The organism is Chryseobacterium sp. FH1, from assembly GCF_000735135.1.
Taxonomy (GTDB): domain Bacteria; phylum Bacteroidota; class Bacteroidia; order Flavobacteriales; family Weeksellaceae; genus Epilithonimonas.
The window spans coordinates 403,701-461,371 of record NZ_JPLZ01000006.1; the positions used below are offsets into that span (position 1 = coordinate 403,701).

General features: G+C 36.6%; 59 protein-coding genes (2 of these 59 cut by a window edge). 26 read left to right on the forward strand and 33 right to left on the reverse strand.

Features of this window, described 5'->3' with window-relative positions; all coding sequences use genetic code 11:
* From IO90_RS08830 to IO90_RS08860, 7 genes are all read right to left on the reverse strand, one after another.
* Positions 1–865: the 5' portion of a ketopantoate reductase family protein gene (locus IO90_RS08830; RefSeq protein ID WP_034968795.1), read on the reverse strand. It extends 89 nt beyond the left edge of the window; only the first 865 of its 954 coding nucleotides appear in the window; the start codon lies at positions 863–865; the stop codon falls past the left edge of the window.
* A gap of 124 nt (positions 866–989) precedes the next feature.
* On the reverse strand, positions 990–1,475 hold the full coding sequence (locus tag IO90_RS08835) for a hypothetical protein (protein WP_034965796.1): 486 nt from the start codon (positions 1,473–1,475) through the stop codon (positions 990–992).
* A gap of 129 nt (positions 1,476–1,604) precedes the next feature.
* On the reverse strand, positions 1,605–2,300 hold the full coding sequence (locus IO90_RS08840; RefSeq protein ID WP_034965797.1) for a leucine-rich repeat domain-containing protein: 696 nt from the start codon (positions 2,298–2,300) through the stop codon (positions 1,605–1,607).
* 76 nt (positions 2,301–2,376) lie between these two features.
* Positions 2,377–3,309: an EamA family transporter gene (locus tag IO90_RS08845; protein ID WP_228374665.1), complete on the reverse strand. Its 933-nt coding sequence runs from the start codon at positions 3,307–3,309 to the stop codon at positions 2,377–2,379.
* A 43-nt stretch (positions 3,310–3,352) separates the two neighbouring features.
* The gene (locus tag IO90_RS08850; RefSeq protein ID WP_034968801.1) at positions 3,353–4,447 is read right to left on the reverse strand and encodes a hypothetical protein; all 1,095 of its coding nucleotides are present in this window, start codon (positions 4,445–4,447) and stop codon (positions 3,353–3,355) included.
* A 92-nt stretch (positions 4,448–4,539) separates the two neighbouring features.
* The gene (locus tag IO90_RS08855; RefSeq protein WP_034965798.1) at positions 4,540–5,358 is read right to left on the reverse strand and encodes a GLPGLI family protein; all 819 of its coding nucleotides are present in this window, start codon (positions 5,356–5,358) and stop codon (positions 4,540–4,542) included.
* A 97-nt stretch (positions 5,359–5,455) separates the two neighbouring features.
* The gene (locus tag IO90_RS08860; protein WP_034965799.1) at positions 5,456–5,872 is read right to left on the reverse strand and encodes a hypothetical protein; all 417 of its coding nucleotides are present in this window, start codon (positions 5,870–5,872) and stop codon (positions 5,456–5,458) included.
* Between the two features lie 253 nt (positions 5,873–6,125).
* Between IO90_RS08860 and IO90_RS08865 the strand changes: the two genes are divergently transcribed.
* The gene (locus IO90_RS08865) at positions 6,126–7,313 is read left to right on the forward strand and encodes a glycosyltransferase (RefSeq protein WP_051878458.1); all 1,188 of its coding nucleotides are present in this window, start codon (positions 6,126–6,128) and stop codon (positions 7,311–7,313) included.
* On the opposite strand, the gene IO90_RS08870 is transcribed toward IO90_RS08865, so the two are convergent.
* The 6 genes from IO90_RS08870 to IO90_RS08895 all read right to left on the reverse strand — a co-directional run bounded on the left by IO90_RS08870 (position 7,283) and on the right by IO90_RS08895 (position 13,751).
* Positions 7,283–7,867 (reverse strand): class I SAM-dependent DNA methyltransferase, encoded by a 585-nt coding sequence (locus tag IO90_RS08870; protein ID WP_034965800.1) that lies wholly within the window; start codon positions 7,865–7,867, stop codon positions 7,283–7,285. The two genes, IO90_RS08865 and IO90_RS08870, sit on opposite strands and share 31 nt — an antisense overlap.
* Positions 7,867–8,592, reverse strand: a complete 726-nt coding sequence (locus tag IO90_RS08875) for a PIG-L deacetylase family protein (protein ID WP_034965801.1) — start codon at positions 8,590–8,592, stop codon at positions 7,867–7,869. The genes IO90_RS08870 and IO90_RS08875 overlap by 1 nt, the downstream gene beginning before the upstream one ends.
* A complete protein-coding gene (locus IO90_RS08880) occupies positions 8,573–9,778 on the reverse strand; it encodes an acyl-CoA dehydrogenase family protein (RefSeq protein ID WP_051878459.1) in 1,206 nt (401 codons plus the stop codon). Before IO90_RS08880 ends, IO90_RS08875 begins: the two co-directional genes overlap by 20 nt.
* 270 nt (positions 9,779–10,048) lie before the next feature.
* Positions 10,049–10,852: a class I SAM-dependent methyltransferase gene (locus IO90_RS08885; RefSeq protein WP_034965802.1), complete on the reverse strand. Its 804-nt coding sequence runs from the start codon at positions 10,850–10,852 to the stop codon at positions 10,049–10,051.
* Between the two features lie 27 nt (positions 10,853–10,879).
* The gene (locus IO90_RS08890) at positions 10,880–11,437 is read right to left on the reverse strand and encodes a helix-turn-helix domain-containing protein (RefSeq protein ID WP_034965803.1); all 558 of its coding nucleotides are present in this window, start codon (positions 11,435–11,437) and stop codon (positions 10,880–10,882) included.
* Positions 11,438–11,531: 94 nt separating this feature from the next.
* On the reverse strand, positions 11,532–13,751 hold the full coding sequence (locus IO90_RS08895; RefSeq protein ID WP_034965804.1) for an NADP-dependent isocitrate dehydrogenase: 2,220 nt from the start codon (positions 13,749–13,751) through the stop codon (positions 11,532–11,534).
* Between the two features lie 200 nt (positions 13,752–13,951).
* Between IO90_RS08895 and tpx the strand changes: the two genes are divergently transcribed.
* On the forward strand, positions 13,952–14,449 hold the full coding sequence (gene tpx / locus IO90_RS08900; protein ID WP_034965805.1) for a thiol peroxidase: 498 nt from the start codon (positions 13,952–13,954) through the stop codon (positions 14,447–14,449).
* A gap of 66 nt (positions 14,450–14,515) precedes the next feature.
* Positions 14,516–15,088, forward strand: a complete 573-nt coding sequence (locus IO90_RS08905) for a Crp/Fnr family transcriptional regulator (RefSeq protein ID WP_034965806.1) — start codon at positions 14,516–14,518, stop codon at positions 15,086–15,088.
* Between the two features lie 82 nt (positions 15,089–15,170).
* Here IO90_RS08905 and tatC read toward each other — a convergent pair whose 3' ends face one another.
* Positions 15,171–15,998 (reverse strand): twin-arginine translocase subunit TatC, encoded by an 828-nt coding sequence (gene tatC, locus IO90_RS08910; RefSeq protein WP_034965807.1) that lies wholly within the window; start codon positions 15,996–15,998, stop codon positions 15,171–15,173.
* Positions 15,999–16,134: 136 nt separating this feature from the next.
* Positions 16,135–17,094: an SIS domain-containing protein gene (locus IO90_RS08915; protein WP_034965808.1), complete on the reverse strand. Its 960-nt coding sequence runs from the start codon at positions 17,092–17,094 to the stop codon at positions 16,135–16,137.
* A 181-nt stretch (positions 17,095–17,275) separates the two neighbouring features.
* Here IO90_RS08915 and recQ point away from each other — a divergent pair, with 181 nt between their 5' ends.
* From recQ to IO90_RS08935, 4 genes are read left to right on the forward strand one after another with little or no spacing between them, the layout of a single operon-like run.
* Positions 17,276–19,486, forward strand: coding sequence for a DNA helicase RecQ (recQ, locus tag IO90_RS08920; protein WP_034965809.1), 2,211 nt, complete (start codon positions 17,276–17,278; stop codon positions 19,484–19,486).
* Between the two features lie 18 nt (positions 19,487–19,504).
* The gene (locus IO90_RS08925) at positions 19,505–19,753 is read left to right on the forward strand and encodes a hypothetical protein (RefSeq protein ID WP_034965810.1); all 249 of its coding nucleotides are present in this window, start codon (positions 19,505–19,507) and stop codon (positions 19,751–19,753) included.
* Positions 19,750–20,070 carry a hypothetical protein gene (locus IO90_RS08930; RefSeq protein WP_076768789.1) on the forward strand — a complete coding sequence of 107 codons (321 nt, stop codon included), beginning with the start codon at positions 19,750–19,752 and terminating at the stop codon, positions 20,068–20,070. Before IO90_RS08925 ends, IO90_RS08930 begins: the two co-directional genes overlap by 4 nt.
* The gene (locus IO90_RS08935; RefSeq protein ID WP_034965812.1) at positions 20,067–21,137 is read left to right on the forward strand and encodes a glycosyltransferase; all 1,071 of its coding nucleotides are present in this window, start codon (positions 20,067–20,069) and stop codon (positions 21,135–21,137) included. The genes IO90_RS08930 and IO90_RS08935 overlap by 4 nt, the downstream gene beginning before the upstream one ends.
* Positions 21,138–21,164: 27 nt before the next feature.
* On the opposite strand, the gene IO90_RS08940 is transcribed toward IO90_RS08935, so the two are convergent.
* Entirely contained in the window at positions 21,165–21,581 is a 417-nt protein-coding gene (locus tag IO90_RS08940) for an NUDIX domain-containing protein (RefSeq protein ID WP_034965813.1), read from the reverse strand.
* 33 nt (positions 21,582–21,614) lie between these two features.
* A complete protein-coding gene (gene mnmD, locus IO90_RS08945) occupies positions 21,615–22,289 on the reverse strand; it encodes a tRNA (5-methylaminomethyl-2-thiouridine)(34)-methyltransferase MnmD (RefSeq protein ID WP_034965814.1) in 675 nt (224 codons plus the stop codon).
* 82 nt (positions 22,290–22,371) lie between these two features.
* On the opposite strand from mnmD, the gene IO90_RS08950 reads away from it, so the two are divergent.
* From IO90_RS08950 to IO90_RS08960, 3 genes are all read left to right on the forward strand, one after another.
* Positions 22,372–23,442, forward strand: a complete 1,071-nt coding sequence (locus tag IO90_RS08950) for a branched-chain amino acid aminotransferase (protein WP_034965815.1) — start codon at positions 22,372–22,374, stop codon at positions 23,440–23,442.
* 93 nt (positions 23,443–23,535) lie between these two features.
* Positions 23,536–24,102: an FKBP-type peptidyl-prolyl cis-trans isomerase gene (locus tag IO90_RS08955; RefSeq protein WP_228374666.1), complete on the forward strand. Its 567-nt coding sequence runs from the start codon at positions 23,536–23,538 to the stop codon at positions 24,100–24,102.
* A 19-nt stretch (positions 24,103–24,121) separates the two neighbouring features.
* Complete coding sequence (locus tag IO90_RS08960) at positions 24,122–25,219, forward strand: peptidylprolyl isomerase (protein ID WP_034965816.1); 1,098 nt, start codon at positions 24,122–24,124, stop codon at positions 25,217–25,219.
* 76 nt (positions 25,220–25,295) lie between these two features.
* Here the strand turns inward: IO90_RS08960 and IO90_RS08965 are convergent, their stop codons facing one another.
* The gene (locus tag IO90_RS08965) at positions 25,296–25,535 is read right to left on the reverse strand and encodes a hypothetical protein (RefSeq protein WP_034965817.1); all 240 of its coding nucleotides are present in this window, start codon (positions 25,533–25,535) and stop codon (positions 25,296–25,298) included.
* A 156-nt stretch (positions 25,536–25,691) separates the two neighbouring features.
* Here IO90_RS08965 and IO90_RS08970 point away from each other — a divergent pair, with 156 nt between their 5' ends.
* Positions 25,692–26,336 carry a DnaJ domain-containing protein gene (locus IO90_RS08970; protein WP_034965818.1) on the forward strand — a complete coding sequence of 215 codons (645 nt, stop codon included), beginning with the start codon at positions 25,692–25,694 and terminating at the stop codon, positions 26,334–26,336.
* Here the strand turns inward: IO90_RS08970 and IO90_RS19000 are convergent.
* From IO90_RS19000 to IO90_RS09020, 11 genes are all read right to left on the reverse strand, one after another.
* On the reverse strand, positions 26,329–26,481 hold the full coding sequence (locus IO90_RS19000; RefSeq protein ID WP_165570265.1) for a hypothetical protein: 153 nt from the start codon (positions 26,479–26,481) through the stop codon (positions 26,329–26,331). The genes IO90_RS08970 and IO90_RS19000 overlap by 8 nt on opposite strands.
* A 104-nt stretch (positions 26,482–26,585) precedes the next feature.
* Complete coding sequence (locus tag IO90_RS08975) at positions 26,586–27,248, reverse strand: GDSL-type esterase/lipase family protein (RefSeq protein ID WP_034965819.1); 663 nt, start codon at positions 27,246–27,248, stop codon at positions 26,586–26,588.
* An 87-nt stretch (positions 27,249–27,335) separates the two neighbouring features.
* Positions 27,336–28,418 carry an endonuclease gene (locus tag IO90_RS08980; protein WP_034965820.1) on the reverse strand — a complete coding sequence of 361 codons (1,083 nt, stop codon included), beginning with the start codon at positions 28,416–28,418 and terminating at the stop codon, positions 27,336–27,338.
* Between the two features lie 191 nt (positions 28,419–28,609).
* The gene (locus IO90_RS08985) at positions 28,610–29,686 is read right to left on the reverse strand and encodes an endonuclease (protein WP_034965821.1); all 1,077 of its coding nucleotides are present in this window, start codon (positions 29,684–29,686) and stop codon (positions 28,610–28,612) included.
* Between the two features lie 51 nt (positions 29,687–29,737).
* A complete protein-coding gene (locus IO90_RS08990; protein WP_034965822.1) occupies positions 29,738–30,940 on the reverse strand; it encodes an ABC transporter permease in 1,203 nt (400 codons plus the stop codon).
* A 12-nt stretch (positions 30,941–30,952) separates the two neighbouring features.
* The gene (gene rbfA / locus IO90_RS08995; RefSeq protein ID WP_034965823.1) at positions 30,953–31,312 is read right to left on the reverse strand and encodes a 30S ribosome-binding factor RbfA; all 360 of its coding nucleotides are present in this window, start codon (positions 31,310–31,312) and stop codon (positions 30,953–30,955) included.
* Positions 31,313–31,415: 103 nt separating this feature from the next.
* Positions 31,416–32,066, reverse strand: coding sequence for a peptidoglycan recognition family protein (locus IO90_RS09000; RefSeq protein WP_034965824.1), 651 nt, complete (start codon positions 32,064–32,066; stop codon positions 31,416–31,418).
* Between the two features lie 36 nt (positions 32,067–32,102).
* The gene (locus IO90_RS09005; protein WP_034965825.1) at positions 32,103–32,672 is read right to left on the reverse strand and encodes a DUF1287 domain-containing protein; all 570 of its coding nucleotides are present in this window, start codon (positions 32,670–32,672) and stop codon (positions 32,103–32,105) included.
* An 83-nt stretch (positions 32,673–32,755) separates the two neighbouring features.
* Positions 32,756–33,937 carry an acyl-CoA dehydrogenase family protein gene (locus tag IO90_RS09010; RefSeq protein WP_034965826.1) on the reverse strand — a complete coding sequence of 394 codons (1,182 nt, stop codon included), beginning with the start codon at positions 33,935–33,937 and terminating at the stop codon, positions 32,756–32,758.
* Positions 33,938–34,343: 406 nt separating this feature from the next.
* Positions 34,344–34,598: a hypothetical protein gene (locus IO90_RS09015; protein WP_131450842.1), complete on the reverse strand. Its 255-nt coding sequence runs from the start codon at positions 34,596–34,598 to the stop codon at positions 34,344–34,346.
* Positions 34,599–34,848: 250 nt separating this feature from the next.
* Entirely contained in the window at positions 34,849–36,558 is a 1,710-nt protein-coding gene (locus tag IO90_RS09020) for an FAD/NAD(P)-binding protein (RefSeq protein ID WP_034965829.1), read from the reverse strand.
* An 808-nt stretch (positions 36,559–37,366) separates the two neighbouring features.
* Between IO90_RS09020 and IO90_RS09025 the strand changes: the two genes are divergently transcribed.
* The 5 genes from IO90_RS09025 to IO90_RS09045 are packed head-to-tail and all read left to right on the forward strand — an operon-like array spanning position 37,367 to position 43,236.
* The gene (locus IO90_RS09025; RefSeq protein ID WP_034965831.1) at positions 37,367–38,350 is read left to right on the forward strand and encodes an L-histidine N(alpha)-methyltransferase; all 984 of its coding nucleotides are present in this window, start codon (positions 37,367–37,369) and stop codon (positions 38,348–38,350) included.
* A 17-nt stretch (positions 38,351–38,367) separates the two neighbouring features.
* A complete protein-coding gene (egtB, locus tag IO90_RS09030; protein ID WP_051878461.1) occupies positions 38,368–39,558 on the forward strand; it encodes an ergothioneine biosynthesis protein EgtB in 1,191 nt (396 codons plus the stop codon).
* A gap of 6 nt (positions 39,559–39,564) precedes the next feature.
* Entirely contained in the window at positions 39,565–40,485 is a 921-nt protein-coding gene (locus IO90_RS09035) for an ABC transporter ATP-binding protein (RefSeq protein WP_034965832.1), read from the forward strand.
* Positions 40,482–42,050, forward strand: a complete 1,569-nt coding sequence (locus tag IO90_RS09040; RefSeq protein ID WP_034965833.1) for an ABC transporter permease/substrate-binding protein — start codon at positions 40,482–40,484, stop codon at positions 42,048–42,050. The genes IO90_RS09035 and IO90_RS09040 overlap by 4 nt, the downstream gene beginning before the upstream one ends.
* Before the next feature lie 7 nt (positions 42,051–42,057).
* Positions 42,058–43,236, forward strand: coding sequence for a MalY/PatB family protein (locus IO90_RS09045; RefSeq protein WP_034965834.1), 1,179 nt, complete (start codon positions 42,058–42,060; stop codon positions 43,234–43,236).
* A 683-nt stretch (positions 43,237–43,919) separates the two neighbouring features.
* Here the strand turns inward: IO90_RS09045 and IO90_RS09050 are convergent.
* Together IO90_RS09050 and IO90_RS09055 are read right to left on the reverse strand one after the other, a co-directional pair.
* Complete coding sequence (locus tag IO90_RS09050) at positions 43,920–44,276, reverse strand: VanZ family protein (RefSeq protein WP_034965835.1); 357 nt, start codon at positions 44,274–44,276, stop codon at positions 43,920–43,922.
* Between the two features lie 258 nt (positions 44,277–44,534).
* On the reverse strand, positions 44,535–45,017 hold the full coding sequence (locus IO90_RS09055; protein WP_034965836.1) for a hypothetical protein: 483 nt from the start codon (positions 45,015–45,017) through the stop codon (positions 44,535–44,537).
* A 162-nt stretch (positions 45,018–45,179) separates the two neighbouring features.
* Here IO90_RS09055 and IO90_RS09060 point away from each other — a divergent pair, with 162 nt between their 5' ends.
* Both IO90_RS09060 and IO90_RS09065 read left to right on the forward strand, forming a co-directional pair.
* Positions 45,180–47,144 carry a sensor histidine kinase gene (locus IO90_RS09060; RefSeq protein ID WP_228374667.1) on the forward strand — a complete coding sequence of 655 codons (1,965 nt, stop codon included), beginning with the start codon at positions 45,180–45,182 and terminating at the stop codon, positions 47,142–47,144.
* Between the two features lie 10 nt (positions 47,145–47,154).
* On the forward strand, positions 47,155–47,769 hold the full coding sequence (locus tag IO90_RS09065; protein ID WP_228374668.1) for a response regulator transcription factor: 615 nt from the start codon (positions 47,155–47,157) through the stop codon (positions 47,767–47,769).
* Positions 47,770–47,819: 50 nt separating this feature from the next.
* Here IO90_RS09065 and IO90_RS09070 read toward each other — a convergent pair whose 3' ends face one another.
* Together IO90_RS09070 and IO90_RS09075 are read right to left on the reverse strand one after the other, a co-directional pair.
* Positions 47,820–48,650 (reverse strand): helix-turn-helix domain-containing protein, encoded by an 831-nt coding sequence (locus IO90_RS09070; RefSeq protein ID WP_316931172.1) that lies wholly within the window; start codon positions 48,648–48,650, stop codon positions 47,820–47,822.
* A 149-nt stretch (positions 48,651–48,799) separates the two neighbouring features.
* Positions 48,800–49,552, reverse strand: coding sequence for an SDR family NAD(P)-dependent oxidoreductase (locus tag IO90_RS09075; RefSeq protein ID WP_262483375.1), 753 nt, complete (start codon positions 49,550–49,552; stop codon positions 48,800–48,802).
* Between the two features lie 364 nt (positions 49,553–49,916).
* On the opposite strand from IO90_RS09075, the gene IO90_RS09080 reads away from it, so the two are divergent.
* The 8 genes from IO90_RS09080 to IO90_RS19175 all read left to right on the forward strand — a co-directional run.
* Entirely contained in the window at positions 49,917–50,738 is an 822-nt protein-coding gene (locus IO90_RS09080) for a Cof-type HAD-IIB family hydrolase (protein ID WP_034965841.1), read from the forward strand.
* Positions 50,739–51,351: 613 nt separating this feature from the next.
* Complete coding sequence (locus tag IO90_RS09085) at positions 51,352–51,933, forward strand: Crp/Fnr family transcriptional regulator (RefSeq protein ID WP_034965842.1); 582 nt, start codon at positions 51,352–51,354, stop codon at positions 51,931–51,933.
* 139 nt (positions 51,934–52,072) lie between these two features.
* A complete protein-coding gene (locus IO90_RS09090; protein WP_034965843.1) occupies positions 52,073–52,435 on the forward strand; it encodes a DoxX family protein in 363 nt (120 codons plus the stop codon).
* A 90-nt stretch (positions 52,436–52,525) separates the two neighbouring features.
* Complete coding sequence (locus IO90_RS09095) at positions 52,526–53,398, forward strand: pirin family protein (RefSeq protein WP_034965844.1); 873 nt, start codon at positions 52,526–52,528, stop codon at positions 53,396–53,398.
* 328 nt (positions 53,399–53,726) lie between these two features.
* A complete protein-coding gene (locus IO90_RS09100) occupies positions 53,727–54,764 on the forward strand; it encodes a DUF4932 domain-containing protein (protein WP_034965845.1) in 1,038 nt (345 codons plus the stop codon).
* A 260-nt stretch (positions 54,765–55,024) separates the two neighbouring features.
* Positions 55,025–55,576 carry an NADPH-dependent FMN reductase gene (locus IO90_RS09105; protein ID WP_034965846.1) on the forward strand — a complete coding sequence of 184 codons (552 nt, stop codon included), beginning with the start codon at positions 55,025–55,027 and terminating at the stop codon, positions 55,574–55,576.
* Positions 55,577–55,647: 71 nt separating this feature from the next.
* Positions 55,648–56,661, forward strand: a complete 1,014-nt coding sequence (locus IO90_RS09110; RefSeq protein WP_034965847.1) for an LLM class flavin-dependent oxidoreductase — start codon at positions 55,648–55,650, stop codon at positions 56,659–56,661.
* Positions 56,662–56,761: 100 nt separating this feature from the next.
* A protein-coding gene (locus tag IO90_RS19175; protein ID WP_316931173.1) for an HD domain-containing protein crosses the window boundary here: on the forward strand, positions 56,762–57,671 show its 5' portion. Its footprint extends 1,994 nt past the window's final position; 910 of the gene's 2,904 nt are visible here — the first part of the coding sequence; its start codon is at positions 56,762–56,764; its stop codon lies beyond the right edge, outside the window.

Below are 57,671 nucleotides of genomic sequence, written 5' to 3' on the forward strand. Positions count from 1 at the left end.
GGATGATGGCGCCGGCAAACAATTCGAGTTCGTTGTTTTGTTGTTTTACATTGATATCCAGTTGCAAAGACGTTGGCGTTGCAGGTGGAAATGTGGACGCTTTTTCAAAAGATTTTTCGATGATGTCGCTTGGGAGACCGATTGATTTTTTATCTGCGATGGCTTTTACTTCTTTCATTATGGCTGTGGCTTCCTGTTTCTGTAAAGTAACATTGCAAACTGTTCCGATAGAAGAATTGTACTTTGCACTCACCAATCCAAAACTGGCTACGAAAATAAATTTGGTCCAAATGTCTGCAAAAGAATTCTTTTTAAAATCAAAGTCGATTCTGCTGTCTGTCATTAATTTGATTATCCATTCTACATTCTCCGAAACATTTGAAGGGTCTTTGCCGAATATCAATTTCCCGGGTTTTCCTTTGTGTTCCACAATTCCTTTCTCTTTGATGTGAGATGCTACATAAACACACGCTGGCAAAATTGTATTTCCGGGAATTATTTTCTTGATTCTATCATAAATATCTACGCCGTTCATCAAAGGAAGCAAGATTGTCTTTGTGCTGATGACCTGTTTTAATTGTTCGCAAACGTTTTCCAAATCATATTCTTTCACACAAATGAGAACAAGGTCAGCATTGTCTATTTCGGAAATGCTTTGAACGATTTCATCAGGTTTTGTAATGTTTTCCGGATGTTCTGGAGAGAGTAGTGTAAGTCCATTTTCCGATACCACGTCATAGGTTTTACTTCTTGCGACAAACGTAATACGAAAAGGATTCTCTTTCTCATTAAACTGATTGATTTTGAATCCGAAATATCCACCAACACCGCCAAGACCTATTACGGCTATATTTTTCTTTTCCATAGGATTATCTTTTGTTAATTTGTTCGGCGCAAATTTGATGAAAAAAGAATGAAATAACATATGAATAAATAAAAACCCTCCAGAGATTTTCTGAAGGGTTGGTATAAGTTTAAGTCTAAGACCATTATTTTCTCGGTTTCAAAGAAAGATTGTCCAAATAAACGGCTTGATGTACGCCATTCAGCATTACTTTCAGACCAAGGTGGCTGTCTTTTTTCAATGAGATGTTGAAGACTTTTTTGTCTTTTCCAATTTTCACAGGTTTTGCGATGGTGGCAAAAGTTTTAGGATTTGATGCGTTTTGGATAGACAAGATTTCCAAAGTTGTTTCTCCGCCATTGTCCGTCACATCAAGGCTCAGCGTGTAGTTTCCAGCTTTGATTTTTGGTGTTACCAGATACATATTTTCCTTAGGATTGGTCATCGAGTAGAAGATGATTTTGTTTTCGCTGGCGTAGAGCATTGCTTCGCCTTTTTGGATAGACCAGCATTTGTTAATATCTTTCCAGTTGTCAAAATTTTCTGTCACTGTGGAAACGGTTTTGCATTGTGCATTAGATGTCACAAATCCGCATAAAGCCACTATTCCTCCGAATATTAGTTTTCTCATTTTTGATTAAATATTATCAGGTAAAAATAAGTAAAAAAGGATGATTGACAAAGTTATTTTTAATTAATCTAAATAGTGAAGTTTAATTAGAAAATAAGGTATGACAAAGTTTCGAAATTAGTCAAGTGATTACTCTTGAGTTATTTTTTGTGATGGTAAACGGTTTTTTTGAACACTATTTTTTATAAGTCTCACATTCGGTTCAACGTACATTATTTTTAGTAAACTATTATTTGAAATATCAAGTTCACTAATTGCTGTTTGATACAAATATAATTGAGTCAATTTTGAATTATTTGATATATCTACTTTCTTCAATTGTTTACAACCGTCCAGGCTTAAAGTTTCAAGATTTATGTATTTGCTTGCATCAAAATCTACAAAATTATTATCGCCTATAGATAGAGATTTTATTTTGTCATTAAGTTTAATTTCATTCAAATTTAATCTTACTGCATATAATACTTCTAAATTATCAATTTTCGAGAAATCAATTTTATTTTTTGTAGGATTAAGTGTGATTGCTAGTGTATGAAGTTTATGAAGACTGTCTAAAGCTGTAAAATTTTGTATGAAATTTTCGTTAATAGATAATTCTTCTAGATTTTTAAAATTTTCTATTCCGGAGATACTGGAAATTCTTCTGTTAGTAAGTCTAAGCTTGGTTACTTTCAAATATTCTTCTATTTCGAAAGTTCCATTATTATTTTCATCGACACCTTCGTCAAATAAAGCATTGGTAAAGTTTTGGTCTGCGAAAATTTCTTTTCGATTTTTACAACTGAGAAAAGTTAGGGCAAAAATCATTAATGCAATTACTTTCATTTGGATAAAGTATAATTTATTCAAATTTATTATAATTAATTAATTAAGAATAATGAATTGATAAATGGAATTAAATCTAATTTCTTTCAGTTTTCATTCCAAAAATCTCCTTCCCATTAAAAACAATCACCGCCAAAAATATCAAAGCGTAAGAAAAAATCTGCAAGCTTCCCAATGGCTCGTGATAAACCACGCCGGCCAAGACGAAAGCAATGATAGGATTGATGTTCAATATCATCCCAACTTTGGAAGAACTGATTCCTGAAAGTGCATAAAGATTGAGAAGCAACGGAACAATCGTGTACATCACTGCGATGATTTCGACGTAGAAATAGAATTTGAAATCGGTAATCAAACCACTGGAATAAACTGGGAAAAATGGCAACAAAATCAATGCTGACAAAAGAATATGAAAGTTGAGAACCAAGAACTTATCAAAATTTTTGTTGATGCTTTGGCTCACAAGATATGAGGCGTACGTGAAACCAATGAGACTGCTGTAGAACATATCAATCAAATTGGCGTAAGACAGCAAGACGCATCCAACAAAACTGAGAAAAACCGACAACCATTGTAGCTTCGTAAGTTTGTCTTTCAAAATAAAATAGGCGAGAATCGTCGTGATAATCGGGCAAACCAAATAGGCGACAGAAGTTGCGCGCACGCTAACGTGATTCATCACAAAAATAAATGAAAACCAATTGGCAGTCAACAAAATACTGCTGAGGACATTGAGACCAATCAGATTTCGCTTGTTCTTCCGAGGAAGTTGTTGAAAATAATCCAGATTATTGGCGAGTTTTTTCCGTTTGAAAAGCAATGAAATAACAGTCATAATCAATGCGCAACTGAACACTCTGTAAAACAGAATATCCAAAGAAGCGTACTCGTGGAGCGGTTTCAAAACCAAACTGAAAGTTCCCCAAAGCGAAAATGCAATGATGGCGGAGAGATAATGTCTTAGATTGTTCAAGATTGTTTCGTTTGGAATCAGTAAAATATTGTGCAAAAATACACAACTTTACCCGTGAATATTTTAAGTAAAAAGAATTTTAATTAATCTTGTTTATATCTTTCCCAACTTGAATTCCTTCAATAGCTTCAAAAACCTCGTCTTGGTTTTGTTTGTTTGTCCACCCGTTTTTATATAATTCATTTCTGACCTCTTCTTCTGTTTTATCTTTTACAAAATAATAAAAAGCAAAGTCAACAACCTCTGTTGGAATTCTACCAATTTTATAGGTCGTTACAACTTGAAATATTCTTAAGTAACAAATGAGGAAAGTCCAGCCAATTTGGAAAATCCAGCTGATTATCAATCCAATCCAAGCAGTATTTACTTTTTCAAGTATTAATCCAGTTTGTAATTTTTGAACAATAAAACTCAGAAATCCAATTCTATCATAGTTATTTTTTCGTAGAATAAGTTCATATTGAAAGTATTGGTTGAGTAAATAAGTTAGCACAATTGTCCCAAAAATTGCGTAAATTATCCTGTCATAATGAGAAAAGTTTGAAAGCTTTATTAAATATTTATAAGAAAAAGTAATTGATAATGCTATCAACAATTCAAAAAGTCCGATAATATATTTACCATTTACTGAGGCTTCTGCTAAAAGAAATCCTAATATTATTGCAAGAATTATAGAACCAATAATTACAATTGGGAAGTTTGGTCTTCTATATTTTTTCTCTATTGGTAAATTTTGAGGAATTTCGTAATCATCCCAATTTTGCAGCTTTTCTACCTCTTTTTCAATTTCTTTTAAATCGCTTTTATCGTAACTTTTTTCTATCTCTTTGAAAGCATAGATGAACAATTTTACTCTTTTAGAATTTTGTCCATTATCCCATATTTCGTTTCCTAACGATTTACTTTTTACAGTGACTTTTCCATACTTAAAATCAACACTTACGCCTTCTGAGAAATGAGTAAACCCCAAAGAGTATTGTTTTCTTTTAGCTTGAATAATATTTTCATCAATATAAGTTAGCTCGCAGTCAATTTTTTCAAAGGTCTCTATAGCTATTTGCTTATAAACCTTTTCACTAACTTGAGTTCGAAATTCTTCCTCATATTTAGGAGTAAAACTAAAGCTATGTTTCTTTTTTATTGATTTTTCAAAAGATTTGAATTTTTCTTCCATTAATTTTCTCATTACTAAAATCTATTATCTAAAAAACTAATTGAAAATTAACAATTCCATTTAATGAATATTTCTATATTACAAACGATGACTTATTTATAAAATATCGTTTTATCTTTCTCAATTTCGTTATTGTTTTTCAAGATGATTTCCTGCTCTTCTTTGGTGATTTTGTTCAGACCTTCAATCGTGTCCACAAAAGTTTCATCTTCTCGGCCAATCGACCAAGTTCCGGGTCTCATACTTCGGAAACGGTTGTACGGATCATTGTAATTGGCAATCATCATTTCTTTGAACTTTGCGTAAGAAACTTTTAGAGGCTTCTTTTTGAATACGTTTTCTACAATATTTTCGTTCGTTTTCTTCGGATTTTGAATTCTTGAAAGTTCGAAACTGAAATAGTTTTGTGAATCTTTCACTTCCACAACGAGTCCCGGAAGATTATTGAATTTATAAGGTCCTTCCGAGAAAGGCAAATCTGTTGTGAACCAAGCTTCCCAGTGTCTTCCCGCGAAATCTGAAGTTGCTTTTTGGACTTTATATTTGTCATTCTGCTTGGTTTCATTGCTGATTTTCCAAATGATTTTGTCATCACTTTCGAAATAAAAATAGGAATCACCCAAAAGAAAGTAATTAGCATTCTTCGATGATGATAATTTTCTTTTCAATTTGGCAAACGATGATGAATAGGTGGAAAAACCAGCCGACTTTTGGTTGGTAGAATCTATTTGAATGGCCATAAATTCATAAAACTGAACATTCTCTCCATTGATATCCAAAACCCACTCAGCTTTGTTTTCTTTCTGAGAAATAGTATCGCTTTTATATTTGAATTCGTAGATAAAACGATGGTTCTGAGAAAAGTAGAGGAATGAGATTAATGAAAAAAGAAAGGTCAGTTTAAGTTTCATGGATTGATTTTATTAATTTATCCAGCAAAATACAAAAAACTTCCAAAAAACACCAGTCAACTCGCAAAATGAAACGAAATCTAAATTGAAAATCAACTTATCCTATCGGCCTAAATTTCCTCAGATTCCACTTTCTCTTGAAAGCTTTTCCATCTTCGAACTTATAAAAATAAGTTTCCTTTTCCCATTCACTGGGGCGGATGACCGTGAAACATTCACCTTCCGGAAGCTCGATGATTTCGTGGATGGTGTTGGCTGGTACGAAATGCGAAGTTCCTTCTTTTCTGTGATGTTCGGAGGATTTGTAAGTGCCGTTTTCAAAGATTTCGTAGATCCTTTCGATGTAACTGCCTTTTAAAATATGCGTCGTAAAACTGAATGGATGATCGTGGATATGTTCGTGCTGATCTTTCTCGCTGAAATGATGAATGACCGCATCGAAAGGCAAACCTCTCAAATGGTGTTTCGTAAAAACGGCATTCATCTTTTCGCGTTTGACCTTAATATTAATCATATAATTTGTTTTATTTTATTGATATTCTGAATGTTAAATCAAGTGTAATCAAAATTTAAACCTTTGATTTAATAAAACAATGAAAAAATCGATTTGGAATTTTACCATTTTCCCTTTCTCGTTATCAATTAATTTAATAATTATCAATTTAAGAAAACCTATTGGTATTAGAATTGTAAATAACTGATTTGTTCTAATATGAGAAGAATTGGTTTATAATTCTAGTTCAATTATTATCTCTAAATAATGCTAAATGATGGATTCCACCGAAAATCACAGTGATTCTTTCTTCTCGAAATTTCAAATTTTACCTAGCGTAAAATCCAGTATTGTGATTCCTGTCAAAGATGAGCAGACTTATATTTTGCAGACACTTTCGTCATTTGCAAACCAAGTTGATATTTTGGGTGAAAGTCTTGATTCTAATCAATTTGAAATCCTGGTTTTAGCTAATAATTGTTCCGATGATTCGGTCGCTTTGATCAAGAAATTCCAGCTTGAGAATCCTAATCTCAACATTCATTTAGAGGAAATTACATTATCTAAATCGCTGGCAAATATCGGCTATGTTCGCAGGAAGTTGATGGAATCTGCTTATTCCAGACTTATGCAAAATGGTGGTGGGATTATTATGACGACGGATGGAGACACTTCGGTTGCCAACGACTGGATCTCGCAAACTCAACAGGAAATCATCAATGGGGCAGATGTCGTAGGCGGTAGGATTTCGCTGTATCAAAATGAACTTGAAAACTTGGACGAATTCACGCTTCTGCATCATTTTAAAGACGAAAAATACCAACTCTTGATTGCAGAACTGGAAGCAAAAATCATCGATTCCGAGTTTGATCCTCATCCAAGACATCATCAACATTTCAACGGCAGTTTTGCAATTATGACAGATTGTTTTGCCAAATCCGGTGGCGTTCCTGAGGTAGATTATCTAGAAGATTGTGCATTTTTTGACAGATTGCAAACCATCGATGCGAAAATTCGACACAGTTACAATGTAAAAGTTCACACGTCTGCGAGGTGGATTGGCAGAACAGAAATCGGACTTTCTCACCAACTGAATGTCTGGAAAAACTTAGGTAAAAACGTCGATAATTATTTTGTTGAATCTTGCCCTTCAATTACACAAAGGCTTGTTCAAAAAAGAAGCTTATTGGATTTATGGAACTCCAAAAATCAAATTACCGAGTCAGAATTTCATCAAAAAATCAAAAAAATAATTCCTGAAATCACCATTGAAAAAGACAATTATAGTTTGTTTAATGATTATCAATATTTTGGAGAATGGTTTGAAAAAATATTGTTCATTAAAAGTAAAATGAGCAAAGAAAATATTCCAGCAGTCTCGATTGATACAGCGATTAAAGATTTGCAAATGAAAATTCAGGAATATTCCAATCACGATTTTGCCCAGACGTCAATTCTGTAAGTTTCAGCTCTGCAGGTGAAAATGTTCATCATTTTGCCTTTCATTAATTTCTCAAAACTCTGATGAACTTCGTCGCCAGTTTGCGGATAATCGTGAACTTCTGGCAACCAATGTACCAGGACGATATTTCCGTCAGTTTTTAATCTTTCAAATAAATTTCCGACAGCCATTTCCCAATCGTTTTGCGAAAGATAATAGGCCACTTCGGAAACCATTATCAGATCATATTCATCCTCCGGAAGTTCATTTTGAAAATTGAGTTTTTTAAATGTGACATTATCCAAATTCTCACAACGTTTTTTCGCAAGATTTAAAGCCTTTTCCGAAATATCTGTTGCCAACATATGTTCGCTTTTCTGAGCCAAAAGTTGAGTCAAAACGCCAATCGAGCAACCGATTTCTAAAACATTTTCATAATGATCTTTGGGCAAAGACGCGACCGTTACCGCATACTTTTTAGCCTCATATTCGCTGGTTTCAAAGTTCCAAGGATCTTCGTTGGCGTCATAGACACCTTTGAAATATTCCGAATCTAAAGATTGTTTTTCTTCCATTATTTTGAGATAAAAAATGTTTCGTAGGGTACATTAAACTGATCCAGCATTTCTAGAGAAAGCCTAAAACCTTCGGGATCATCATTGATCAAATCTGTAATTTGAGAACGGTGTTTAGAAATTGCTTCCTTTTTTTGAGATAAGACATTACTGATGTTCAGTCGGAAAGGCATTGATTCTTCGTTGGTTGGTTCATCTCCAGATTGACCCAATTGCTTGAGCCAGATTGGATATTCATAAATTTTAGCATTGGAAGTTTCAGCAGAATTGATCAATTGAAAAGATGCTTGATGATCCGGATGTGGATCTCTGCGCCACGGCACGAAAATACTTTGAGGTTTGATGACGTCCAGCATTTTGGAAATACTTTTAAGCGAGGTTTCAAATCTTTCATCACCAATTGTCGGCACATTTCTATCGGGATATCTGCCAAAAATGATATTTTCTTCAGCAACGCCAAGAATTGCGCAGGCTTCAATTAATTCCTTTTCGCGCAGATATCTAAGCTTTTCTGCAGGATATTCTTTGCTGTTTGGGTGAGACAAAGTTCCGTCGCTGAGTAATAAAATATAAACCGTCTGCCCATATTTTCGCAACAGCGAAATGACACCGCCACAACCCAAACTTTCATCATCGGCGTGTGGAGCGACAATCAATGTGGTTCCAAATCCTGTGACACATTGTTCTGGTGCCAACGGAATATTTTCAAAATTTATTGGACTCATTTTTTTTAATTTTTTTTAAGTTCATATTCCAGATCTCACTTGCAGGAATATTAGAATTTAGGACGTAGCCACCAACATCTGCCAAGACTTGATCTGGCGCAGGTTGTCTTAGATAAGTACTTAGATCACGAATGATTCTCTCAAAATGATAAGGTTTGTTGAGACCACGTGCACCAACACATTTTTGACAAAGGTTCATCACATCCGTACAGATTTGCTCGATGGCGGTCCGCATCATATTAGCATAAATGACAAAATGTTCCGCCTCACTTTTCGTCGGTTGTTTCATATAACGGTCCATTCTTGATGAAGCACCAACAATCCACTGATTTCCTGATTCTACAGCAATTGCCATTTGACCCAATCTCATTTTTTGAAACGGATCTTGAGTTCTGTTTAGACTCACGAGATATTTTTTTGTCTCATCTAAAAGTTGCTCCGCGGCGCCTAACTGAACAGCCGCAAATCGTACAGCACCACCACTGAATCCTGGTTGTTGGTAATATTCGCCGGCTTTTCCGAGTAGATTAATCTTCTGAAGTTTGGTTTTCAAAAATGTCATTTTGAAACTTCTGCTGGACTGCATTCCCATTGGATTCCACCAGCTGGAATCGCTTTTTACGGATGATTCATCAAGCGGGACGACACACATTTGCCAAGCTCCATCTTTCCTCGCGGCAGTGACAATTGGTCGGCTAACATAATCTGTTCCCGTCGCAAAAGTCTTGGAACCATTTAATTGATAAATATTTTTTTCCACTTTTGTGAGGAAAGTTCCATCCGCAGCTTGCGTGTTCCAAACTCCAAAAAGTTTACCCGCAATTGCATCTTCTGCAAAAAGTTTTTTTTGCTTTTCGGAACCAAATTGGTCAATTAAAATCTGCGCATTGATGTGACCTTCCAAAACTCGTCCCATCACCAGATTTCCTTTTCCAATATTTTTCAGAATGGTGAGCATTGCCAAGTTGGTTCCGGGAATCAATCCTAAATTCTGACCTCCCAATTTTTCTGGAATGCTTGCTGATAAAAATTTTGTGGATTTTAGTTTGGCTAAAGTTTTTTCGGGAAAAGATTTGACAGAATCAGTCTCTGAGGCTTCGGCGAGCGATTCTTCTCCAATCAGTTGAGAAGATTTTACCAATTCTAATAATTTGGATTTATTGAATTGGTTATGGTTTTTTTTCAAATCTTTTATATAAGGTTTAAGATATAATTATCTGTAATTCAATACTACCCATTTTAATGCCGTTAAAATAAGATTGTAAATATTGGTCGTAAAAATACGTGATTATTAAAAGTAATCGCATTGACTACTTAAGATAAACTTAAGACTTCCTCAAAGATAATTGTAAATCTTTGCCTTGGATATGACTGAGGTCATAAATGAAAACCTGTTATTAATTGTAAGGTTCTTATTTTATGAATCTTACTTTCTCTTTATTATTCTGAAAATTGATTAGTTTTTCTTGGTCGCCAAAACAGAATAAACCATCGGAATCTTATCGCCAAGATGCTCGATTCTGAATTTCTTTGGCGCGATTTCTACCGTTTTGTTAAAGCAATTGTATGGAGAATAATCGTATTCATCTAGAGAATTGATCTCGAGTCCGTTTGTAATCAAACTATTAAAAACCTCGCTGAATCCGTGGTTCCACATCACGTAATCTTGTGTGATGTTAGCGGTTTTGTCTGCGTAAGTTCCCGATTCTGTTTCTACAATCGCACCTGAATTAAAATATCGATAAGCGATTTTTTCAAAATTATAATCAAACATCCAAACCACAGGATGGAACTCTACAAAGACAAATTTCCCGTTTGGTTTCAAAAATCTGGAAATCACTTTTGCCCATTTGTCCAAATCTGGCAACCAACCAATCGTCCCATAACTCGTGAAAACGATGTCAAATTCTTTGTCAAGATGATTCGATAAATCGTAAATATCAGAGCAAAAAAAAGTTGTGTCTGCGCTGGTTTCTTTCGCTAGTTTTTTGGCACTTTCAATCGCTTTGTTAGACAAATCAATGCCAATGACTTTCGCACCCAATCGGCTTAAGGAAATAGAATCTTGACCAAAATGACATTGCAAATGCAGAATAGATTTTCCTTTGATATCGCCTAACAAATCAAGCTCAATATTATTAAGCGAAGTATTTCCTTTTTTGAAGCCTTCTAGGTCATAAAACTCAGATTCCAAATGGGCGTCGGTTCTGTTGTTCCAAGATTCGCGGTTGATTTCTATGTAGTTTTTTTCTGGGCTCATTTAAATAGTTTTTTAGAATAATTAGATTTAAACCTTATCCAAAGCAATCCGTTTCTCCTTAGAATTCAAAAATTGAGTAGGAGAGTAGCCCGTTATTTTTTTGAATTGGGAAGAAAGATGCTGAACACTTTTGTAACCCAATTTCTGGGAGATTTCTGTCAAATTAAATTCCTGATAAAGCAACAGTTCCTTCACTTTTTCAATCTTTTGAAGGATGAAATATTGCTCCAAAGTCACATTTTCACTATGAGAAAAAAGTTTGGAGATCGAGCTGTAATCTCGATGAACTTTTGAACTTAAAAACTCTGTCAAAACAAAATTTTCAGAAATATCTGCATTTGAAATCTTTTGAATAATCAGGTTTTTGATTTTCTCGATTTGTTTTTTGGAAGAGTCTTCTAGAATTTCAAATCCGGTAGATTTTAGTTTGAGGTTCAACGTTTCGAGTTCTTCACTAGAAATCTCCTTTTCTGTTTCAACTTCGCCAAGTGAAATTTGATCGATGTCAATTTTCAGTTCATCAAAAATCGATTGAACAGCAGAGATGCAACGGTTGCAAACCATATTTTTGATAGAGATTTTCATACTATCAAATTTAAGAATTTCTGGATTATAATTTTAAATAAAAAAAGCACCACATTTTAGTGGTGCTTTTGGATTCAAGTAAACTTAATCTTGATTAGATTGCATTTACAATATGGTTCAATGTTTCTGATGGTCTCATCGCAATATCTGTCTTATCGAAATTTGGTTTGTAGTAACCATCGATCTCTTTTGGCTGACCTTGAGAACCGATCAATTCTTCATTGATCTTGCTTTCGTTTTCTGTCAATGCTTTTGCAACAGGCGCAAATTTAGCAGAGATTTCGGCGTCCTGGGTCTGGTTTGCCAAAGCTTCCGCCCAATAAGTTGCCAAATAGAAATGCGAACCTCTGTTGTCGATAGTTCCTAATTTTCTTCCTGGAGATTTGTCTTCTGCCAAGAATTTAGCATTCGCCTCGTCCAAAGCATCTGCCAAGATTTGTGCTTTTGTATTGTTTTGAGTCTGAGCCAAATGCTCCAAAGAAGCCTGCAACGCCAAGAACTCTCCAAGAGAATCCCAACGCAAGTAACCTTCCTCGATGAATTGCTCGATGTGCTTTGGTGCAGAACCTCCAGCTCCAGTTTCGAACAATCCACCACCGTTCATCAATGGAACGATAGACAACATTTTTGCAGAAGTTCCTAATTCCAAAATAGGGAAAAGGTCGGTCAAATAATCTCTCAAAACGTTTCCAGAAACGGAGATCGTATCTTTCCCTTCTCTTGCCCTTTCCAAAGTTTCGGTCATTGCATCTTTCACATCTAGGATTTTGATATCCAATCCAGTTGTGTCGTGATCTGCCAAATATTTCTCCACTTTTTTAATCATTTCTCTGTCGTGAGCTCTTGCTTTGTCTAGCCAGAAAATTGCTGGTGTCTCAGACAATCTTGCTCTGTTGACAGCCAATTTCACCCAATCCTGGATTGGTGCATCTTTGGTTTGACACATTCTGAAGATATCAGATTTCTCTACTTTTTGCTCAAGCAAAGTGTTTCCATTTTCGTCAAGAACTTTGATTGTTCCGTCTGCCTCTGCTTGGAAAGTTTTGTCGTGAGATCCGTATTCTTCAGCTTTTTGAGCCATCAATCCTACGTTTGGAACAGAACCCATTGTTTTAGGGTCAAGTGCTCCGTTTTTCTTCATATCATCGATTGCCGCTTGATAGAATCCTGCGTAAGAACGGTCTGGAATAATCGCTACGGTGTCATCTTCTGCACCAACTTTGTCCCACATTTTTCCGCCATTTCTGATCAACGCGGCCATAGAAGCATCAACGATGATGTCAGAAGGAACGTGGAAATTCGTGATTCCTTTGTCAGAATTTACCATTGCCACTTTTGGACCTTCAGAAAGAACTTTGTCGATATCAGCTTTGATTTCTGCTTCTTGCGGAATTCCAGCGATTTTATCATAAAGATTCTGCAATCCGTTGTTTGGATTGATGTCTAAAGATTTGAAAGTCTCAGCATAATTGGCAAAAACATCTTTGAAGAAAGTCTCAACGATTGCTCCAAAGATAATTGGGTCTGAGATTTTCATCATCGTCGCTTTCAAATGCGCAGACAGAATCACACCTCTTTGTTTTGCTTCATCAATTGCAGTTTGAACAAATGCTTTCAATGAATTAAGATTCATTACAGAAGAATCGATCACTTCACCTGCTTTTAGGTTTGCGAAATCTTTCAAGACTTTTTCAGAACCATCATTCCCAAAGAAAACAATCTTGAATTTGGAATCATTTTCCACAGTTGTAGAAGTTTCAGTTCCGTAGAAATCGCCACTGTTCATATGTGCAACATCGGTTTTGCTGTCAGATGCCCAAGCGCCCATTTTGTGTGGATTTGCTTTAGCATAATTCTTAACAGCTTTTGGCGCACGTCTGTCAGAATTTCCTTCTCTCAGAACAGGATTCACGGCAGAACCAAGAACCTTTGCATATTTAGCTTTGATCGCTTTTTCTTCGTCATTTTTTGGTTCAGCAGGGTAGTTTGGCAAAGCAAAACCTTTAGCTTTTAATTCTGCGATCGCTTCTTCCAATTGAGGTGCAGATGCAGAGATATTTGGTAATTTAATAATGTTTGCTTCCGGCGTTGTAGCCAATTGTCCTAATTCTGTCAACGCATCTCCAATCTTTTGATCGTCTGATAGATACTCTGGGAAATTGGCAAGAATTCTGCCTGCAAGAGAAATGTCCTTAGCAACAATGTCAACGTCTGCAACAGATGTGAAAGCCTTTACGATAGGCAAAAAAGAATGCGTTGCAAGCATTGGCGCTTCGTCCGTAAGCGTGTAAATAATTTTTGATTTTTCTGACATTATTTAGTTGATTTTATTTCGTTTTGAATCACAAAAATACATATTTTATAGTAAAATTGTGGCAGTGAGACTATGATTTTTGTTTCAATATTGATTATATCTTTCCTAATTAATACTAAAAGTTAAATTTTATTAAAGTAGAATCAAATTTTTGACATTTCAGAAATCAACCGTTAACTTTGGGAAAAATATTTTATACTATGTCACAGATTACATTCAAAGGAAGTCCTATTAACACGGTTGGGGAATTGCCAGAAGTTGGAACTATTGCACAGGAATTTACGTTGGTAGGCGCTGATCTTTCAGAAAAGCACTTGGCTGATTACACAGGAAAAAAAGTTTTGCTTAATATCTTTCCAAGCATCGATACAGGCGTTTGCGCATCATCTGCAAGAGAATTCAACAAGGAAGCTAGCTCATTGGAAAATACCGTTGTCATCAATGTTTCCAGAGATTTGCCTTTCGCATTGAGTAGATTTTGTGCCGCAGAAGGTCTGGACAATGTAGAAGTTTTGTCAGATTTCAGAGGGAATTTCGGAGAAGATTACGGCCTGACTTTAAGCGATTCTCCTTTGAGAGGCTTATTGAGCAGAGCTGTAGTTGCATTGGACGAAACTGGAAAAGTGATTTACACAGAGCAAGTTCCAGAAATTGGACAAGAGCCAAATTATGCAGAAGCAGTGAATGCTTTGAGATAATTTCAAAAAATAAATCATTAGTAATAACCGAAAATCTATTAAATTAGATTTTCGGTTATTTTATTTATGGACACACTAAAAAATATCTACCAACATCCCGCGTTTTCAGAAGAAGATCTGAAACTGATTTTTGAAAGCCACGAGAAAATATTTTTCAAAAAGGGCGATTTTTTCCTGAAGGAAAATGAAGTGGCCAATGAATATTTCGTTTTGGAATCTGGCGTTGCACGTTCTTTTGTTTTTGATGTTGATAATAATGACATCACCATCAATTTCTTTACGGAATCTGACATTGTGATAGAAGCTTCGTCCATTTTCCAAAGAATTCCTTCGATGGAGAACATTCAGGCGGAAACAGATTGCGTGGCTTGGAAGATAGATTTTGAGAATTTTCAGGAAATGTTTTGGACGATTCCTGCGCTTGCAGAATGGGGAAGAGCGTGGATGTCTTACCAGCTTTTCTATTTAAAACAAAAATCCGTGGAAGTGATAACCAAATCTGCGACAGAACGTTACCTAGATTTAATTAAAGCAAAACCAGAAGTTCTGAAATTTGCACCGTTGAAGAATATTGCTTCTTATCTTGGGATCACGGATACGTCGCTTAGTAGAATCAGGAAAGATATCTTTAAAAGCTAAAATGTAAACTCATTAGAGTCTTAAACAAAAAAAACAGCAATTTGGTTATTGCTGTTTTTTCTTTTTATAGTCGATACAGAAATTACTGTTTCGTGAGATCTTTATTCAAACTTTTCTTTTGCATTTTCTTATAGATAAAGGTGGACATCACTACACTTATCTCATAAAGCAAAACCAATGGAAGCGCTGCCGCCATCATACTCAAAACATCGGCTGGCGTTATGATTGCTGCAACGACCATAATTAAAACAATGGCGTGACGTCTGTATGTCTTAAGGAATTTAGGCGTAAGAATTCCGATGGAAGTTAAGATGTAAACAGCAATCGGAAAAAGGAAAACAACGCCCATCCCTATCGTAACTTGCAGAAATAGAGTGGTGTAATCCGATAAATCAAACAATTGAACAATATTGTCCGAAACCTTGAAAAGCAATCCGAAATTGATAGCGAAAGGCAGAATCAGAAAATAGCCTGTCAAAACGCCACACATAAACAAAATCCAAACAGAGTTGATGTAAAAAACAGAATTCTTCCTTTCAGCCGGCATCAACGCTGGGCTAATGAATCTCCAGATTTCCCAAACGATGTAGGGAAAAGCCAAAATCAATCCCGAGAATATGGAAACCGCCATCATCACGTTGAACTGTTGAAACAATTGCTTCTGCTGAACACTGAATTTGGCCGGCATTATAAAACTGTCTGCTCCGGTCAATTCTCTGGAAAAGTGGTTGACCACTTTGAAAGTGAAAAAATCACTTCTCGTAGGACCGAAAAAAATATGATCCATCACCCAGTTGATGTTAAAGCCAACAATGATCGCGAAAACGATGATCGCCAAAATAGATCTTACCAAATGTGATCTCAGCTCGCCAATATGCCCAAGAAAGGACATTTCTTTTTCTTCACTCATTGTTTTATAAATGATAAATTATGATTGATAAATGATTAAATTTTATTTTCCATAGGTTACACCTACGGCTACTAATATTAAACCCTTTGGGTTTTAAATATCTCACTCCAACTCTCAAACCCTCCAACTCTCCAACTCAATTAATCCCTTCGTCCAGCAATTTATGAATGTCAATAATACCAAAATATTGACCATCATTTGTCACAACCAATTGTCCGATATTATATTCTTTTAAAATCTGCATCGCTTCTTTCGCAAGTTTATTTTTATCGATGGTTTTAGGGTTTTTGCTAATAATTTCAGAAGCTTTCACTTTCGAAATATCGTCTTGGTTTAGAAGCATCCTTCTGATGTCACCATCTGTGATTACGCCAATGATTTGTCCGTTTTCCACCACCACAGTGATTCCGTGTTTGGATCCGCTGACAGAAATGATGACGTCTCGGATTGAAGTTTCGAGGGTCACTTCTGGTTTATTATTCGAAACAAATTGTTCCACTTTTGCCGTCAGATTTTTCCCCAAACTTCCGCCGGGATGGAACTTTGCAAAATCAATTTCTTTAAAATCTTTCAGTTCCATCAAACAAACTGCGAGTGCGTCTCCCAAAGCCATTTGGACTGTTGTTGAACTTGTTGGCGCCAATTTGTTTGGGCAAGCTTCTTTGTCAACGTGTGTATTCAAAATGATGTCAGATGCTTTTCCCAATTTACTTTCTGGATTTCCTGTCATCGAAATAAGTGCGGTAGAATATTCTTTTAAAAATGGCAAAAGATTCACAATCTCTGGCGAATTTCCTGAGTAAGAAATACACAAAACGACATCCTGCTTTTGAATCACACCAAGATCTCCGTGGATAGCTTCGGACGCGTGCAAAAATTGAGAAGGTGTTCCAGTGGAGTTGAGCGTTGCAACAATTTTATTGGCCACGTGAGCAGATTTTCCAATGCCGACAATAATCAATTTTCCTTTGATTTCATTGATCGTCAAAACGGCTTTTATAAAACTGTCATTCAACCTGTTTCTAAGATTGGTCAATTCGTTTATTTCTATATCCAGCGCCTGATGGGCATTTGACAGAATTTCTTTTGGATCCAAAATTTAAAAATTTTTAATTATTTTTTTTAATAATATTTATTTTGTATCTTCACTTCAATAATTTGAAATCAAGGAATGAAGTTTTAGGCTTCATTTTTTTATCTAATAAAAGCTGAGAAATTACTATCAATAATTTGTATAACTTTCAAGCGTATGCAAATTTAGCAAACAATATTAAAGGATGGATACAAAAGACATCAACTTATCTGCCGAACTTAAAAAATATTTCGGATTTTCTAAATTTAAAGGTCAACAGGAACAGATCATCACCGAGCTTTTAGACGGGAAAGATGTGTTTGTCTTGATGCCTACTGGTGGCGGAAAATCACTTTGCTATCAGTTGCCTGCTCTTATTTCTGAAGGAACCGCGATTGTAGTTTCCCCATTGATCGCATTGATGAAAAATCAGGTGGATGCCGTGAATGGACTTTCGTCAGACGAAGGTGTAGCCCACGTTCTCAATTCTTCATTGAATAAAACCCAGACCAAACAAGTGATGGACGACATAACGGCGGGGAAAACCAAATTGCTTTACGTAGCGCCAGAATCATTAATAAAAGAAGAATATGTTGATTTTTTAAAGAATGTAAAAATATCATTCGTTGCGATAGACGAAGCACACTGTATTTCGGAATGGGGACACGATTTCCGACCAGAATACAGAAATCTCAAAGGGATCATTGATAAGATTGCAGATGTTCCAGTAATTGCGCTAACGGCCACAGCGACGCCGAAAGTTCAGGACGATATTCAGAAAACTCTGGGAATGAACAACGCTTTGGTTTACAAAGAAAGCTTCAACAGAGCCAATTTGTTTTATGAGATTCGTCCGAAAGTTAACGTTGATAAAGAAATTGTAAGATTCATCAATCAGCATAAAGGAAAATCAGGAATCGTTTATTGTTTGAGTAGAAGAAAAGTGGAGGAGTTCGCTCAGCTTCTACAGGTGAATGGAATCAACGCTTTGCCGTATCACGCAGGACTTGACCAAAAAACAAGGGTTCTGCACCAAGATAAATTTTTGATGGAAGAAGCTGACGTGATTGTAGCAACAATCGCTTTTGGGATGGGAATTGATAAGCCTGATGTAAGATTCGTTGTTCATTATGATATTCCAAAATCTCTCGAAAGTTATTATCAGGAAACTGGACGCGCTGGAAGAGATGGAGGTGAAGGCTATTGTTTGGCTTTTTACGATCCAAAAGATATTGAAAAGCTCGAAAAATTCTTGGCTCAAAAACCTGTTTCCGAGAGAGAAATCGGCCTTCAACTTTTGAATGAAGTTGTTGGTTACGCAGAAACATCGATGAGCAGAAGGCAATATTTGCTTTATTACTTTGGAGAAATTTTTGATCCTGTGAAAGGTGAAGGCGCGTTGATGTGTGACAATTCAAGAAATCCACCAACTCTGAAAGATGCTACAAAAGATCTTAAAAAAGTTCTTGAAATGATAAAAGTCTTGGGCGAAAAATTCAAGACGAAAGATTTGATCTCACTGATTGCCGGAAAAGAATCTGCAGTGACCAAATCCTATAAATTAGAACAAACCGAATACTTTGGTTTCGGAAAATCTGAAAGTGACAACTATTGGAAATCCGTCATTAGGCAAGCGACTGTACAGAATTATCTTAAGAAAGATATTGAAACTTACGGCGTTCTCAAGATCTCTGAAAAAGGACAAGAGGTCATCAATGGAAAATCCAAAAACATTTTTCAAATAGCTGAAGATAGAGAGTATAATTTGGCTCAATCCAAAACAAAAGCGGATAATGAGCAGGTTCAAATCCAAGCTGGAGGAGGTTTGGATCAGGTGTTATTTGGTCAATTGAAAGAGCTTCGTAAAAATGTTGCCAAGAAATATGGAATCCCGCCTTACACGGTTTTTATGGACCCGAGTTTGGAAGATATGACGGTTCAATATCCTATTTCTGTAGAAGAAGTGGCGAAAATCTACGGCGTTGGTGAAGGAAAAGCGAAAAAATACGGTAAAGATTTTGCTGAATTTATAAAAAAATATGTTGAGGAAAACGAGATAGAAAGAACGCAAGATACTGTTATCAAACAAGTTGCAAACAAATCGAGTCATAAAGTTTTTATCATTCAAAATACAGACAAGAAAATAGACCTAGAGGATATTGCAAAGGCAAAAAATCTCTCAATGATAGAACTTCTTTCCGAGATGGAAAGCATCATCTACCAAGGCACGAAATTGAATATTGATTATTACGTTAATGAAAATTTTGACGAAGACATCGTGGAAGAGTTTATGGATTTTATGAAAAACTCGGAAAGCGACAGTATGAAAACGCTTCTTGCAGAATACGGCGATGATTTGACGGATGAGGAAGTTAGAATCCTGAGAATCAAATTCATTAGTGATATTGCGAATTAATTTTAAAATCAAGAAAAAATGAGCTCTGATTTTATCAATAATAAAAATGAAATTTTGCAATGGATTTCGGAGTTGCAGGATGAGGACATTATTTCAGAATTATTGGAATTGAAAAATAATGTTGAACTCTCATCATATATAAACGAACCAAAAACGGAATATGCTGTGAAAGACGATTTTGAAGAACGTTGGGCGAAAGGCATTTCTCACGAAGAAATGAAAAAGAGAACGAGAGATTACATTAGCAATTTGCCTTGGAAAATTTGATTTTTTATTCAGATGAATTTGAGAGCCAATTCAATGAAATAATTGATGTCTTGTATAAAAAAGAATATTTAGGTTTTAAAGAATCTGCATTGGATTATGGTGATAGAATATATGATTTTATCTTTAAAAATATTAATAAACCAATCTCAAAACTATCACCCAAAGCTTTCCAAAAATTTGGAGAATATTACATAAAATATAAAGCCAACGAAAACACAACTTGGTACATTTTCTTTGATAGGAAGGACAATCGTTTTCTCGTCAATCATATTTTGAACAATCATACAGAACATTTTCCGGAATTATTTTTAGAATGAAAAAATCCATCATTTTCATATTGCCCGATCTGGAAACGGGTGGTGCAGAACGCATCATCACAACGATTGCGAACCATCTTCCGAGAGACAGATTTTCGCCATCGATTTTATTATTAAGAAAAGAAGGCGCTTACCTCGATTTTTTGAAACCAGATGTGGAAATCATTGATATCCAAACGCCAAGAATTCGGCATTCCTTGAAGCCGATTCTTTTGGAGATCAAAAAAAGAAAACCCGATATTGTTTTCTCTGGTTTTGGAGAAGTGAATGCTTACTTATCATTATTCATAAAGCTTTTTCCTAAGACAAAATTCATTGCAAGAGAAACCAACGTTGTGTCCCAACACGTGACGAGAAAAGAAATCCGATTTTTCTACAAATTCTATAATAATTACGACCGGATTATTGCGCAAAGCAATGATATGCAGACGGATTTGATCAATAATTTTGGAATTAGAAAGAATAAATTAATTAAAATCAATAATCCTGTAGATGTAGATTTCATCGAGGAAAAACTGAAAGAATCTGAAAAACCAACCGAGTTTTCACCTCAATACAAACACGTCGTTGCGATTGGAAATCTCTCTGCCAGAAAAGGTTTTGATAATCTTTTGAAAGTTTTTTCCAGACTCAAAAATCAGAATATTCTTCTGCACATTCTTGGTGACGGAAGAGATAAGGAAATGCTTTTGCAGATGAAAGAAATGTTGGGATTGGATCACGTCATTTTCCACGGAAAGAAGAGCAATCCGTATCAATATTTAAAATTTGCCGATCTTTTTATATTGTCTTCTCGCTACGAAGGTTTTCCCAATGTGCTTTTGGAAGCAGGAACTTGTGGCGTTTATTCTTTAGCGAACAATTGCCCAGGCGGAATTGATGAAATAATCATCGACCAGATCAACGGTGAAATTGCGAATATCGAAAACCACAATGATTTTGCCGAAAAAATAAAACACGCAGTTCATCGAAACAACAATAAAGAGGATATAAAAACCTCTATCAAATCTCGCTTTTCAAAAGATATTATCTTGAAGAAGTATGAAGATCTGCTTTGGAATATCTAGTCATTAGTTATAAAAAATTCCTGAAAACTAATTCAGGAATTTTTCTTTTGCAAATTCGAAAACGCGCTTGTCGATTGGTAATGGGAAAGGATTTTCACCCTCCAAAGGAAACCATTCGGTTTTTTCGATGCACGGATCTAATATCAATTGATCTTGTTCGTTGAGGATTTCTGCGAGATAATATATTGTGATCAATTGCTCATTGTCTCTAAATCTGGAAACCAAAAAATCGTCCTGCGTGTAAAAATGTTCAGTCACGTTGATGTCAAGATTCAGTTCTTCTTGGAATTCTCGTTTCAAACATTCGATGGTGCTTTCCCCGAATTCTAATCCTCCGCCGGGTAATTTGATGAGGAAATCTCCTGCATATTCCTCGTGCAGAGCAAGGATCTTATTATCTTTAATACAAAGCGCATAAACACGAATGTTGATCTTATCTATCATAGCTGTAATTTGGAGTGTCTAATTTATGGAAAATTATTTTTTCCAGGCAATCATCATCTCTCTTTTTCCTGGTGGGCCTTGTTTTTTCTCCACTTCAAAACCTAATTCGATGAGATTTCTCCGCACGCTTCCTTTTGAGGCATAAGTAGTAAGCAAGCCTCCGGGTTTCATTTTTGATGCAACGATTTCCAAAAGTTCCATTTCCCAAAGATCAGGCTGAACTCTTGCACCGAAGCAATCGAAATAAACTAGATCGATTGCAGGAAGATTTGTGTTTTTTAAATCAAAAAAATCTTTTTTCAGTTTAGTAAGGTAGAAATCTTTTGTTAATTCATTAGAAACTTCCCAATCTAACTGATGGATTTTCAATGATAAATCTTTCACAAAATTGTTAACAAATAATTCAGAATATGACAATTCTGACGCTTCTTCAAAAAAAATCGGATATTTTTCCACTCCGAAATAATGAATTTTGTTATCTGTATTTTTTTTCAAATATTCATCAATTGTTACTAAAACGTTAAGACCTGTTCCAAAACCTAGTTCTAAAATATTAATTTCACAACTATTAATTAAATTAAGTCCATTATTGATAAATACATGAATTGCTTCTTGTAAGGCTCCATGTTTCGAATGGTAGGTTTCTTCTAATCCATTGATTAGTAAAGTTTTACTCCCATCTTTTGTGGTGATTAATTCTCGTTTCACAGTATTTTTTACAAATTTAAACTAAATTTTTATTATTAAATATTTATTATATATTTGTAATACCTCAACAAAAAATTAAAAAATGATAATTCAAAAATCTACCAACCCAAGAATTTCTAGCTTTGATCCTGATAATTTTTCATTCGGGAACACATTCATCGATCATATGATTATTTGCGAATATGAGAATGGAAAGTGGGGGGATCTTCAGTTGATTCCTTATGGTCCAATCGGTTTTACCCCTGCTATGATGGGGGTCAACTACGGACAAGCTTGTTTTGAGGGTATGAAGGCATACAAAGATAATGACGGCCAAGTGTTCCTTTTCCGCCCGGAAAAGAACTTTGAAAGGATTAACAAATCGGCAAAAAGATTGGCAATTCCTGAGATTTCCGAAGAAATTTTTATTGGAGGTTTGAAGGCCTTAGTAGATATAGACAGAGATTGGATTCCACAAGGTGAAGGAATGTCTCTTTATATTAGACCATTGTTATTCGCAACGGAGGAAGCTTTGAAAGCGAGAATATCAGAAAAATATATGTTTGCCATCGTAGCAACACCAGCGAAAAGTTACTACACAGCTCCGGTTTCTGTAAAGATTGCAGATCACTATTCCAGAGCAGCAAGTGGAGGTGTAGGCGCAGCGAAAGCGGCAGGAAATTATGCGGCATCTTTTTATCCAACACAATTGGCAATTGAGGAAGGTTACGATCAAATTATTTGGACTGATGACTGTTCACATGAATATTTTGAAGAAAGTGGAACGATGAATGTCTTTGTTAGAATTAATGATACGATTTATACACCACAAACTTCTGACAAAATATTAGATGGAATCACCAGAGATAGTTTCCTTAAATTGGCAGAAAGAAGAGGAATCGAAGTTGTAATAGGAAATGTGAAAGTAACAGACGTCATCGAAGCGCAAAGAAACGGAACTTTGAAAGAAGTTTGGGGCGTGGGAACTGCTGTCGTGACAAGCATCTTTGAAGGATTGGGCTATCAAGGTGAGCATTTGAAATTACCGAAACTTTCGCCAGAGGAGAGCTTTGCAGAACAATTGAAAAACGACTTGGTCAACATTCAAACCAATAATGCCGAAGATCCATTTGAGTGGAGAGTTTTGGTAGAAGAAAATGTTTACAGTGCATAAGAATTAAATAAAAAGTAAATTGAAAAGTGAAAACCGGAAATAATCTTCCGGTTTTTGTTTTAATAACAATTAAGTCTGTGAAAATTCTTAATTTTGCCAAAGTTTTTCCAGACAGAAGTTTTGTCTTTCAGAAAAGCACTCTATTATATGAGAAAAATAATTTGTGTCTTATCTTTTGCAGCCATTGCATCTTGTGCTAAGCAAAATCCGGTGCAGAACCCAGGTGAGCAATTCATGTCTGAAAGTGAAATGGAAGTTTCCAAAAACAGAACAAAAGATCTGAACAATCTTGAGAGAACGCAAATTCAGGATTGGATCAAATCTCAAGATGTAAAATATTATCCCATGGGAATGAACTATTGGGTGAATATTGAAAATCTGGAACAAAAGCCTCGCAAAAACAATGGTGAGAAAGTATCGTATCAATACGTCATCTACGATTTTGATAGATCCAAATTGTACGACACTTCTATCGGAAACACGGATGTTGTTTTTGGAAGATTCCAAGAGATGGATGCTGTGGAAGACGTCATCCGATATTTGAACAAAGGAGAGGAAGCGGAAATCCTTGTTCCTTCGGTTTTAGCTTACGGGACTTATGGTGATGGCAAAAAGATCACAAATGATATGCCTCTTATCATCAAAGTAAAAGTATTATAACAAACGATTATCATAAACTATGAAAAAAATTATAGCACTTTCTATAACATTATTAACATTATTAAATTGTAAAACATTGGAAATAGACAAAGAAGTTTATAAAGGTCTGCCAGACGGACTTTATGGAAATTTTGTAACAAGCAAAGGTGAAATTTTGGTGAAATTCGAAGATGAGAAATCTCCGGTGACGGTTGCCAATTTTGTAGGCCTTGCACAAGGAAAAATCGAGAACAAATCTAAGAAAAAAGGGGAGCCTTTCTACGATGGAACCATCTTCCACAGAGTGATCAAGGATTTCATGATCCAAGGTGGAGATCCACAAGGAACAGGAATGGGAGATCCAGGATACAAATTCGGTGACGAGAAAAATGACCTTCAACACACTGGAAAGGGAATCTTATCGATGGCGAATTCTGGGCCTAATACCAACGGTTCTCAGTTCTTCATTACAGAAATTGCAACGCCTTGGCTGGACGGAAGACACACGATCTTCGGGAAAGTTGTTGGTGGTGAAGCTGTGATCGATTCTATTGCAAATGTCGAAAAAGGACCTCAAGACAAACCAAAAACTGATATTGTTTTGACAAAACTTGCTGTTTTCAGCAAAGGTGATAAGTACAAACATTACGACGCTGCGAAAATCTTCGAAGAAGGTAAAGCTAAAATCGAAGAAAAAAACAAAGCATATTTAGCTAAAGCTGAAGAAGAAAAAGCTAAAAAACTAAAAGAATTTGTTGAAAGTCAAGAGAAATTGGTCAATGATATGAAAGCAGGAATGCAATCTACAGAATCCGGTTTGTACTACAAAATCACTAAACAAACTTCAGGAGTAAATCCTACACCAGGACAAACTGTTGCTGTACATTACGCAGGAAAATTGATCAATGGTGAGGAGTTCGACAATTCTTTCAAGAGAAATGCACCGATTGATATTCCAATCGGCGTTGGACAAGTGATCAAAGGTTGGGACGAAGGAATCCTTCTTTTGAAAGAAGGTGAAACTGCAACTTTGTTGATTCCACCAGCTTTAGGCTACGGAGAAAGAGGAGCAGGAGGCGTGATTCCGCCAAACTCCTGGTTGGTTTTTGATGTTGAATTGGTAAGCATCCAAAAATAATCTGAAAGGATTTTCAATCATAAAAAAAGGAGTGAAATTAATTTTTCACTCCTTTTTTGTTGGAAACAATTTTGCTTTAGCTTGCCTTTTTTGCGTGACAACATTTGCTTTGAAACTCGGTTTTGAATTTGTTTTTCAAACCATCGTACTCGTCATCCGTCAGCGTTCGGATTCTGTCTGCGAACCCAAAAGGCGTTCTTTCCTTCACATCGTATTCGTCAAAAATACCTTTTACGAATGCTTTTCTTCTTTGTGCTTTTCTTGCGATGATTGCGATTACAGCTAATCCTGCGATTGCCAAAATTCCTTTTTTCATTATTTTAAAATTTTACGTTTTACATTTAGGAAGACGCAAAGTGGTTTGGTTTACTTTAAAATATTTTATAGCCTTGATGACAGATTCTATTAAGATAATCAGAATTAGGCTTTCTATTTCTTGTTTTTCAACCTCTGAATTTGTTAAATTTGTTCTGTGAAGGATTATTATTACTTTCTCGGGATTCCTCAAAATGCTTCTGCAGAAGACATCAAAAAAGCTTATCGAAAACTTTCTCTTAAATATCATCCAGACAAGAACGAGAATGATGATTTTTTTTCCGACCGTTTCAAAGAAGTGAAAGAAGCTTACGAAACGCTGACAACGCCTGAAAGGAAAAGAATCTACGACCAGAATCTCAGCAGTCAACAGAGAAATGTGAAAAGCATTTTGCCTCCGAAAATCAAAAACTTTTCTGCGAGTAAAATCCGTGCTAGAAAGGATGAAGAAATCACCATCTACTGGAATACTTACGATGCGGATCTCGTGAAGATTGTTCCATTTGGATTAGAAAAACCGAATGGCGAACGGACAATTAGAATTAAGGAATTTGATTCTCACGGTAAGTTTCAGATTTTGCTTCATGCCACAAATACCATTCTGCATAAAACCATTGTTCAGGGAATTACCATTACAGAATTAGCTGAAAGCGAGATTGAATCTGAGGACAAGGAATCATTGAATAATTACGCTGAAACTTCTAAAAACGATCAAAAAAAAGAAACCAAATCTAAAAGATTGGTTTCCTTAATTATATTTTTAGCATTAGCTCTGATGATCATCTGGCTGATGTTTAACTGATTTTTTCGCGACCAGGGCATTTTTTGCAACGTTTCCCTTTCTTGAATTTTTTACAACAATTTTTCTTCCCGCAATACATTTCTTCTGTATTTCCAAATGCTGGTGCTAGAGGTGCAATTCTAAATGCGATAACTGGCTGATTCATATTGCAAATATAAATTAATTTAGAATAATTACAAATAGAAAGTCAAATATTTTATAAATGTACCAATCATCGGAAGTGATATGTCAGTCTGAGGCTCTCGAAGATTATTTTAAATACGGCGCCATCACTTTTGTCCAAAGTTGGTAGCCTTCTGGTTTCATATGAAGCATGTCATCAACGAAAATGTCTGTTCTAACATTGCCGTTTGCATCATTCATCACTTCTGTGATATTAATATATTCTGCTCGTTTTTGAGTTTTTAGATAATCTTCGATCATTTGATTAACATCTTTTACAATTGGCCAAAATTCTTTTCGACTTGGCGAATATTTGATTGAAACATAAGCAACAGGAACTTTAGGATATTTTGCTCTAATTTTCCCAAAAAAGGCTTTGAATCTCTCGAAAACTTCTGTTGCAGTTGGATTGTCCATTGCAACGTCGTTTTCACCACAATAGATCAGGATTTGTCTCGGCTTGTAAGGATTCAAAAGATCATCAGCGTAATAATTGAGATCCACCAATCTTGATCCTCCAAATGCTCTATTCACGATTTTCTTGTTGGGGAAATAATCATTAACATCTTTCCAATAGGTAAATGATGAACTGCCTACCAAAAGGATTGGTTTCTTTGGAATTTTGTTTTCATGATCTATTTTCTTGAATTCCTGAACTTCTTTCCAGAAAGGTTTTTCTTGACCAAAGAATAGGAGAGAGTTGAAGATAAATGCTAAGAATAAAAATTTGAATAATTGATTAGGTCTCATTATATAAAGATTTTTGAAGCTTGAAGGTACAAAAAAACAGTTGCCAAAAGCAACTGTTTCCAAGGTTTTATAATTTTGTTAAGAGAATTAGTCTACGATAAATTTCGTATTCAATTCTCCGGTTTTCAAGATGTAAACACCTTTTGGCAAATTCTTCAAAACGATTGTATTTCCGTTTTGGAAAGGATTTTCAATCGTTTGTACGTTTTGTCCAACGGTATTGTAGATGAATGCTTTTTTGAATTGTTTCAAATCCTTATCTCCCGTTACTGTAATCGTATTTCCTTTCACAGGGTTCGGCGCAACAGTTAGATTCTTGGAGAAAGAAGCATCATCCACAGCCATTACAGTTCCCCAGATCTCAGCGATATATTCTGGATGATCGATGTATGGATTTCTGTTTCTTTGGTAATTGTAAACGGCATTATTTCTATCAATTTCCTTTTGAGAAACTGGATCTTGCTGGTGCCATCTCAATAGCATATTCAAGAAAGGTTCAGCAAAAACTTTTGTTTTAGTGCCATCATACATTGCATAAGTAAAACCTTGAATTTGATTTTCGTAACGCGTTGCAAAGTAGAGGTAGATTCTCGCAATGTCACCTTTGAACTCATTGATTGGTTCGAAAACTGTTCCTCCGTATCCGTTTAGTTTGCTTGATCCAAGTTTGGAACCATTTAAAGATGTCCAAGTTGCAGTTCCAACTTCGCCATACGGAAAATTTCCTCTTTTATTATTCACATCATAATCCGTCGCAAGGAGATGGTGATAATCGTTGTGCATTGGAGTTGTTTCTTCATTTCCACTAGCCGGTTTGAATGTAGATTTAGGAATCGTGTGTTCTCTGTTGTAGCAGGTTCCTTCTGGACCATTAGCAGAACCACATTGATTTACAACGATAGTGTAATTGTAAGGATCTGCTCCTGTTGGGTTTTCAGAATAGATGTCAAGTACAGTATTGTCATTTTCGTAATATTTGTCTCTGTCAGCAGTCGCAAAAACCGTCCAGTTATAGCCTCTGTTTTGATGGCCGTTCGTAACAATCTCAGAAAGTTTACTTTTTAAGGTAAATCCGGTAAGACCATTAGCCTGTGAGTAATATCCTGTTGGGATTTGGGCATTCATAAAACCCGAAAACCCGACCAATAATAAAAGTATAGATTTTTTCATTTCAAAAATAATTAGGACTGCAAAGGTAAAAAATATATTCAGAAGCGGGGAATGAGTTCTTAACAGTTAAGTATAAATTAATCTGTCAACTTGTGATTTTCTACTATAAATTGAATTACAATGTTCTTTTACTTCTAAACAAAAAAAGACAGAAAATAATTCCTGTCTTTTGGTTATGCTAATTTTATTAATTAATCGATAATAAACTTAGTATTTAATTCTCCTGTTTTCAAGATGTAAACACCTTTTGGCAAATTATTAAGTTTTATGGTATTTCCATTTTGGAAAGGATTCTCAATGGTTTGAACATTTTGCCCAACCATATTGTAGATCATTGCTGTTTTGAATTGCTTCAAATCTTTATCTCCCGAAACAGAAATTACATTTCCTTTTACAGGATTTGGTGCGATATTCAAGTTTTTAGAAAAGTTGGCATCGTCGACAGCTAGAGGAGAAGTTCCCCAGATTGTCGTTACCCATTCTGGGTGATCGATGTATGGATTTCTGTTTTTTTGATGTGCATATGCTGCATTGTTTCTGGTAATTTCTCTTTCAGAAACAGGGTCTTGTTGATGCCAAAGTAATAGAAGATTAAGTTCAAAAGTTTGTAAACCTTGATTTACGTTGCTTGTGTTTAGAATATTTCCGCTTGAAAAAGTAGAAAGTTGACTTTGATAACGGGTTACAAAATATAATAAACATCTTGCAATATCTCCTTTGAATTCGTTGATCGGTTCAAAACTAGTTCCGGAAAAACTTCCTACCGTATTATTTCCTACTTTAGATCCATTCTTAGAAGTCCAAGTTGGATTGGTTACTTTTCCGAATGGATAGTTGCTTCTCATCCCATTTACTTTACCATCTGTTGGTAAAATATGATGAATATCTGAAACCATTGGAGGTTTTTCTCCAAAAAGACTTTGCGGAACGGTATGCTCTCGGTTATAACAATCTCCTTCAACTGAGTAATTTCCACATTTTTTAACACCATGTGTATATTTATAAGGATCTGGACCAGAAGGATTTTCCGAATAGATATCCAAAACAGAACCGTCATTTTCATACCATTTGTCAGTATCTGAACTTGGATAGGCATCATACAATGCATCATAACTTTTTGTTTGATAGCCAGCTGTGATGATTTGAGACAGCTTAGTTTTCAAAGTGTAACCAGTAAGTCCGGCGGTGCCGTCATAATAACCTGCAGGAATCTGGGCATTGGCAAAACCAAACATTCCCGTCAATAAAATAAGGAAAGATTTTTTCATTTGAAATTAATTAGGGCAGCTAAGGTAATAAAAAATTGAACACGCAAATTTTTATTTTTCAACCAGATAGCGCTTATTAATTTTCGAAAATAGAAAGGAAATTACAAGTCCGAAAAACAAAGCAACTGCCGAAACTATAAAGTAATTGAAGAGTTCTATTTTCACTGGGAAAGCAAGATTTTCGCTCGCTCGGAAAAACCCTGTTCTGATTTGTAAAAATGAGATCGCAGAACCAATCAAAAGTCCGCAAATGATACCAAAGAATACAATCAACAATCCTGTGAAGAAATACGTCAAACGAAGATCTGTCCTGTCAAATCCTAATGCGATCAATGCTTTTGCCTGCTCTTTTTTATCGAGCTGAAGAATTGTGATCGCACCGGCCAAGTTGAAAGTGGTAATGAAAATCACCAATCCAAAGATCAAATAGATCATCAGTTTTTCGGTATTGATCATCTTCCAAAATGCGGCGTTCTCCTCAGACTTTGTATTGACAATGATTTTATCTCCAAATTCTTTCGTTAATTCATCTTTTATCAATTCAGAATTGACAGATTTTTTCAATTTAATGACAATCTGATAACAATCCGATTTCGGCAATCCCAAAAGTTCCTGAGCCAGTTCTATTGGTGCAATAATGTAGTTATCCAATTGGTCATTTCCTGGGAAAATTCCGCTGACGAAAATATCTTTCTTATTAAAAATATCATTTTCCTGCTGGATGATTCCTTTTCCAGGTTTTGGCATCAAGATCGTTGCAAAATCCTGACTGGAGTTTACAGGAAGCGAAAGTCTGTTGTCCAGACCATTTTCCATAATCACCTCGTTACTGAATTTGAAATCCGGATATTTCCCGTAGAAAATACTTTCATTAATTGGATTCACGTGGATGTAAGCAGAATCCACACCTCTCAAATAGGCAATTTCCCCATTGTCTTTGTAACCGAGATAGACTTTCTCCTCGATGACTTTGGAAAAACGTGCAACGTCAGAATTGTTTTTGAGTGCTTTTTCTATTTTGTCAATCTCAGAAAGTACTTTTCCTGTTTTGCTTTTTATCGTCAGATCCGCGTGCAGATTGGCGATCATATCTTTATTCAGTTCCTCCAAACCAGAAAAAACCGAAATGATAATGAACATCGCCGCCACAGCCGCCACCATTGCAAAAGCCGCGAGCCACGTGATAAAGGTCACCGCTGTGCTTCCTTTTTTAGAGATCAGGTATCGGGATGCTATGTAAAAAGCATTTTTCAATCGTGTAGAAAATTAAAGAATTGGGTTGTCGCCTTCGCCTTTCAGCTCTCTTTCGATGCGTTCTACATCGTCCAGACTAGTGTCAATGTAAAAAGCCAATTGCGGAATGATTCTCACCTGTTTGGCCATTTTTTGTCCGATGTAATTACGGTAAAAAGCATTATTGGTATTGATTTCCTTCATAATTGGTTGTCTCAATTCTGCGGGAAAAATACTGAGATATATTTTTGCGATGCTAAGATCCGGCGTTATTTTCACGTCAGAAACCGAAACCAAAAAGTTCTGTTTGCTTTCTGACGCCTGTTTGCGGAAGATTTCCGCCATATCTTCCTGAATGATCTGTGCTACTTTTCGTTGTCTGTTACTTTCCATAAATGTTGCAAATTTAGTGTTTTTGTTTTGATTTTTGGGAAGCAATTTTTAGCTAGAGGCTAAGATGTCGATATTATAAAATGTTTAACGAGCACTGTAAAATTTAAGGTTGATTTTTCAATTTCAAATCCGTCAATTTACTTCTAACCTTTTTCATAAATTCATCACCTGGATCTGCTTTCCCTGTGAAATATTTCGGGTCAGATTCTTTCCAAAGTTTTGAATTACGGAAAACACCATATTCAGAATGTCCAATAACGTATTCAATCGGATATTTTTTGGTTAAGAATCTTACCAGTTCTGCGTTGGCTTCCACTTGTTTGTCTGTCAAAGGTTGTGCTTTGCTCCCGATATTTTCGACGCCGATGGCGCAATAATTAAGGCCAATCGTATGTCTGGCGAATAGTTCTGGATCAACCAATTGATATATTGTTCCGTCTCTGTCGATGATGTAATGGGAAGAAACATTGAGCGAACTCTGTTTTTTCAAAGTCGATCTTTGATTCTCAAGATGAAGATTGTTGAAATATTTGAAATTAGATTCCACCGTTCCGCCAGCTGTGTAATGCAAAACGATGATTTTCGGTGTGATCTTCGGGGTTTTCTGATCCAAACCGTGATGTTCCTTCATATATTCCAAACTCAACTTGATTTTTTCTTTAGAATAATCAATCGGTTTTTGAACAATTTTGATGTTCTGAGCCTGAACCAAGAAACAAAAACTCAACATTAATATTTGAAAAAGTTTATTCATAAGTATTTTAAAATATCAATTATCACTCATCGACTATTATTGATAAAAATAGTGTCCCGTGATCGTCCAACTAAACAAACAATCCTGCAAAACCTGTCCAGCGCCGATATTGTGGACAATTAGATAACGTTTTCCATCAGCTGATTTCTTGTTAACCACAATTCCAATATGCGTCAGGTTTTTCGGCAGATCCCACGTTACAATGTCGCCTGGAACATAATCATTGGGATTGCTTGTGACTGGTTTCACTTTTCCAAATTTAGCAAAAAATACCTGCAGGTTTGGAACTCGGCGATGATCGATATTAGAGTCAGCTCTTTTCAATCCCCACTTTTTTGGATATTTGGAGAAATTTTTCACCATATCTTCGTGAACTTCCTTTTGCAGATCAATTCCCAATTTTCGGTAAGCACGAATCACAACATCGGTGCAGACACCTTTGTCAGCGGGAACATCGCCGTTTGGATACTTCAAAACGAAATAGGCTGGATCATAAACCACTTTATCTTTGGTCAACTCAAGCGTTGCAGTGGAAAGTTTGGAAGGGAAATTTTGGCTAAAACCTAAGCCCGAAATTAGAATAAATAGAAAAAGATATTTTCTCATTTGAATATTTATAAGTTATGAACGAAAAAACCTGCAAAAATATTCCGCAGGTTTCTGTTAAAATATATAAGATTGATTTGGTCTTATCCAAAGGCATTGATGCCTGTAATGTCCATTCCTGTGATCAGCAAATGGATGTCGTGCGTTCCTTCGTAAGTGATCACAGATTCTAAGTTGGCAGCGTGACGCATCATCGGGAATTCTCCCATGATTCCCATTCCGCCAAGCATTTGACGGGATTCTCTGGCGATATCGATCGCCATTTTTACGTTATTTCTTTTCGCCATTGAGATTTGTGCTGGCGAAGCTTTATGCGCATTTTTCAGATTTCCTAACTGGAAACAAAGCAATTGTGCTTTTGTAATTTCGGTTAGGAATTCTGCCAATTTCTTTTGCTGAAGCTGGAATCCACCAATAGGTTTTCCAAACTGTTTTCTCTCTTTGGAATATTGAACAGCAGTGCAATAGCAGTCGATCGCTGCACCGATGACGCCCCACGAAATTCCATATCTCGCTGAGTTGAGACAAGAAAGTGGTCCTTTCAAACCTTCAACATTTGGCAATAAATTTTCTTTCGGAACTTTAACATTATTGAAAACCAATTCTCCAGTTTTTGAAGCTCTTAAACTCCATTTGTTGTGCGTGGTTGGTGTGGTGAAGCCTTCCATTCCGCGTTCCAGGATCATTCCCCGCACTTTCCCGTCTTCGCCTTTTGCCCAGATCACGGCAATATCGGCGATAGGAGAGTTGGTAATCCACATTTTAGCGCCATTCAAAAGATAATGATCGCCTTGGTCTGTGAATTTCGATTCCATTGAGGATGGGTCAGAACCGTGATTGGGCTCCGTCAATCCGAAACAACCAATCAAATCGCCTGATGCCAATTTTGGTAAATATTTCTTTTTTTGTTCTTCAGAACCAAATTCAAAAATAGGAAACATCACCAATGAAGATTGTACAGAAGCCGCCGAACGAACCGCCGAATCGCCTCTTTCCAATTCCTGCATTATTAGACCATAGGAAATCTGGTCCAATCCCGGACCACCATATTCCTCGGGAATGTAAGGTCCCAAAGCTCCAATGTTACCCAATTCCTTCATCAGTCCAGGAATATCGGTGTGATCCTGCGCTGCTTCATCAATCTTAGGCATCACAAAACTTTCGACCCAACTGCGTACAGATTCGCGGATAAGCTTGTGTTCTTCGGTCAATAGGCTGTCTATGGAGTAATAATCTGGTATGCTGGTTAATGGATAGTATGACATTGTTTTTGTTTTGCCTAAAAATAAAGCTTTTCTTGAATTACCAAAAAGTTTTGTTCACAAATAATTCATTTCTGAGTTTTTTTCCATTGTTTTATTAATCAACTTAAAAAAATAACCTATTGGTCTCCAATTATCAAAAATTCTTGGTATGAATGAAATTTGCCTGATTCCGAAATGTCAGAAACTTCTCAGTTATCTTATGTTTAAAGGATCAGAAACATTATTATAGCTTTAGCAGTGAGTCAATATTTACCAAGGCACAATGGAAAAGGCTGTCGGATGGACTTTTAGAGTTTTAATTTAACTCGAGTGATGATTCGTAGGGAACCAATCAGAAATTGTAAAAACTACCTTCTTGTTTCTTAAGTGAAGGTAGTTTTAGACTTGATATGTCGAGGTGTGTACGTTAAAAGTTGACCCTAATATCAGCGGGCTCTTTCATTTTGATCGTAACTTTGTTTATGTCCTCTTCCAGCTCGTACTCTGCTTCTGAGAGCGATTCATAGTCTTGTCTCTTGTGAACTTCAATAGTTCCGAATCCTATTTCATCTTTCGAAATTTCTATGAAGTAATCGTTTCTTTCTTCATTCTTAGAAAAGTGCTCTGCTTTAAAATCAATAAACTGCATATTGGTAATGTATTTGGTTAAAAGAAAACTCAATCAAATACTGTACAATTAGCGAGCCTTTCATTGAATAATTTTATATTACCATTTAATTATGATATTTAAATCAGGTCATCTGCCATAGGTCATTCGCTGATTTTTTAGAAGAGTTCCACTTACTTTTAATCAAAAAATCCGGCAAATACTTGGACTATATTTAGAGCCTACTTGTTAAAATACGATACTTCGGCATTTCTAAAGGAAAAATTACAATACTACATACGATAGTATGCGATTTGTCTTCTTCTCAATTTATGGCTTTGACAATTCTACTGGCCGCGGTATCACAAAAATCGAGACCTGAATAGTCGGGGTTCAATCCACCAATGAAAGGAACTGCCATTATAAAGAGGCTTTTTACGGCTTGACCGTACTGATCCAGAGACTGGAAATGGTCATTGATCTCGAGACCATGAACCTTCATGTAATAATTGTTATTACTATCTTTGAACAGTTCGACCTCGCTGTCTTCCTGAAGTTCCTCTGCATTACTTCTATCTTTAAAGCTGAGATAGGCACTGCTAACTAACTTTTGAGACCGCAGACCCTCAAAGGGAAGGTCATGCACTTCCAATGGTCTCTGACCGACAGCATCAATATACAGCTGGTAGTGTTTCTGAAACTGTTTGTCTTGTCCTGATCGGTAGTGATAAATACCGCCGATGGCAGAATGAGGTTCTACAAAGCTTTCCTTATCTACCTGGACAAGGTCAATTATCCCGGCATCATACAAAGCAATGATCTCCTTGTAGGAGGATTGTGGAAGGGAGGCGATGATGATGGAGATCAATGGAAGCAGGGTCTTTCTCAAGCGTAGCATATCCTCGGCGGAAAAATGTTTTGCAGGATAGTTCATTGAATAGCTAAAGGCTGAAAGCGTTTCTTTCCAACTTATGGACTGGTGCTTCTGGATGGATTTTTCTGCTTCTGTGTACTCTGCCTTGAAGAGTTTAAAACTATCGAGCTCTTTTCTTATGGTCATCATATCCTCGACAAATTCTTCGATGGTCAGATCCCTTATCCTCTCGTAAAAGCGCGTGTCTTTCTGCATCAATGGTCTTTTAAAGTTAATTTCGAATACGTGATCCAGATCAACAAATCCATTGTGGGCGCTTTTATAATCATATATGTCCTCAAGTGACATTGTCCACTCATTGGAGTAAGCCTCCTCTTCAGAATGGAACCTCAATGCCGGCAAGAAACCTCCGGTGGAAAACATGTCGATCCTGAAGTTTTCAGAACCTTTATGAAGCTTGTACTTTAGCTGGCCGTCAGACATCGTCTCGTAGGAGCCATTAAGTCTTGCATGTGTTTTGACAGCGTCGACGGCAGTGAGGGAAGTGCCTCGGATGGCAATCGGAAAATCTGAGTTGGACTGGAATTTGGAGGGCGGGTAGGGGGAATCATACCATCCTATCGTCTTGTCTTCGTGTTTTTTAGGCCAGTAATGACCTATGCACAAGATCAACCTGTCGGTCAGATACTCCTTACCTTCACTATCAATGATCCTGTATTGTCCATCGCTGTCATCTTTGGTAATATCTACTACTACAGTATTCGTTTTGGTAATGATCTTGATCCCGTTGCGTCTAGCTGTCGTGATGTACAGTTTAAATACAAATTCTAAGTAATTTCCAAGTAAAAGGCGGGGAATCACCTGATACGAATTGCATTTTCCATCCACTGCAAAATCAGGGAACTCATCTGTTGGATTCTGATAGAGATAATCTTCGAAGCTAACCATGAATGTAGGGAGCTCGTTGGCCGAGACATTTGCGACATGCTCCCTCAAAGAGCCCATCTTTCCATAAGGCATGCCAACTCCCAATCTTTCATTTTTTTCAAAAATGTAGATCTTTTCAGGTCTAAGATCACTATCGACGATGTTCTTCAACATCAAAAGGGCGGCCGGGCCACCTCCGATCATAGTGATACTTCCAAAATCATTTCTTTCCATTGATAATCCTGTTTTTCTGCACTGTTCAAAAGGTGTACCTATTTTTTGTACTCATAAATACAAAAAACTTATTTTTTTATGCTTTAAATCATATAGGAAATTATTATTTATATCGGCTATCATTGATTGAGTAAAAGATATGGTAGAGAAAGATAAGATAAAGATGATCTTATCTGCTGACAAGGTTTCATAAGTCTCGAAAAGAGAATAGCGAAAAATAAGATTTTAGTTGTGAAGTCAAAATAAGCGTCAGATAATTGATTCCAAAAACACAAAAAAATATTTTCACGATACCTACGAAAGTTTTTAGAGATGGATAATTTTCTATTAGAGTTAGGACGTTCAAAATTATGATTGATAGCAGAGTTTAAAGCCGGATTTCCGGAAGTAGAATCAGTATTGTTTTACCAGCGAAATGGAATGATAGCACGGAACATGGTCGGTTGATCATTTCCTAATAATTGATGCTAAATATTGATAATCAGTTTGTAGAATACAGTTAACAGCATTGGTCGTCTTCAAATGTATCTTGTCAAAAAATAGATTTTATAATTTAAATCTTAATTTACTTCAAGGTTATTTATTGTAATTGTTTATTTACGAATTTAACGGTCTATGACAGCGGACGAATGCGTGTGCAAGAAAAATATTTTTAGAATTTTATTCATGAGATCAGTAATGGGAAGATCCATCCAAAATAAAAAAGTTTTTCATATTGGAAGAAATTGTGGAAGCGCACACTTTTATGGAACCAATTTCGGAGGCGGCAAGATAGTTGTAGTCCTCTAAGAACCAAAAAACAATATTTATGAATCCACAGGTGGAAACAGAGTTTCAAACGCAAAACGATTCCAAGGACACTTTTCTGGCAGACGTTCTGGAAGGATTTAAGAGCAGTCCGAAAAAATTACATTCTAAATATTTTTACGACGAGGCAGGCGACAGGCTTTTTCAACAAATTATGAATATGCCCGATTATTATCTTACCGATTGCGAGCTGGATATCTTCAAAAATAAAACCGAGCTATTGGCAAAAAGCATCCTGATCGATAATGAGCCTTTCGATTTGATAGAATTGGGAGCCGGTGATGCAATGAAGTCGAGTTTTCTGCTGGAACATCTCACCAAAAAGAATATCGATTTCACTTATATGCCGATTGACATTTCTGGACATATTCTGGAAGAATTAGATGAAAAATTCCGTAAAGATTTGCCCGAACTGGAAGTCATTACTTTGGAAGGCGATTATTTTGATATGCTCGACAGGGCAATGACCATCTCACAAAGACGAAAAGTGGTTTTGTTTTTGGGTGGCAATATCGGTAATATGGATATGGGAGAATCCTATCATTTCTGCCGAGAACTAAGGAGGAAACTCAATCGTGGCGACATTCTTCTGATTGGTTTTGACCTTAAGAAAAATCCGCATACGATTCTCAATGCCTACAATGATGAAGCTGGAATTACATCATCTTTCAACCTGAATCTTCTCATCAGAATGAACCGCGAACTTGAAGCGGATTTCGATGTTCTGAATTACCAGCATTATCAAACCTATGACCCGATTTCGGGCGCTTGCAAAAGTTATCTTGTGAGTTTGACGGAACAAAATGTACATATCGGAAACCAGATTTTTCGCTTCGAAGAAAATGAATTGATTGATATGGAAATCTCGCAAAAATTTTCTCAGGATGATATCAGCAAACTCGCACGGGATTCTAAATTTCACATCATTAATGAGATTGTTGACTCCAAAAAATGGTTTGTAGATTCGATTTGGCAAGTGCTTTAATTTTAAATTTAATACCAATGAAAGAAAATTCAACTCTTACGATACCAAATTCCACAACCAATTGGGCCGAGAAATATTTACAGATTCGAAATCATTCTGTCAAAATCTGCGAGCCTCTGGAAATTGAGGATTATGTGGTTCAGCCAATCGTCGATGTAAGTCCACCGAAATGGCATTTGGGTCACACGACCTGGTTTTTCGAGACTTTTATTTTGGAACCCAATTTTCCCGGCTATCAGGTTTTTGATGCTCAGTATAACTTTGTTTTCAACAGCTACTATGAAACGATTGGCGCCAGAGTTATCCGTACCGACAGAGGAAATCTGAGCCGTCCTTCCGTTTCTGACATTTATCAATACAGAAAATATGTTGATGAGCAAATGAATGCATTTCTCCAAAGCGATTATTTAACAGAAGAAATCAAACCTTTACTCGAACTTGGTCTCAATCACGAGCAACAGCATCAGGAATTGTTGCTAACAGATATCAAATATATTTTAGGTCACAATCCGCTTTTTCCGGCGTATAAAAATGAAGCTTTTTCAACGAAACAACATTCTGAAAACATCGAAATGATTCACTTTAATGAAGGTGTTTATGAAATCGGTTTTCAAGGAGAAGGTTTCAGTTTTGATAATGAACTGGGAAGACATAAAGTGTATCTTAATGATTTTGAAATTGCAGACCGCTTAGTTTCAAACCAGGAATATTTAGAATTTATGGAAGCTGGAGGCTATGATGATTTCAGACATTGGCACGCCGAAGGCTGGGATTGGGTAAAACAGAATGAAGCCAAATCTCCTCTGTACTGGCACTTGATTGACGGGCAATGGATGAATTATACTTTAAATGGACTTCAGGAATTAGATTTAAATGATGCCGTTTGTCACATCAACTTTTATGAAGCTTCAGCGTTTGCTTCGTGGAAAGGAATGCGTCTGCCAACCGAAGCTGAGTGGGAAGTTGCCTCCAATCATTTTGAGTGGGGAAACCGTTGGGAGTGGACGAACTCTGCCTATCTGCCTTACCCAGGATTTAAAAAAGAAGCCGGCGCAGTAGGAGAGTATAATGGCAAATTTATGGTCAATCAAATGGTTTTGCGTGGCGCTTCAGATGCAACGCCAAGCGGACACAGCAGAAATACATACCGCAACTTCTTTCAGACTGGCTTAAAGTGGCAGTTTACCGGAATCAGACTTGCTCAATAACTGCTTATGATTACAGTAGATTCGGTTTCAAAAATTTTCAACGGAAAACCAGCAGTGGACGATATTTCTTTTCAGGCCAATGATAAAGAGATATTGGTGCTTTTAGGAACGAGTGGTTGCGGAAAAACGACCACTTTGAAAATGATTAACCGTCTGATAGAAGCTGATTCTGGAAATATTTTGATTGACGGGAAAAATATCCGTGACCGGAAAGTGGAAGAGCTGAGAATGGGAATCGGTTTTGTGATGCAACATTCAGGGTTGTTTCCGCATTATACGATTAAGCAAAACATCGCCGTTGTTCCGGAATTATTAAAATGGGACAAGAAAAAGATTCAAAACAGAACCGAAGAACTCCTGCACAAGCTTCATCTTCCTGGAGATGTACTTTCCCGTTTTCCCAACGAATTGAGTGGTGGCCAACAGCAGAGAGTGGGAATTGCCCGCGCTTTGATTGCCAATTCACCGATTCTGTTAATGGACGAACCTTTCGGAGCTTTAGATAATATTACAAAGGCTGATATTCATTCGGAATTCAAATCGCTGGAAGAACTTAAAAATAAAACCATTATTCTTGTTACGCACGATGTTCAGGAAGCTTTTGAACTGGGACGCCGAATCTGTTTGATGGATAAGGGAAAAATTATTCAGACCGGAACTCCACAAGAAATATTGTATCGTCCCAAGAATGATTTTGTAAAGAATTTTTTTGCCGAAAACAGACTGTTATTGGAATACAAAGTCGCAAGTTTGAATGATGTCAAATCTTTTATCGATTCAGAAAACATCATCGGTGAATTTCAGTTTACAGAAGAGACGAGTGTCTGGAATGCTTTACAGAAATTAAGTTCTGACCATAAAAATACAGATGCTTACGAAATGTTGATTAAAGCCTTCAACGACTACCGAAAATTACAAATTGTATGACGCAGCAAAGTCTTTGGCAGTTCGTTATCGAACAGCACGAAAAATTACTGACTCAGGTTGTACAACATTTGGGATTGACATTTCTGTCATTACTTTTAGCAATTATCGTCGGTTTACCACTGGGAATTTTGATTGCCCGAAAAAGAAAACTATCAAATCCTGTTCTTGGTTTTGCCGGGATTTTACAGACGATTCCAAGTATCGCTTTATTAGGTTTTATGATTCCTGCTTTTGGAATTGGGGCAACTCCGGCCATCGTCGCTTTGTTGATTTATGCACTTTTACCGATTATCAGAAATACTTTCACCGGAATTACCGGCGTTAATCCAATAGTCATCGAAGCGGCAAAAGCTATGGGAATGAACCGTAAACAAATGCTTTTCAAAGTTGAACTTCCGCTGGCAATGCCTGTAATTATTGCCGGAATTCGCACCGCTGCAGTAATCAATGTTGGTGTGGCGACCTTGGCTTCATTTGTTGCAGCTGGTGGTCTGGGTGAATTTATCTTCGGTGGAATTTCTTTAAACAACAGCAATATGATATTGGCAGGTGCCATTCCTGCAGCATTATTGGCGATTTTGCTCGACCAGACGATTGCTGTTCTGCAGAAATCCGGCTATCAGTTTTTAAAGAAATTAAAATACATCATTCCTGCAGTTTTATTGGTATTTGGAGTTGTTTATTTAATGAATTCCGTTTCAGATAAAAATAAGTTAAAGGCAGGCTTTACACCAGAATTTATGGGAAGACAGGACGGAGATTTAGGTTTGCGTTCTGTGTATGGTTTGAATGTCAATCCTAAAGTTGTGAATGATGCCGTGATGTACAAAGCCGCTTACGAAAATGAGTTGGATTTAATCAGCGGATATTCTACAGACGGCAGAATCAAAGCATTCGATTTGTATGTTTTGGAGGATGATAAAAAGATTTTTCCACCCTATTTTGCGGCACCGATTATTAAGATGAAAACTTTGGAGAAATTTCCTGAACTGGAAAAGACTCTGAACTTAGTTGCCGGAAAATTCAACGATTCGATAATGACCGATTTGAATTACCGTTCAGATTATCTCAATCAAACGCCTGAAAAAATTGCCAAGGATTTCTTAGTGAAAAATAAACTGTTCAGAGTTTCCAGAAACGGAAATTCGGGAACAGTTCGAATCGGTTCAAAGATTTTCGGCGAGCAGTACATCCTCACAGAAATGTATAAAATGCTGATTGAAGGCTACACCAATTATAAAGTGGAAACCAAAACCGGATTGGGCGGAACGAAAATCTGTTTTGATGCACTAATGAACGGCGCCATCGATTTTTATCCTGAATATACAGGAACGGGACTTTTAGTTTTATTGAAACCATCAGCAAAAACCATTCAAAATGTTTCGCAAAGTACCGATAAAACGTATAAATTTGTAGATTCAGAGTTCAGGAAACAATATGAAATTCAATGGTTGGAACCGCTTGGGTTCAATAATTCTTATGCTTTAATGATGCGGAAAAAACAGGCAGAGGAATTGAAAGTAAAAAGCATTTCTGACCTTAAAAAATACCTGGATTCAAAATAGAATTTAAATGGCAAACAAATACAATTTTGATGAAATCGTCAACAGGCGGGGAACCGATTCGGTGAAATGGGATTTGGCAAAGGACGAGGTTTTGCCAATGTGGGTAGCTGATATGGACTTCAAAACGGCTCCCGAAATTACCGAAGCCATTGTTAAAAAAGTATCTTACGGCGTTTTCGGATACGGTAATGTTCCAGATGATTTCTTTTCATCCATTATCGACTGGTGGGCAGATATTCATCAATTTAAAATAGAAAGAAATATGATCATTTCAGGTCCTGGGATGATTCCGACTCTATCTGCCATTGTCAGGACTTTTGTGCGATCTGGTGAAAATATCATGATTCAGCCACCGGTTTATAATCATTTTTATAACATTATCGAAAATTGCAATGTTGGTCTGCTAGAAAATAATCTGATTTATGAAAATGGAAACTATCAGATTGATTTTAAGGATTTTGAACTTAAGGCTTCACATCCGAAAACAAAACTTTTCTTACTCTGCAATCCTCATAATCCCATAGGGAAAGTCTGGAAAAAAGATGATCTGGAAAAGATGGCGGAAATTTGCGCTAGACATCATGTAATGATCGTATCAGACGAAATCCACGCTGATTTGGTTTTTGAAGGCCATCAACATATTCCTTTCGCTTCCGTCGCTGAAAATTACGACTTGGAATCTGTGACTTGCGGTTCGCCCTGTAAGACTTTTAATCTTGCGGGTTTGCCGATTTCTTATGTCATTTCTAAAAACAAAGAAATATTAAATAAAATTCATAAAACCTTTGAAATTCAGGAAACAAGTTATCCGAATCCCATCGCTACTACAGCATTGATTGTTGCATATCAAAACGGAAAACAATGGATGGAGGAATTGAAAATTTACCTTTATGAAAACTATGAATATCTTAAAGGATTTATCAACCGAAATTTATCTGAAATCAAAGTTATTCCATTGGAGGCAACTTATCTTGTATGGCTGGATTGCCGATCATTAAATAAAACTTCTAATGATTTATCAAAAATTTTACTTGAGCAAGAGAAGCTTTGGGTCAATTCTGGAACGTTGTATGGAACCGCTGGTGAAGGTTTTCTGAGAGTCAATATCGGTTGCCCGAGAAATGTTCTAATCGATGGGCTAAAGAGATTGGAAGTTGGTTTTACAAAAATTAAAAATACACATTGATTTGTTAAAGCATTATATTTACTTCTCCAAGATCAATATTCTGGAAAAAGATCAAATACACAAGATGCATTTAAACTGCTGATTGCCTATTGCCCGTTTTAACAACTATTCAATATCCTTACGGCTACCTTGAAATGTGATCTACAAAAGAAATAGCCTGAAATCTGACAAAATGCAAATATAGTTCATTGAAATTTTGATCCAGATGATCGTCAAAAAGATTAAAGCAAATGATCATACTTAATTCGCCATTTTCTTTTCGTCAGATCTCACATTTCGATCTTGTACTTTTTTTATTTTCAAAATTGTAGTGTAACGAAACTGTCAGGTTTTGTCCATCATAGTAGTTGGTGAATTAATAAAATTCTGATAGTAGATCACTGCGACCGCGCTTTTGCCGACCATAGAGATCCCCCGCATTTTCATCAACTCCAATCTGTGGGTTGTTTTTAAGCGCTTATATACCGTCCATTCCCTGCATTATTTCCCATAGGAATAAGCACGGCCTTTAACATTTTTTTATTGTAAAGAACGACTTTTATCATCGCAATTATAATTTATTTAGAAAAGGCGATACAGTAACTTTGGTTTCACCACAATGTCCACTTTGCTAAGATGAAGTAAATATTTATAGATCTTTTCCTGCTATTGCTTTAATTTTATGTGCGTCGGTAAATTCTTTATTAATTTTTTTGACGAGCCATTAATAGAATAGTGTACACAAATACACCACCTATCAATGATGCAAATATATCAAACCAGTCAAACGTACGTCCTTGGATAAAGGTCTGAATAAGTTCATAAAACACCATTGTTCCTGTTCCCATTACACTCACCTTTAATGGGTTGCTATCTTTTTTGCTTTTTTTTGCAAGGTTAAAAATTAAGCTTATCAAAAGTACAGCAGTAAAATTGGGGAGACATCCGACAATGACCGAGTCAAATCCATATATCTGAAATAAAACAGTTCGATAAAATGATACTGCCATAGCAACGCATGCTGCAAGTACTAAATAAATGAAGGGTAAATTTTTCGTCATGCCGCATATAATTTATCTTGAACGTCAATGGGACAAGGCCTGTTCGCTTTTATAAAGAGAACTGCAAAGTTAACCAATTAATGGGTGTTATGATGTCAATGATATTAGGTCGGATCTGATATAAAAGCCATTTTCTTTGTGACGATGACCATTTGCCATTCACCTGGATGTTAAGTTTCAAACAAAAAATCCTGAGATTGTTCTCAGGATTTCAGGCGTTTTAAATAATTAGAGTAACGCCCTATAAGTGAATTCGTGTTAGAAGGAGTATTGTTTGGTGAGATCGGCGCCGTCCCCGGTCAAGGTGACATTTTCATTGACAACCGTTTCGTTGCCTTTTTCAATTTTGTATTTGACAGGCAGTGGTGCGCCGTAATTGATGATCTGGACGCCTCCGGAGAATGCGGCGATGGGCTCTGTCGTTTCAATAACATAGGTCTTTGTACTGCCGGCAAAGTCATTGTCGCCAAGACCTATGGCAGACTCGCCGGTTTTGACCACGCCGTTAACCTTCCAGACATCGGTTTTTCCGCTTCCTGTTCCGCCCGCTACGACCACTGATACATAATCATCGTCGGGGTTGACATTGTCCAGCGTTACCGTGATTTTGTAATGGCTACCCTGGCCGACGGTCTCTTCCATAATGTCATCATCATCATTGCTACAACTCGTTATCACGGTCCCGAATGTCATCACTGATAAGAGCCCGTAAAGGGCGATCTTAATACTTGTCTTTCTCATAATCATACTTTTTTACGTTTAGTGAAACACAAATTTCTACAGAATACAATCGGGAGGCAATCATCTGAAACAATGATTTTATTTCTAATGGTTTACCATTATTTTGAGTGGTGGTGGGACATTGCGTTTTTTTTATTTGGATATTTGTAATATAATTTGGGAATGATGTTTAGAACCACGTTTTTATTACTAGTGCTATTGCTTTTGGGAAATGTCTGTAAAGCACAGCAACTGATTCCGATCGATGAGTCCCGGTACCTCGATCAGATTGATCGGAACATCAAAAGTGGCAAAGATCAAGGGATAATCCTTCAGAATTATCTCCTATTGTCAGAATATTGGGCACCCTCAGACAGTCTGAAAAGCGTACAGGCTCTAAACAAAGTGTTGAATTCTCCAAAAAAGGATGTCCTGTCCCCTGGTTTGTTAGATTATTACCAGGGTATTTTCTCTACCCATCAAGGGAGCAAGGCTGATGCAGCGAAGTTTTATGGGAAAGCCATAAAGCAGCTACAGGACGATCCTGAAAACAAGGGTGTCCTTATAAGGGCATTGTACAATCAGGCCTATGTCCAGATAGAGGACAGAGGCTATGATCTCTTGGTCAAGGCCCTGACCGAGAAATGTATCCCTTTGAGCGAGAAGGCCAACAACACAGAGTTGCTCGCATACTGCTATACGCAGCTGGGACTGACATTTATGTCGGTAGGGCAGTTTGATAAGGCAGAGGAATATCATAACAAGGCGCTGAGTCAATTGAAGAAATTACCCGCCGATAGTTCGGTCCGCCTGATCACCTATCTCAATATAGTCAGCAACTATTGCTACAGGCCAGATAGTAAGACGGCAAAGGTTTATCTGGACAAGGCCAAGGCAATGGTACAACATTATCCCGATTCTCAGCATTACGCGAATTACTACTATCAGGAGGCGATGTATCACACCACGAGAGAGGATTACCCCAAGGCACTCGGCAGCCTGGATGCTGGGATAAGATTGGCAAAGGCTAAAAAACAGTTCAAGATTCTTCATCTTTTATATTTCAGAATGTACAATGTATATCTTATGCAGAAGGATTATTTAAAGGCCAGGCAACAGTTGGAGCTCGTTCTGAAGGAAAATGTTCTGGGGAAGGAGGCTAATAACCGCCGGGTAACCTATACGCAGCTGGCGGCAGTCAACGATGTGTTGGGCAGGCACAAGGAAGCATACCATTGGATGAAGAGGAGCAATGATCTGGGAGACAGCCTGAATCAGCAAAAACTTGTCCAGAAAATGAATGAATATGAGATCCTGCACAAGACATCCGAAAAGCAAAAGACCATCAACCGTCTGGAAAAGGACAAAAAAGAGAGTGAGCTGATGTCCAAAAACAAAAACCTGCGCATTACGATCCTGGCTATCGCACTCGGACTCATCCTCATTATTGCAATTCTCATCTATCTGACGTACAGAAAGCAACAGAAGCTGAACCAGCAGGTCAAAATCAGCCACCAGCTGGATTTGTTACATATGGAAAACGAAAAAAGATATGAGGCTACAAAGGCTGTACTCCAAGGAGAGGAGCAGGAGAGGCAACGTATTGCACAGGATCTGCACGACAGCATGGGCGGGATGCTTGCTAATATTAGGATGTCCATTTCCTCTAATGAAGCTTACCGCGCCACAGATATTGTGGAGAAGATAGATAGATCCATCTCTGAGATGAGAAGGATCTCCAGAAACCTGATGCCAGAGACACTCAAAAACCTTGGACTGGAAACAGCCCTGAAAGAGCTCTGCGAATCGATGACGCACAAGCATCTCTCGATCCAGTTTGAGGCCTTTGGTGTCTCTGACAATATTCCGTTTCCCATTCAGCTGGCGCTCTACCGGATTGCCCAGGAAAGCATCAGCAATGTGATCAAATACGCTCAGGCAAATAATGTGATCGTCCAGATCAGCCAGGATGGCAAGACACTTGCCCTGACAGTGGAAGATGACGGCGTGGGATTTGACAGGTCAAGGATCACTTACGGTTTAGGATTGAGGAATATCGAGAACCGGGCCCGTCTGATGAATGGAAAAGTAGATATTCATTCAGAAAAGGGAGAGGGGACCACCATAAATGTAGAATGTCATGTATAATAAGAACCTATTGAATCTGGCCATTGTAGATGACCATCCTATGATCCTGGAAGGCCTGAGATCACTTCTGCAACAAGATGGAAAATTTCAGATCTTTTCCTTTACCAAAGGCGCAACCGTCTTGGATTTTATCCAGGAAAATAAAGTGGATGTTGTACTGCTGGACATTGTCCTAACTGACGGAAGCGGTCTGGACTTCTGTAAAACTATCAAACAAAAGCTGCCCAAGACCATTGTGGTCGGCATCAGCAATCAGGCGGAACGTAGCATCATATTCCGTTTTCTGGAAAATGGAGGGAATGGATATATTCTCAAAAATGCCGACCCCAAAGAAATTATTAAGGTTATCAATAATGCCATAAGAGGCGATCTTGCCTTGAGCAAAGAAGTGCAGGATATTATGATGCGTCCCTCCTCAGGCTACTTCGAATTGCCAAGATTGACGAAGCGGGAGCAACAGGTACTGCTTGCTATAGCCGATGGGCACACTTCAATCGAAATTGGCGAAAAACTGTTCATCTCTGTCATTACGGTAGAGACGCACCGCAGAAATCTCCTGCAGAAGTTCAAGGCCAAAAATATGGTTGAACTGGTGAAGATAGCGACAGAGAACAAACTGATATAGTTGTTGTTTAGCTCGCTAGTCCTTATCTGAATATCAATCTCAAACCCTTGTCAATAGAAGGAATTTCTAAATTCCAAAGGAGAAGTATTCGTCTTAGCTTTGAAGAGTTTGCTGAAAGATTGCGGATGTTCAAAACCAAGTTCATAAGCGATCTCGCTGACTGTCAATTCCGTGCTCGTCAATCTTTCTTTTGCTTTTTCGATGAGCTTTTCATGGATATACTGCTTTGTGCTCTTACCAATGAGGGAGCGCATCATGTCACTGAGATAACCTGGCGAAATATGCAGACGGTCGGAAAGATATTGTACTGTTGGAACACCCAGATGCAGCATTTTCTGGTTGAGATGATCATCCAGTATACTTTCCAGCTTCTCAAGAATGTCGTCATTGACAGTTTTTCTGGTAATGAATTGGCGCTTGTAAAACCGATTCACATAGCTAAGCATCAACTCTATCTGGGCGATGACCACCTCCTGACTAAATTCATCAACACCGTTATTCAGTTCCTGTTCCATGATCTGATAAATTGAAAGTATTATTGCCTTTTCTTTATCAGACAAATGCAGGGCTTCATTGGACGAATACGAGAAGTAACCATACTCCCTGATTTTTTTCGCCAAGGGATACCCCAGTAGGAGATCGGGATGGATGAGTAGCAGGTAGCAATAGGTCTCGCTGTTGTATTCTGTGGTCCCAACCAATTGATTTGGCGCAAAGAAGAGCATACTACCTTCATTGTAGTCATAGTAATCCTGACCATATTTTAGCTTTCCGCTGTTTTTTGTAATGAAAGTTATCTTGTAGAAATCCAGGACATCATAGATCGGCGCCATCTCCGCATTGAAAGGATTGCCTTCATTGAAATGAACAAGACTTATCAATGGATGCTGAGGTGCTGGCAGTCCAAAGGCCTGATGGCTTTCCGAGATGGAAATAAAGCGTACAAGTTTATCGTCTTTTCTTTTCATACTATAAATTTATTAAAACCTGTGACAAAAAGGTTATCACAGTTTTTTTAGGTTGTTCGGATCTACCAAGGCAAAATGTTGTCAATCCCGCTGAAATTAGCTGGTCCGGTAAAGCTTCCATTGGGAAGATCTTCCGCCAATGCCACTCTGATGGGTTCCTTGGATCCTTCTTCCACCGTTTCTGTTCCCTGAAAATTGTTGAGTGCGGTAGAGGTAAATCCAGGACTTACCAGATGGACTTTCACATTGGTGTTTTCCTGATCTATTGCCAGAGAAAGGAAGATGCCGTTGAGTGCCGTCTTAGACGCACCGTAGGCGGCATCGAAGGCCGAGCGGTAGGGATTTTCAGGATTGGCATTGATCGTCAAAGATCCCAATGCGCTGGAAACGGTCACGATCCTTGCGGCAGATGCTTTATGCAAAAGAGGCAAAAATGCCTGGGTGATGGAAAGCGTGGCAAAGACGTTGGTTTCCCAAACAGCTTTCAGATCATCGATGGGGACGATGCTGGCACGTTGCGATCCCAAGACTTCTTCCATTGTGCGTCCGGATCTTCCCGCGTGTGAGATGGCTGCGTTATTGACCAATAATGTCAAATATCCAAATTCACTTTCAATAAGCTCCACCACAGCTCTTACAGAAATATGATCTGTGATATCCAGCTGGACAGCTTTTGCCTTACCGCCTATCTGGCCGATTGCGGCCTGTCCTTTCTGAAGGTCACGGGATCCTGCATAGACAGTGTAACCGTCATCTGCCAAAGCTTTAGCGATCTGAAAACCTACTCCTGTATTGGCACCTGATACCAGTGCCACTTTATCTTCATTAGTTTGCATAATGGTGATTGTTTTAATTTGATACAGCAAAGGTGGATATTAACGCGGTAATATTTGTAGTCAGATCGAGACTATTTGAAGCCAAATTGAGAGTTTGCTTTTTTCAGCGTAAAATAACGCTCAAAAGTTAGCATACCAAACATCTTTGATCGGCACTTTGATCAATTTCTCTTTCTGAAACTTGGAGTAATTTTGTAATTAGTAATAAAAATGAAATGAATTCGTGATAACTACTTGTTTGATTTGATACTTTAATATTAAAGTAAAGTTAAAACTATGTGCGGGTGAGATCTGACAGAATATTGTTTGTACTTTTATGAAAATGATGCACTAATCAATTAATATGACCTCTTTGGAAAACCCTAAAATTAAAGCCGTCTTTTTTGATGTGGACGGAACACTTTTCAGCTTCAAGACAAAATCAATTCCGGAATCTACGAGCAATGCAATAAAAAGCCTTCGGGCAAAAGGAATCAAGGTCATTGTTGCCACGGGTAGATCGGTCAATGATCTCGATCATATAAAACATATTGAGTTTGATGGTTTTCTTACGTTCAATGGTGGACACTGTACGACCGTTGAAGGTCAGGTAATGTTCCGAAAAGTGATCGACTCTGTTGATATTAGAAATCTTATCGATTACGCGGAAAGATCTGATGTGAGTTTTTCATTGATGTATGAAGATACTGTGAGGATCAGTGACGAAAGTCCAAAGGTCCTTGAGCTATATCGTCACGTTGATATTCCGGTGCCGCCTTTGTATTACAAGGAAGATGTTGATATTGAAAACGTCCTGCAGGTCAATGTATTTATCGATCCTGAGAATGAGGAAACTTTTATGCGTGAGGTCATGCCAAATTCATTGTCTTCAAGATGGACACCGTTATTTGCGGATGTCAATCCACAGGGAATAAGCAAACAAGGAGGTATAGAATATTTTTGTGAATATTTTAATATTGATATATCAGAAACGATGGCCTTCGGAGATGGTGGAAATGACATCTCTATGCTGAAGTGTGTCAAGATAGGAATTGCCATGGGCAATGCCGGAGATAATGTCAAAGAGATCGCTGATTATATCACTGAAGATGTTGATGACCACGGAATAGAAAAGGCGTTGATACATTTTGGGCTGTTAGATGAAACTCGACAGATAGCAGGATAATATTTTTGAAAAAGGGATCTGTTACTGGTTCAGACTGGATGAATTTGTACATCCATGCCCTTGAAATTTAATGTGGCACTCCTATCCATCAGTCGGAAAGATACAAAGCGCATGATTTTATAAGTAAAAGGATCCTGGAGCTGAAAGACAATAATGATATTAAAATATCTCATTACTTTAATTGAGCAACCATGACAGATAGATGACGGTATTTTAATCCAGGCACAACATTATTTGGAAAAGTACCTGCAGTAGATGTATTATAGACGAACATACCTTCAATATTCGAAGTAATGTCATCTACTCATTGGAATTTACATCTTATTTTAAGCAACATTACTTAAGGAAAGAATAAAGCTAAAACAATCCACATAGAAAAGATAGTTGTAATAACAGGTTCTACTTCCGGTATCAGGAAAAATATGTGCAGAATTTTGTTCAAGTCAAGGCTACAATCTTATTACAACTTAAAGGAGATTTTAAAAATGATATGAATTTCAAGTCTATCTTGATTTAATATTTGCAGCCTTTATGGCTTATAGTGCGTCTTTCAATAATACTAATGACATAAAATCAACATTTTTTTATAACTTGCATCAGTTTAATCAAATCCATGCATCAAAAACTTTTCTCATATATTAATCAATATACTTCCTTAACCCTTTCAAGCGAAGAAGAAACATTAATTAGGTCTGCTTTTATACCCAAAAAAGTAAAAAAGAAACAATTTTTTTTGCAGGAAGGAGATGTCAGCAAATATGCTGGTTTTATTGTAAAAGGAGCGATGAGACAATATAGTGTGGACGATAAAGGGGTAGAGCACATTGTCCATTTATATATTGAAAACTATTGGGTCAATGACCGTGAAAGTGCGACAATGCTTACTCCATCTGTTTACAATATTGATGCATGGGAAGATACGGATTTGCTCACTATTACAAGGCCTGATATGCTGGATTTAATAACAAAAATACCATCAATGGCACAGATGATAAGATTAATGGATGAAAGAAATGCCATTGCGAGTCAGCGTAGGTTAAACTCTGCCATCAGCAGCACTGCAGAAAAACGCTACGAAGAATTTGCCAATAACTATCCTCAGTTTATTCAGCGGTTTCCTCAATATTTAATTGCTTCATATTTAGGTGTTACCCAGGAAACGTTAAGCAGAATTAAAAGGCAGTTGTTTAAATAACATTCTGTGTTAGGATAATAGAAAAAAACCGTTGATAAATGTCAACGGTTTTTTTTATCAAATCTCAAGAATTTAAGCCACACTTATACAATAATTTTGCATTGTAGATAACAAAGAAATTTAATTAAAATCAGACAAAATGAACAAGAACAAAATTATTTATTGGGTAACAACCGGAATTGTTAGTGCTATGATGCATTTCAGTGCATTTGGATACTTAACAAATGCTGATATGAAAGCGGCATTCGTACATTTAGGCTTACCGGATTATTTTAGAATAGAGCTTGCAATACTCAAAATTTTAGGAGGCTTCGCATTAATCTTGCCACAGGTTCCAAGCAAAATAAAAGCAGTCGCTTATTTCGGATTTGCTTTGACATTCGTATCTGCATTTATTGCACATACTGCAAGTGGAGACCCAATTTCAGTTGCAATTATACCAATCATCTTCTTAGCAATCTTATCCGTTTCCTTTGTTTTTTACAATAAAGTAAAAGCTTAATTTTTTACTGATATAGTAATTTACCTTTTTTTAAAACATAAATGAAGGTACACAAATTAAACAAGACTTATAAAAAACATTAATTTAGATATGAAAAAGCAAACAAACTTTTCAACAAAAGGCAATGTAACAAATGTGGGGTCTTTAAGTGTCAATAGAATGCTTCCAAATCAATATGTAAATAAAGTAGGCCCTTTTGTATTTCTTGATTATGTTGCTCCTTTTATTAAAAAAATGATAAGCAAAAGCGGTATGGGTGCACACCCTCATCGTGGTATTGCTACTTTAACTTACGTAATTCAGGGAGAAGAGGAACACTACGACAGTTTGGGGAATTATGCAAAGATACATTCTGGAGGAGTGCAATGGATGAAGGCTGGTACAGGAATTCTTCACGACGGAAATTTGAATTATGATACGGAGACAGATAGCAAATTCGTCGAAGGATTCCAATTTTGGATCAACCTCCCCTCACAAAATAAAGCAGAAAAACCGGCACATTTAGCGATTCAGGCAAACGACGTACCTCAAAAAAAACTGGCTGATGAAAGTGGTTGGATAAAGGTAATCGTAGGTAGCTATGAGGAATTGAGTTCACAGATTCCTAACTATTCCGAGCAGTTTTTATACCATATCCACTTGGAAGCGGGGAAACAATTTTCTATCAAACTGAATGATAAAATGGAGAGCGCGGCATTTTTACCTACAGCAAAAGTTACACTAAATGACACTGAATTTGAAGCAGGAGAATTTGTGGAATTTAGCAGGAATGAAGGACTGATAGAAATTAAAAATACTGATCGTTCGGCAATTGATATCTTATTGTTTGGAGGTGAGGAATATATAGAGCCTGTGGTTTCAGAAGGACCGTTTGTGATGAACAGTGAAGACGAAATTATTTTAGCTTATCAGGATTTTTATGAGGGGAAATACGGTAAAATGAATCTAAGCGCTAAAATATAGTATACTGGCTTGATTATTATCAAAAGATTGGTTTGACAATATTTCCTCAGTAACACTTTCTAAGTAGATAAATAAAAAATTTCAATAGAATGATTTCTATTGAAATTTTTTATTGAGGCTAAAAGTCAAATAAAAAATTTGTTAAATGTCCGCCAATCTAAGTAAAGTTTAGAATTCGATTTTCTGGAATAAATTCTTGCTTAGATTGATGCAGTTTGCTTTTAAAATTGAAAATAAATAATCCTAAAATGTAACAAATTCTTGAGGGAAGTTGTTAATATCTTTAAACGAAATATTCAAAGCCTAAAATAAATTATAAACAAGAACAATGAAAAAAACATTTTTTACATTTTTATTTTTCACAATTTTCATTCATTCGTTTGCTCAAAAAAACGTTAACGTGAAAATTGATAGCAGAATTGAAGCAATCACTATTTTTTATACATTGGCAACCAGAGACACTTTGGATCGAAAGCCAACATCGTCAACATATTATAAAGATTTTAATAGTTATTTTGAAAAATATAAAAATCATAAATCATTAAATTGGTATAGGAATCTGGATACTTGGGACAGCTATGATTTATCAATTATAGGATTATTTCTTACAAATGAGTATCCTTTTAAATTAGAGATACCGTATTCAGGATATCAATTAAGGAGTACGGATATGACAACATTCCTAGCAAATTTCAATGAGTTCTATAAAGATTGTAATGTAGGGAACTTTATAAAAACTCATAAAAGGGAATATGCCAAAATAACTTCATTTGCAGAGAAATCGATTTTTGAGAGTAACGTTTTAACGGATGTAGAGAAGTTTTACAATAAACCATCTGATGGAGAAATATTGATTTATGTAGATATTTTGAACAATCTTGGCAACAATTCTATTGAAATTAATGATGAAAAATTTAAAGGTAAAAAGATTTTCAAATTAGCTTATCTACAAGATGACAACATTATTCAGAATAATGAAACTGAAGTAAAGTTCATACCGCTGTCAAATGTCGTAATTCACGAGATTTCACACTTATATTTAAATGACTTTATCCCAAAATACAGAGAAAGATTAAGTAAGAAGAAAAACGTGTTTCTGACAACTGCTAAGAATGAAGTACTGAAAGAGAAGGTATGGGAAAATGAGTTAGACGAATTAATTGTCAGAGTTTGTGTTTCAAAAATATTGGGACAGAAATTTGGGCTTGAAATGGAACTAAAAGAAGTTGAAAATCAATCCAAACATTACAAATATTTTAAAGAACTAAACCTGTTTTTTAATAACTATACAAAGAATAGAAATAAATATAAAGACATAAGTGAATTTTACCCGGAAATAGTAGATTTCATAGAAAATTTAAAGTAGGTAGTGACTAAGTAATATTGCCGATTTAGCATTCGTCTTAAAAACATTTTACGAAGAAACGCTATTTGAGATAGAGATTGAGTTTGCTGTTTTTCTGTACTTTGTTTTGCAACCAAAAGTTCCTAGTAATCATATTTCTAAAAAAACCATTGACATTTGTCAATGGTTTTTTTTATCAAATCTCATGTTTTTTAGCTTCATTAACTCTATAAATTTACATTCTAAATAAGAGAAGAATTTAACCAATTAAAATTAAAAAAATGAAAATCCTTGCATTTGCAGGAAGTAACAGTAATGCTTCCATCAACAAAAAATTAGTAACACACACCGCATCCTTTTTTGATAATCACTCTGTAGAAATACTTGACTTGAATGATTATGAAATGCCATTGTTCAGCGTAGATAAAATAGCCAAGACAGGAATGCCTGAAGTTGCTTTGGACTTTGCTAAAAAGATAGATGAAAGTGACCTTCTTCTAATTTCCCTCGCAGAAAATAACGGATCTTATACTACTGCTTTCAAAAATATCTATGATTGGATTTCAGTGGTTCCGGATCGCAAGGCATTTGGAAACAAACCAATCTTTATTCTGGCTTCATCTCCGGGGCCAAGAGGTGGGTTAACCGTACTAGAAACGGCAAAAAACACATTTCCACACTTTGGCGCAAATGTGATAGAAACATTTTCATTGCCTAATTTCTACGCTAATTTTAATGAAGAAAACGGAATTGTAAATGAGGCTTTTATAACAGAGCTTGAATCAAAAATTAATTCCGTAAAGAACCATTTTTCTGAATTGAATAAAGAATAATTTGATCAATGTAAATCAGTTCATTGTAAAAAGATAGATAGAAAGATCAAATGTAATTTTAAATAAAAAATATGGAAATTGGTATAGACAGCTTTGCGTCCGGAACTATTAAAAATGCCGTTGATGGAGCAGATATAATTGAAAATTTATTATCCAGGATAGAGCACGCGGACCAGGCTGGTCTATCCAGTTTCGGTATTGGTGAACATCATCGTAAGGAATTTTTCGATTCAGCACCCGCTGTTATTTTGTCCGCAGCCGCAGCCAGAACGAAGCAAATCAGATTGAGCAGTGCAGTTACAGTTTTAAGCGCGGCTGATCCGGTAAGGATTTTTCAGGAATTTGCAACGCTCGACCTTATCTCAAGAGGCAGGGCAGAACTAGTTGTAGGACGAGGCTCATTCACGGAATCATTCCCATTGTTTGGATACGATCTTGAGGATTATGATAAACTTTTCGCGGAAAAGTTGGAATTATTGATCCAGATCCAAAATAATGAAAAGGTTGACTGGTCAGGTCAATTCAGGCCATCTTTAGTAAATCAACCTATATATCCAAGACCCTATCAGGATAAAATTCCAATGTGGATAGGTGTTGGAGGAACTCCAGCATCATTCGTAAGAGCAGGGAAGTTAGGTATTCCGCTTATGATTGCTATAATCGGAGGTGAACCAAGACGGTTTCGTTCTTTGGTAGATTTATACAGACAGGCAGGAAAAGAAGCGGGACATTCGCCGGAAAAATTAAAAGTAGGCATCCATTGTTTAGGATATGTAACAACTGACAGCAAAAAGGCATTAGCAGATTATTATCCTGGCTATGCTGAAACTTTTACCCGAATGGGCAGAGAAAGGGGATGGCCGGCAATGACGCCATCTCATTTTTATGCGCAAGTTGGTAAATACGGGGCTTTAACCATAGGCGAACCGCAAGAGGTTGCGGAAAAAATTCTTCAATTCAGTGAAGATCTAGGTGGGATTTCAAGATTGACCTTCCAAATGGACAATGCGGGCTTGACTCATTCACAATTGATGCAATCCATCGAATTAATTGGAAGTAAAGTGATGCCGATAATTAACTCTTAAGTTTATGAAACTACTGCAAACAAGGAAATACGATGTGGGGGAATTAGTTTTGTAATTGTAAGGACTTTATCAAAAAAGAGATTTTTTAAAATTTATTGCTATGATTGAAAATTATAAATACATAAGTCCTTTCAAAATCTTGATTTCTTTCCACAAACTAATAGAAGGGCTGGAAAAGACAGCGTCATCACATATTGGCTACAAATCTCACCACGCAAAAAGTCTATTACATCAGATAAAAGATAAGCCAGAGTTTATAACCGGTATTGAAAATCTTGAGACCATTGACGATAACGAGGAACTGATAAAATCTTTGTTAGCCGATTTGTTTCCTCCTGCTTTGACATATAACGAGATAAAGGCCGTGGCATTACCTTTCTATGACATAACTTTTAATTATACAGAACGATTCAAAAATATTTTAGGTGATGTAGAAGCATCTTTTGATATGAGTATCAGCAGTATGAGTGCACATCAATTTTACGTAATGAACTGCACGCTGATATTAAATGCTCATTATGCTCAAAATATTGATTTTGGGAAACTATTGCTCTATGATATTCCAGACAAAAATGGTAATATTAAACATTATAAAATATTGTATAATGCTGAGTTTTTAGAAATATTCCCCACCGAAGATATAAAGCTTTTAACTCAGACAGAGATTGAAGAATTAATTGATAATTATGACGATATAGCATTATGGAAAAAAGCATTTCCTCCCAATTCCTGGTTTCTTAAAGGATTTGCCATTATTTCATTGGTGGATATAACTGTTGAAAATGCCGTTTCAAATTTGAAATCAAACTTGTTGAAAACAGATACTGAAAAGTCAAAACTCAACGATAGTTTCGAATCTATTTTTAGGTCAGTGTTTAAGGTTCCAGATTTACAGTTAGCAGTAACTTTCTATGACGAAGAAGACTCGATATTTGTAGCACCACCATTTAACGAAAGCAAAACCAAAACCTTTATACTCTTGGATTCAAAGGATGCAGACTGTAAAAATG

Excerpts from the sequence above, each read along its gene's own strand:
- IO90_RS09025 (WP_034965831.1), top strand. The coding sequence starts at position 37,367 with ATGAATCCACAGGTGGAAACAGAGTTTCAAACGCAAAACGATTCCAAG.
- IO90_RS09055 (WP_034965836.1), bottom strand. The coding sequence starts at position 45,017 with ATGAGAAAGACAAGTATTAAGATCGCCCTTTACGGGCTCTTATCAGTG.
- IO90_RS08925 (WP_034965810.1), top strand. The coding sequence starts at position 19,505 with ATGAGCTCTGATTTTATCAATAATAAAAATGAAATTTTGCAATGGATT.
- IO90_RS09095 (WP_034965844.1), top strand. The coding sequence starts at position 52,526 with ATGAAAAAGCAAACAAACTTTTCAACAAAAGGCAATGTAACAAATGTG.
- IO90_RS09045 (WP_034965834.1), top strand. The coding sequence starts at position 42,058 with ATGGCAAACAAATACAATTTTGATGAAATCGTCAACAGGCGGGGAACC.
- IO90_RS09000 (WP_034965824.1), bottom strand. The coding sequence starts at position 32,066 with ATGAATAAACTTTTTCAAATATTAATGTTGAGTTTTTGTTTCTTGGTT.
- IO90_RS09035 (WP_034965832.1), top strand. The coding sequence starts at position 39,565 with ATGATTACAGTAGATTCGGTTTCAAAAATTTTCAACGGAAAACCAGCA.
- IO90_RS08985 (WP_034965821.1), bottom strand. The coding sequence starts at position 29,686 with ATGAAAAAATCTTTCCTTATTTTATTGACGGGAATGTTTGGTTTTGCC.
- IO90_RS08885 (WP_034965802.1), bottom strand. The coding sequence starts at position 10,852 with ATGAGCCCAGAAAAAAACTACATAGAAATCAACCGCGAATCTTGGAAC.
- IO90_RS09020 (WP_034965829.1), bottom strand. The coding sequence starts at position 36,558 with ATGGAAAGAAATGATTTTGGAAGTATCACTATGATCGGAGGTGGCCCG.
- IO90_RS09010 (WP_034965826.1), bottom strand. The coding sequence starts at position 33,937 with ATGTCATACTATCCATTAACCAGCATACCAGATTATTACTCCATAGAC.
- IO90_RS08935 (WP_034965812.1), top strand. The coding sequence starts at position 20,067 with ATGAAAAAATCCATCATTTTCATATTGCCCGATCTGGAAACGGGTGGT.
- IO90_RS09050 (WP_034965835.1), bottom strand. The coding sequence starts at position 44,276 with ATGACGAAAAATTTACCCTTCATTTATTTAGTACTTGCAGCATGCGTT.
- IO90_RS08860 (WP_034965799.1), bottom strand. The coding sequence starts at position 5,872 with ATGATTAATATTAAGGTCAAACGCGAAAAGATGAATGCCGTTTTTACG.
- IO90_RS09085 (WP_034965842.1), top strand. The coding sequence starts at position 51,352 with ATGCATCAAAAACTTTTCTCATATATTAATCAATATACTTCCTTAACC.
- IO90_RS08875 (WP_034965801.1), bottom strand. The coding sequence starts at position 8,592 with ATGAGTCCAATAAATTTTGAAAATATTCCGTTGGCACCAGAACAATGT.
- IO90_RS09060 (WP_228374667.1), top strand. The coding sequence starts at position 45,180 with ATGATGTTTAGAACCACGTTTTTATTACTAGTGCTATTGCTTTTGGGA.
- IO90_RS08855 (WP_034965798.1), bottom strand. The coding sequence starts at position 5,358 with ATGAAACTTAAACTGACCTTTCTTTTTTCATTAATCTCATTCCTCTAC.
- recQ (WP_034965809.1), top strand. The coding sequence starts at position 17,276 with ATGGATACAAAAGACATCAACTTATCTGCCGAACTTAAAAAATATTTC.
- IO90_RS09090 (WP_034965843.1), top strand. The coding sequence starts at position 52,073 with ATGAACAAGAACAAAATTATTTATTGGGTAACAACCGGAATTGTTAGT.
- IO90_RS08980 (WP_034965820.1), bottom strand. The coding sequence starts at position 28,418 with ATGAAAAAATCTATACTTTTATTATTGGTCGGGTTTTCGGGTTTTATG.
- tpx (WP_034965805.1), top strand. The coding sequence starts at position 13,952 with ATGTCACAGATTACATTCAAAGGAAGTCCTATTAACACGGTTGGGGAA.
- IO90_RS08895 (WP_034965804.1), bottom strand. The coding sequence starts at position 13,751 with ATGTCAGAAAAATCAAAAATTATTTACACGCTTACGGACGAAGCGCCA.
- rbfA (WP_034965823.1), bottom strand. The coding sequence starts at position 31,312 with ATGGAAAGTAACAGACAACGAAAAGTAGCACAGATCATTCAGGAAGAT.
- IO90_RS08865 (WP_051878458.1), top strand. The coding sequence starts at position 6,126 with ATGATGGATTCCACCGAAAATCACAGTGATTCTTTCTTCTCGAAATTT.
- IO90_RS08965 (WP_034965817.1), bottom strand. The coding sequence starts at position 25,535 with ATGAAAAAAGGAATTTTGGCAATCGCAGGATTAGCTGTAATCGCAATC.
- tatC (WP_034965807.1), bottom strand. The coding sequence starts at position 15,998 with ATGAGTGAAGAAAAAGAAATGTCCTTTCTTGGGCATATTGGCGAGCTG.
- IO90_RS08850 (WP_034968801.1), bottom strand. The coding sequence starts at position 4,447 with ATGGAAGAAAAATTCAAATCTTTTGAAAAATCAATAAAAAAGAAACAT.
- IO90_RS08840 (WP_034965797.1), bottom strand. The coding sequence starts at position 2,300 with ATGAAAGTAATTGCATTAATGATTTTTGCCCTAACTTTTCTCAGTTGT.
- IO90_RS19000 (WP_165570265.1), bottom strand. The coding sequence starts at position 26,481 with ATGAATCAGCCAGTTATCGCATTTAGAATTGCACCTCTAGCACCAGCA.
- egtB (WP_051878461.1), top strand. The coding sequence starts at position 38,368 with ATGAAAGAAAATTCAACTCTTACGATACCAAATTCCACAACCAATTGG.
- IO90_RS09110 (WP_034965847.1), top strand. The coding sequence starts at position 55,648 with ATGGAAATTGGTATAGACAGCTTTGCGTCCGGAACTATTAAAAATGCC.
- IO90_RS08975 (WP_034965819.1), bottom strand. The coding sequence starts at position 27,248 with ATGAGACCTAATCAATTATTCAAATTTTTATTCTTAGCATTTATCTTC.
- IO90_RS09105 (WP_034965846.1), top strand. The coding sequence starts at position 55,025 with ATGAAAATCCTTGCATTTGCAGGAAGTAACAGTAATGCTTCCATCAAC.
- IO90_RS08835 (WP_034965796.1), bottom strand. The coding sequence starts at position 1,475 with ATGAGAAAACTAATATTCGGAGGAATAGTGGCTTTATGCGGATTTGTG.
- IO90_RS08940 (WP_034965813.1), bottom strand. The coding sequence starts at position 21,581 with ATGATAGATAAGATCAACATTCGTGTTTATGCGCTTTGTATTAAAGAT.
- IO90_RS08870 (WP_034965800.1), bottom strand. The coding sequence starts at position 7,867 with ATGGAAGAAAAACAATCTTTAGATTCGGAATATTTCAAAGGTGTCTAT.
- IO90_RS08905 (WP_034965806.1), top strand. The coding sequence starts at position 14,516 with ATGGACACACTAAAAAATATCTACCAACATCCCGCGTTTTCAGAAGAA.
- IO90_RS08950 (WP_034965815.1), top strand. The coding sequence starts at position 22,372 with ATGATAATTCAAAAATCTACCAACCCAAGAATTTCTAGCTTTGATCCT.
- IO90_RS08960 (WP_034965816.1), top strand. The coding sequence starts at position 24,122 with ATGAAAAAAATTATAGCACTTTCTATAACATTATTAACATTATTAAAT.
- IO90_RS09005 (WP_034965825.1), bottom strand. The coding sequence starts at position 32,672 with ATGAGAAAATATCTTTTTCTATTTATTCTAATTTCGGGCTTAGGTTTT.
- IO90_RS08890 (WP_034965803.1), bottom strand. The coding sequence starts at position 11,437 with ATGAAAATCTCTATCAAAAATATGGTTTGCAACCGTTGCATCTCTGCT.
- IO90_RS09100 (WP_034965845.1), top strand. The coding sequence starts at position 53,727 with ATGAAAAAAACATTTTTTACATTTTTATTTTTCACAATTTTCATTCAT.
- IO90_RS09080 (WP_034965841.1), top strand. The coding sequence starts at position 49,917 with ATGACCTCTTTGGAAAACCCTAAAATTAAAGCCGTCTTTTTTGATGTG.
- IO90_RS09040 (WP_034965833.1), top strand. The coding sequence starts at position 40,482 with ATGACGCAGCAAAGTCTTTGGCAGTTCGTTATCGAACAGCACGAAAAA.